The organism is Micromonospora mirobrigensis, assembly GCF_900091555.1.
Lineage (GTDB): Bacteria > Actinomycetota > Actinomycetes > Mycobacteriales > Micromonosporaceae > Micromonospora > Micromonospora mirobrigensis.
In genome coordinates, this window is record NZ_FMCX01000005.1 from 338,594 (window position 1) to 394,349 (window position 55,756).

55 protein-coding genes (1 of these 55 only partly in view) are annotated in these 55,756 nt (G+C 73.7%); 33 read left to right on the top strand and 22 right to left on the bottom strand.

All coding sequences use genetic code 11. From position 1 onward, the window contains the following. Window positions 1-68 precede the first annotated feature (68 nt). Window positions 69-833 carry a TetR/AcrR family transcriptional regulator gene (locus GA0070564_RS18760; protein WP_218104963.1) on the bottom strand — a complete coding sequence of 255 codons (765 nt, stop codon included), beginning with the start codon at window positions 831-833 and terminating at the stop codon, window positions 69-71. A 79-nt stretch (window positions 834-912) separates the two neighbouring features. Between GA0070564_RS18760 and GA0070564_RS18765 the strand changes: the two genes are divergently transcribed. Next, entirely contained in the window at window positions 913-2,544 is a 1,632-nt protein-coding gene (locus GA0070564_RS18765) for an MFS transporter (protein WP_218104964.1), read from the top strand. Window positions 2,545-2,611: 67 nt separating this feature from the next. On the opposite strand, the gene GA0070564_RS18770 is transcribed toward GA0070564_RS18765, so the two are convergent. Then, window positions 2,612-3,115, bottom strand: coding sequence for a hypothetical protein (locus GA0070564_RS18770; RefSeq protein WP_091609961.1), 504 nt, complete (start codon window positions 3,113-3,115; stop codon window positions 2,612-2,614). 82 nt (window positions 3,116-3,197) lie between these two features. Continuing rightward, window positions 3,198-4,829: a RecQ family ATP-dependent DNA helicase gene (locus GA0070564_RS18775; RefSeq protein ID WP_091609962.1), complete on the bottom strand. Its 1,632-nt coding sequence runs from the start codon at window positions 4,827-4,829 to the stop codon at window positions 3,198-3,200. An 82-nt stretch (window positions 4,830-4,911) separates the two neighbouring features. Between GA0070564_RS18775 and GA0070564_RS18780 the strand changes: the two genes are divergently transcribed. Then, the gene (locus GA0070564_RS18780) at window positions 4,912-5,781 is read left to right on the top strand and encodes a class I SAM-dependent methyltransferase (RefSeq protein WP_218104965.1); all 870 of its coding nucleotides are present in this window, start codon (window positions 4,912-4,914) and stop codon (window positions 5,779-5,781) included. Between the two features lie 102 nt (window positions 5,782-5,883). Then, window positions 5,884-6,525, top strand: a complete 642-nt coding sequence (locus GA0070564_RS18785) for a TetR/AcrR family transcriptional regulator (protein WP_091609963.1) — start codon at window positions 5,884-5,886, stop codon at window positions 6,523-6,525. Window positions 6,526-6,613: 88 nt separating this feature from the next. On the opposite strand, the gene GA0070564_RS18790 is transcribed toward GA0070564_RS18785, so the two are convergent. Beyond that, on the bottom strand, window positions 6,614-7,564 hold the full coding sequence (locus GA0070564_RS18790) for a TIGR03557 family F420-dependent LLM class oxidoreductase (protein ID WP_091609964.1): 951 nt from the start codon (window positions 7,562-7,564) through the stop codon (window positions 6,614-6,616). 79 nt (window positions 7,565-7,643) lie between these two features. Next, on the bottom strand, window positions 7,644-7,766 hold the full coding sequence (locus GA0070564_RS30250; protein ID WP_269458921.1) for a hypothetical protein: 123 nt from the start codon (window positions 7,764-7,766) through the stop codon (window positions 7,644-7,646). 182 nt (window positions 7,767-7,948) lie between these two features. Between GA0070564_RS30250 and GA0070564_RS18795 the strand changes: the two genes are divergently transcribed. Continuing rightward, window positions 7,949-9,436 carry a glycoside hydrolase family 3 protein gene (locus tag GA0070564_RS18795; RefSeq protein WP_091609965.1) on the top strand — a complete coding sequence of 496 codons (1,488 nt, stop codon included), beginning with the start codon at window positions 7,949-7,951 and terminating at the stop codon, window positions 9,434-9,436. A 4-nt stretch (window positions 9,437-9,440) separates the two neighbouring features. Here GA0070564_RS18795 and GA0070564_RS18800 read toward each other — a convergent pair whose 3' ends face one another. Both GA0070564_RS18800 and GA0070564_RS18805 read right to left on the bottom strand, forming a co-directional pair. Further along, the gene (locus tag GA0070564_RS18800; protein WP_091609966.1) at window positions 9,441-9,728 is read right to left on the bottom strand and encodes a GNAT family N-acetyltransferase; all 288 of its coding nucleotides are present in this window, start codon (window positions 9,726-9,728) and stop codon (window positions 9,441-9,443) included. Beyond that, window positions 9,725-10,951, bottom strand: a complete 1,227-nt coding sequence (locus tag GA0070564_RS18805) for a cysteine desulfurase-like protein (RefSeq protein ID WP_091609967.1) — start codon at window positions 10,949-10,951, stop codon at window positions 9,725-9,727. Before GA0070564_RS18805 ends, GA0070564_RS18800 begins: the two co-directional genes overlap by 4 nt. A gap of 90 nt (window positions 10,952-11,041) precedes the next feature. Between GA0070564_RS18805 and GA0070564_RS18810 the strand changes: the two genes are divergently transcribed. From GA0070564_RS18810 to GA0070564_RS18840, 7 genes are all read left to right on the top strand, one after another. Next, window positions 11,042-11,395, top strand: coding sequence for a hypothetical protein (locus tag GA0070564_RS18810; RefSeq protein WP_091610363.1), 354 nt, complete (start codon window positions 11,042-11,044; stop codon window positions 11,393-11,395). A 64-nt stretch (window positions 11,396-11,459) separates the two neighbouring features. Beyond that, window positions 11,460-12,281 (top strand): DUF1206 domain-containing protein, encoded by an 822-nt coding sequence (locus GA0070564_RS18815; protein WP_091609968.1) that lies wholly within the window; start codon window positions 11,460-11,462, stop codon window positions 12,279-12,281. A gap of 70 nt (window positions 12,282-12,351) precedes the next feature. Continuing rightward, the gene (locus GA0070564_RS18820; protein WP_091609969.1) at window positions 12,352-13,548 is read left to right on the top strand and encodes a mechanosensitive ion channel family protein; all 1,197 of its coding nucleotides are present in this window, start codon (window positions 12,352-12,354) and stop codon (window positions 13,546-13,548) included. Between the two features lie 359 nt (window positions 13,549-13,907). Continuing rightward, the gene (locus GA0070564_RS18825) at window positions 13,908-14,342 is read left to right on the top strand and encodes a phage holin family protein (RefSeq protein WP_088970865.1); all 435 of its coding nucleotides are present in this window, start codon (window positions 13,908-13,910) and stop codon (window positions 14,340-14,342) included. Beyond that, a complete protein-coding gene (locus GA0070564_RS18830) occupies window positions 14,339-14,749 on the top strand; it encodes a DUF3618 domain-containing protein (protein ID WP_091609970.1) in 411 nt (136 codons plus the stop codon). Before GA0070564_RS18825 ends, GA0070564_RS18830 begins: the two co-directional genes overlap by 4 nt. After that, window positions 14,746-15,018 (top strand): DUF4235 domain-containing protein, encoded by a 273-nt coding sequence (locus GA0070564_RS18835; protein ID WP_088970867.1) that lies wholly within the window; start codon window positions 14,746-14,748, stop codon window positions 15,016-15,018. Before GA0070564_RS18830 ends, GA0070564_RS18835 begins: the two co-directional genes overlap by 4 nt. Window positions 15,019-15,308: 290 nt before the next feature. Continuing rightward, entirely contained in the window at window positions 15,309-15,512 is a 204-nt protein-coding gene (locus GA0070564_RS18840; RefSeq protein ID WP_030338233.1) for a cold-shock protein, read from the top strand. 194 nt (window positions 15,513-15,706) lie between these two features. Here GA0070564_RS18840 and GA0070564_RS18845 read toward each other — a convergent pair whose 3' ends face one another. Further along, window positions 15,707-15,901 (bottom strand): hypothetical protein, encoded by a 195-nt coding sequence (locus tag GA0070564_RS18845; protein WP_091609971.1) that lies wholly within the window; start codon window positions 15,899-15,901, stop codon window positions 15,707-15,709. A 130-nt stretch (window positions 15,902-16,031) separates the two neighbouring features. Then, window positions 16,032-17,015, bottom strand: a complete 984-nt coding sequence (locus GA0070564_RS18850) for an aldo/keto reductase (RefSeq protein ID WP_091609972.1) — start codon at window positions 17,013-17,015, stop codon at window positions 16,032-16,034. An 87-nt stretch (window positions 17,016-17,102) separates the two neighbouring features. On the opposite strand from GA0070564_RS18850, the gene GA0070564_RS18855 reads away from it, so the two are divergent. Beyond that, a complete protein-coding gene (locus GA0070564_RS18855) occupies window positions 17,103-17,897 on the top strand; it encodes a trans-aconitate 2-methyltransferase (RefSeq protein WP_091609973.1) in 795 nt (264 codons plus the stop codon). Next, a complete protein-coding gene (locus tag GA0070564_RS18860) occupies window positions 17,894-18,919 on the top strand; it encodes an adenosine deaminase (RefSeq protein WP_091609974.1) in 1,026 nt (341 codons plus the stop codon). Before GA0070564_RS18855 ends, GA0070564_RS18860 begins: the two co-directional genes overlap by 4 nt. A gap of 210 nt (window positions 18,920-19,129) precedes the next feature. Here GA0070564_RS18860 and GA0070564_RS18865 read toward each other — a convergent pair whose 3' ends face one another. Both GA0070564_RS18865 and GA0070564_RS18870 read right to left on the bottom strand, forming a co-directional pair. Continuing rightward, the gene (locus GA0070564_RS18865) at window positions 19,130-20,530 is read right to left on the bottom strand and encodes a HAMP domain-containing sensor histidine kinase (RefSeq protein ID WP_091609975.1); all 1,401 of its coding nucleotides are present in this window, start codon (window positions 20,528-20,530) and stop codon (window positions 19,130-19,132) included. Between the two features lie 29 nt (window positions 20,531-20,559). Next, on the bottom strand, window positions 20,560-21,249 hold the full coding sequence (locus GA0070564_RS18870) for a response regulator transcription factor (protein WP_088970873.1): 690 nt from the start codon (window positions 21,247-21,249) through the stop codon (window positions 20,560-20,562). A 74-nt stretch (window positions 21,250-21,323) separates the two neighbouring features. On the opposite strand from GA0070564_RS18870, the gene GA0070564_RS18875 reads away from it, so the two are divergent. Continuing rightward, window positions 21,324-22,238, top strand: coding sequence for an ADP-ribosylglycohydrolase family protein (locus GA0070564_RS18875; RefSeq protein WP_091609976.1), 915 nt, complete (start codon window positions 21,324-21,326; stop codon window positions 22,236-22,238). Window positions 22,239-22,377: 139 nt separating this feature from the next. Here the strand turns inward: GA0070564_RS18875 and GA0070564_RS18880 are convergent, their stop codons facing one another. Then, on the bottom strand, window positions 22,378-23,331 hold the full coding sequence (locus tag GA0070564_RS18880; protein ID WP_091609977.1) for a DUF1775 domain-containing protein: 954 nt from the start codon (window positions 23,329-23,331) through the stop codon (window positions 22,378-22,380). Between the two features lie 211 nt (window positions 23,332-23,542). Between GA0070564_RS18880 and thrS the strand changes: the two genes are divergently transcribed. Both thrS and GA0070564_RS18890 read left to right on the top strand, forming a co-directional pair. Then, a complete protein-coding gene (thrS, locus tag GA0070564_RS18885) occupies window positions 23,543-25,567 on the top strand; it encodes a threonine--tRNA ligase (RefSeq protein ID WP_091609978.1) in 2,025 nt (674 codons plus the stop codon). A gap of 61 nt (window positions 25,568-25,628) precedes the next feature. Continuing rightward, the gene (locus GA0070564_RS18890; RefSeq protein WP_091609979.1) at window positions 25,629-26,174 is read left to right on the top strand and encodes an HIT family protein; all 546 of its coding nucleotides are present in this window, start codon (window positions 25,629-25,631) and stop codon (window positions 26,172-26,174) included. An 18-nt stretch (window positions 26,175-26,192) separates the two neighbouring features. Here the strand turns inward: GA0070564_RS18890 and GA0070564_RS18895 are convergent, their stop codons facing one another. Beyond that, window positions 26,193-26,678 carry a hypothetical protein gene (locus tag GA0070564_RS18895; protein ID WP_245670104.1) on the bottom strand — a complete coding sequence of 162 codons (486 nt, stop codon included), beginning with the start codon at window positions 26,676-26,678 and terminating at the stop codon, window positions 26,193-26,195. A 124-nt stretch (window positions 26,679-26,802) separates the two neighbouring features. Between GA0070564_RS18895 and GA0070564_RS18900 the strand changes: the two genes are divergently transcribed. Further along, window positions 26,803-27,804, top strand: coding sequence for an aldo/keto reductase (locus GA0070564_RS18900; protein ID WP_245670117.1), 1,002 nt, complete (start codon window positions 26,803-26,805; stop codon window positions 27,802-27,804). A gap of 40 nt (window positions 27,805-27,844) precedes the next feature. Here GA0070564_RS18900 and GA0070564_RS18905 read toward each other — a convergent pair whose 3' ends face one another. Further along, the gene (locus tag GA0070564_RS18905; RefSeq protein ID WP_091609982.1) at window positions 27,845-30,007 is read right to left on the bottom strand and encodes an elongation factor G-like protein EF-G2; all 2,163 of its coding nucleotides are present in this window, start codon (window positions 30,005-30,007) and stop codon (window positions 27,845-27,847) included. A gap of 240 nt (window positions 30,008-30,247) precedes the next feature. Here GA0070564_RS18905 and pgsA point away from each other — a divergent pair, with 240 nt between their 5' ends. From pgsA to GA0070564_RS18940, 7 genes are all read left to right on the top strand, one after another. Beyond that, entirely contained in the window at window positions 30,248-30,868 is a 621-nt protein-coding gene (gene pgsA, locus GA0070564_RS18910) for a phosphatidylinositol phosphate synthase (RefSeq protein ID WP_091609983.1), read from the top strand. Further along, a complete protein-coding gene (locus tag GA0070564_RS18915) occupies window positions 30,865-31,806 on the top strand; it encodes a phosphatidylinositol mannoside acyltransferase (RefSeq protein WP_091609984.1) in 942 nt (313 codons plus the stop codon). Before pgsA ends, GA0070564_RS18915 begins: the two co-directional genes overlap by 4 nt. A gap of 70 nt (window positions 31,807-31,876) precedes the next feature. Continuing rightward, window positions 31,877-33,037 (top strand): glycosyltransferase family 4 protein, encoded by a 1,161-nt coding sequence (locus tag GA0070564_RS18920; RefSeq protein ID WP_091609985.1) that lies wholly within the window; start codon window positions 31,877-31,879, stop codon window positions 33,035-33,037. Between the two features lie 82 nt (window positions 33,038-33,119). Further along, on the top strand, window positions 33,120-33,623 hold the full coding sequence (locus GA0070564_RS18925; protein ID WP_091610365.1) for a hypothetical protein: 504 nt from the start codon (window positions 33,120-33,122) through the stop codon (window positions 33,621-33,623). Window positions 33,624-34,054: 431 nt separating this feature from the next. Continuing rightward, the gene (gene pdxS / locus GA0070564_RS18930) at window positions 34,055-34,975 is read left to right on the top strand and encodes a pyridoxal 5'-phosphate synthase lyase subunit PdxS (protein WP_091609986.1); all 921 of its coding nucleotides are present in this window, start codon (window positions 34,055-34,057) and stop codon (window positions 34,973-34,975) included. Window positions 34,976-34,977: 2 nt separating this feature from the next. Then, window positions 34,978-35,583 (top strand): pyridoxal 5'-phosphate synthase glutaminase subunit PdxT, encoded by a 606-nt coding sequence (gene pdxT, locus GA0070564_RS18935; protein ID WP_091609987.1) that lies wholly within the window; start codon window positions 34,978-34,980, stop codon window positions 35,581-35,583. Window positions 35,584-35,810: 227 nt separating this feature from the next. Next, a complete protein-coding gene (locus GA0070564_RS18940; protein ID WP_088970887.1) occupies window positions 35,811-36,563 on the top strand; it encodes a YebC/PmpR family DNA-binding transcriptional regulator in 753 nt (250 codons plus the stop codon). Between the two features lie 63 nt (window positions 36,564-36,626). On the opposite strand, the gene GA0070564_RS18945 is transcribed toward GA0070564_RS18940, so the two are convergent. The 5 genes from GA0070564_RS18945 to GA0070564_RS18965 form a co-directional block, all read right to left on the bottom strand. Continuing rightward, the gene (locus GA0070564_RS18945; protein WP_091609988.1) at window positions 36,627-37,688 is read right to left on the bottom strand and encodes an ABC transporter permease; all 1,062 of its coding nucleotides are present in this window, start codon (window positions 37,686-37,688) and stop codon (window positions 36,627-36,629) included. After that, window positions 37,685-38,578 carry an ABC transporter ATP-binding protein gene (locus tag GA0070564_RS18950; protein ID WP_091609989.1) on the bottom strand — a complete coding sequence of 298 codons (894 nt, stop codon included), beginning with the start codon at window positions 38,576-38,578 and terminating at the stop codon, window positions 37,685-37,687. Before GA0070564_RS18950 ends, GA0070564_RS18945 begins: the two co-directional genes overlap by 4 nt. Before the next feature lie 80 nt (window positions 38,579-38,658). Next, window positions 38,659-39,351: a response regulator gene (locus tag GA0070564_RS18955; RefSeq protein ID WP_091609990.1), complete on the bottom strand. Its 693-nt coding sequence runs from the start codon at window positions 39,349-39,351 to the stop codon at window positions 38,659-38,661. Then, window positions 39,348-40,625 carry a sensor histidine kinase gene (locus GA0070564_RS18960; RefSeq protein WP_091609991.1) on the bottom strand — a complete coding sequence of 426 codons (1,278 nt, stop codon included), beginning with the start codon at window positions 40,623-40,625 and terminating at the stop codon, window positions 39,348-39,350. Before GA0070564_RS18960 ends, GA0070564_RS18955 begins: the two co-directional genes overlap by 4 nt. 156 nt (window positions 40,626-40,781) lie before the next feature. Next, window positions 40,782-41,780 carry a glycoside hydrolase family 113 protein gene (locus GA0070564_RS18965; protein WP_091609992.1) on the bottom strand — a complete coding sequence of 333 codons (999 nt, stop codon included), beginning with the start codon at window positions 41,778-41,780 and terminating at the stop codon, window positions 40,782-40,784. Between the two features lie 47 nt (window positions 41,781-41,827). Between GA0070564_RS18965 and GA0070564_RS18970 the strand changes: the two genes are divergently transcribed. Continuing rightward, window positions 41,828-42,508: a TetR/AcrR family transcriptional regulator C-terminal domain-containing protein gene (locus GA0070564_RS18970; RefSeq protein WP_091609993.1), complete on the top strand. Its 681-nt coding sequence runs from the start codon at window positions 41,828-41,830 to the stop codon at window positions 42,506-42,508. A gap of 44 nt (window positions 42,509-42,552) precedes the next feature. Here GA0070564_RS18970 and GA0070564_RS18975 read toward each other — a convergent pair whose 3' ends face one another. Beyond that, window positions 42,553-43,500, bottom strand: a complete 948-nt coding sequence (locus GA0070564_RS18975) for a permease prefix domain 1-containing protein (RefSeq protein ID WP_091609994.1) — start codon at window positions 43,498-43,500, stop codon at window positions 42,553-42,555. After that, window positions 43,497-43,838: a PadR family transcriptional regulator gene (locus GA0070564_RS18980; RefSeq protein WP_091610367.1), complete on the bottom strand. Its 342-nt coding sequence runs from the start codon at window positions 43,836-43,838 to the stop codon at window positions 43,497-43,499. The genes GA0070564_RS18975 and GA0070564_RS18980 overlap by 4 nt, the downstream gene beginning before the upstream one ends. Before the next feature lie 133 nt (window positions 43,839-43,971). On the opposite strand from GA0070564_RS18980, the gene GA0070564_RS18985 reads away from it, so the two are divergent. The 3 genes from GA0070564_RS18985 (at window position 43,972) to GA0070564_RS18995 (ending at window position 50,263) form a co-directional block, all read left to right on the top strand. Next, a complete protein-coding gene (locus GA0070564_RS18985; RefSeq protein ID WP_091609995.1) occupies window positions 43,972-45,447 on the top strand; it encodes a LamG domain-containing protein in 1,476 nt (491 codons plus the stop codon). Between the two features lie 158 nt (window positions 45,448-45,605). Beyond that, complete coding sequence (gene dnaE / locus GA0070564_RS18990; protein WP_091609996.1) at window positions 45,606-49,142, top strand: DNA polymerase III subunit alpha; 3,537 nt, start codon at window positions 45,606-45,608, stop codon at window positions 49,140-49,142. Between the two features lie 83 nt (window positions 49,143-49,225). Further along, window positions 49,226-50,263 (top strand): aminotransferase class V-fold PLP-dependent enzyme, encoded by a 1,038-nt coding sequence (locus tag GA0070564_RS18995; protein ID WP_091609997.1) that lies wholly within the window; start codon window positions 49,226-49,228, stop codon window positions 50,261-50,263. A gap of 102 nt (window positions 50,264-50,365) precedes the next feature. On the opposite strand, the gene GA0070564_RS19000 is transcribed toward GA0070564_RS18995, so the two are convergent. Then, window positions 50,366-51,538 carry an acyl-CoA dehydrogenase family protein gene (locus GA0070564_RS19000; RefSeq protein ID WP_091610369.1) on the bottom strand — a complete coding sequence of 391 codons (1,173 nt, stop codon included), beginning with the start codon at window positions 51,536-51,538 and terminating at the stop codon, window positions 50,366-50,368. 150 nt (window positions 51,539-51,688) lie between these two features. Here GA0070564_RS19000 and GA0070564_RS19005 point away from each other — a divergent pair, with 150 nt between their 5' ends. The 5 genes from GA0070564_RS19005 to GA0070564_RS19025 all read left to right on the top strand — a co-directional run. Next, window positions 51,689-52,333: a TetR family transcriptional regulator gene (locus tag GA0070564_RS19005; protein ID WP_091609998.1), complete on the top strand. Its 645-nt coding sequence runs from the start codon at window positions 51,689-51,691 to the stop codon at window positions 52,331-52,333. Further along, complete coding sequence (locus tag GA0070564_RS19010; protein ID WP_176730737.1) at window positions 52,330-53,403, top strand: zinc-binding dehydrogenase; 1,074 nt, start codon at window positions 52,330-52,332, stop codon at window positions 53,401-53,403. Before GA0070564_RS19005 ends, GA0070564_RS19010 begins: the two co-directional genes overlap by 4 nt. 244 nt (window positions 53,404-53,647) lie before the next feature. After that, entirely contained in the window at window positions 53,648-54,409 is a 762-nt protein-coding gene (locus GA0070564_RS19015) for an ABC transporter ATP-binding protein (RefSeq protein WP_091609999.1), read from the top strand. Next, on the top strand, window positions 54,396-55,088 hold the full coding sequence (locus tag GA0070564_RS19020; protein WP_091610000.1) for an ABC transporter ATP-binding protein: 693 nt from the start codon (window positions 54,396-54,398) through the stop codon (window positions 55,086-55,088). Before GA0070564_RS19015 ends, GA0070564_RS19020 begins: the two co-directional genes overlap by 14 nt. Window positions 55,089-55,141: 53 nt before the next feature. Then, window positions 55,142-55,756: the 5' portion of an ABC transporter substrate-binding protein gene (locus GA0070564_RS19025; RefSeq protein WP_176730738.1), read on the top strand. It continues 630 nt past the right edge of the window; 615 of the gene's 1,245 nt are visible here — the first part of the coding sequence; its start codon is at window positions 55,142-55,144; its stop codon lies beyond the right edge, outside the window.

The window sequence follows — 55,756 nt, forward strand, 5'->3', positions numbered from 1 at the left end:
GTTGACCCTGGGCGCCAGCCGGTTGACGATCCGCGCCACCCGTCCCGGCTCGCCGCGCCGGGGGCGGTTCAGTCGGTGGACCGCCGGTCGATCAGCGCGGCCACCCCGTCGAGCACCCGCTCCAGGCCGAAGACGAACTCGTCGTCCGGGTCGTCGTCGCGGTCGAGCACGCCGGCGGCCAGCACCCGGTGCAGGGCGGGGAACCGCTGCGGGTCGGTCAGCCGGGCGACCAGGCACCGGTAGGTGGGCATCAGCTCGCCGGGCGCGATGCCGGCGGCCCGGCTGCCCTCGACGATCTGCGCGGTCAGCAGGGACTCGTTGCGGACGTACCCGGTGACCAGTAGGAGGACCGACATCTTCTCGTTCTCCGCCAGCCCGGTGTCGGCCAGGCAGCGCAGGCCGTCCTCCAGCCAGGCCAGCGAGTTCGGGGTCAGCGGCGGACCGGCGATCGGCACGAGCAGCACCCACGGGTGCCGCCGCAGCGCGGAGCGGTCGGCCCAGGCCCACCGGGTCAGCCCCGCCCGCCAGCCCCGGCCCTCGTCGCCGGCGCCGGGGGGTCCGCCGTACGCGGTGTCGACCATCAGGGTGAGCAGCTCGTCCTTGGCGCCGACGTACCGGTAGAGGGCCATCGTGCCGGCGCCCAGCTCCTTGGCGACGCGGCCCATGGAGACGGCGGCCAGGCCCTCGTCGTCCGCCACCCGGACGGCCGCCTCGACGATCCCGGCCAGGGTGAGGCCGGGCCGGGGGCCCTTCGGCGGGCGGCCGCGCAGTCCCCAGGCGGCCTCGATGGCCGGGGGGAGGGCGGGACCGGTGTCGTCCTTCGTCGCGTCCACATTTCCTCCTTGCCCCGCCATCCTAGTTCTGCGTATGGTCTACGCAGAAAAGCGTACGTCATACGCAGAAGGAGACGTGATGACTCAGACGGGGGCCCCGGCCCGGGCGGGCCGGCGGGAATGGATCGGGTTCGGCGTGCTGATGCTGCCGCTGCTGCTGGTCTCGATGGACGTGTCGGTGCTCTACTTCGCCGTCCCGTTCATCAGCGAGCAGCTGCGGCCCAGCGCCAGCCAACAGCTCTGGATCTTCGACATCTACGGCTTCATGCTGGCCGGGCTGCTGATCACCATGGGAGCGCTCGGTGACCGGATCGGCCGGCGCCGGCTGCTGCTGCTCGGCGCCGTCGCGTTCGGCGGCGCGTCGCTGCTGGCCGCGTACGCCGACAGCGCCGCCGCCCTGATCGCCGCCCGGGCCGTGCTCGGTGTCGGCGGGGCCACCCTGATGCCGTCCACGCTGGCCCTGATCCGCAACATGTTCCACGACGAGAAGCAGCGCGGCACCGCCGTGGGCATCTGGACCGCCGCGATGACCAGCGGCGTGGCGCTCGGCCCGGTGCTCAGCGGGGTGCTGCTGGAGCACTTCTGGTGGGGCTCGGTCTTCCTGATCAACATCCCGGCGATGCTGCTCCTGCTGCTGCTCGCCCCGGTGCTGGTGCCGGAGTTCCGCAACCCGGCCGCCGGCCGCTTCGACCTGCTGGGGGCGGCGCTCTCGCTCGGGGCGCTGCTGCCGGTGATCTACGGGATCAAGGAGGCGGCCCGGGACGGCTGGACCCCGGCCCGGGGCGCGGCGGTCGCCCTCGGCGTGCTGCTCGGCGTCGCCTTCGTCGTGCGGCAGCGCACCGCCCGACACCCGATGGTCGACCTGGCGCTGTTCCGCCGGCGCGCCTTCAGCGGCGCGCTCGGGGTCAACCTGCTGGCCATGTTCGGTCTGGTCGGCTTCGCCATCTTCACCACCCAGCACCTCCAGTCGGTGCTCGGCCTGAGTCCGCTGCGGGCCGCGCTGTGGAGCCTGGTGCCGGCCCTGGCGGTCGGTGGCGTCGCCCCGGCCGGCACCGCCCTGGCCCAGCGGATCGACCGGGCCTGGCTGATCGCCGTCGGCTTCGTGGTCGCGGCGGGCGGCTTCACGGTGCTCACCCGGGTGACCCCGAATTCGGCCCTGTGGCTGCTGCTGCTCGGCGCGGCCGGCTACGCCGCCGGCCTGGTCCTGGTGATGTCCCTGGTCACCGAGCTGGTCCTCGGGGCCGCGCCGCCGGAGCGGGCCGGGGTGGCCTCCGCGCTCACCGAGTCCTCCAGCGAACTCGGTGGCGCGCTCGGGATGGCGGTGCTGGGCAGCGTGGGCGCCGCGGTCTACCACCGGGAGGTGGCCGACGGCCTGCCGGCCGGCCTGCCCGGCGGTGCGGTGGCCACCGCCCGGGAGACCCTCGGCGGGGCGCTCGCCGTGGCCGACGGCCTGCCCGCCGCGGCCGGCGCGGCGGTGCTGCGCGCCGCCCGGCTCGCCTTCACCGACGGGCTGCACTCCGCCGCGGTGGTGGCCGCGCTGGTGATGCTGGCGGCCGCGGTGGTCGCGGCGGCGGTGCTGCGGGGCGCCCGCCTGCCGGCGCCCGCCGAGTCGGCCACGGTCGAGACCGCGCCGGCCGAGGTGCCGGCCATCCCGGTCGACGCCCGGTCCGTCCTCGCCCCACCGGTACGCCCCCAACCCCCGACCGCCTGATCCGGCGGCGATCCGCGTGGGCACGGGGCCGCGCGGATCGCCCGGGTCGACGTTCGTCCGGTGGTCGTCAGTCGTTGAGCACGTGCGACAGCCGGTCCCGGAACCGCCGCTCGGAGTCGCTGACCTGGTCCCCGCCGATGCCGAGGATGCCGCCGGTGGAGGCGGCCCCGACCACCTGCTCGGCGATCTCCACCAGCCAGTGCTTGTACGCCCCGGCCTGGCCCTCGTCGACCCGGGCGGCCAGCAGGGCGGCGGCCTCACCGGCGCGGACCAGCACGTCGTCGATCATGGGCTGCGGGTCGGCCGGCGCGATCACCGGCAGTTCGGCGCCCGCCTCCGGGTCGCCGACCCGGGTGACGATCTCACCGGCGACGGCGGCCACCAGCGGGCTGGCCGACTCGCGGCCGGCGGAGATGGTCTCCAGCCCGGCGGCGTTCTCCGCCATGGTGCGGCGGGTGCTGTCGGACTCGGCGGCGCTCGCGGCGGTCACCACGGACTGCGGAAGGCCGACCAGCAGCCCCCACTCCTCGTCGGAGAAACCGAAACCGGTGTACGCCGGCTGCTCGATCACGGCAGAGCCCTCCTCGGCACAGCTGTCAGGGTCAGGTAGCGATTCCGGCCGTCACGTGCCGGCGGCCGGGGTCCGGCTCAGGCTAGTCCAGCGTCAACAGGCCCTGTTCGGACACCACGCGCACGGACAGGGTCTTGTAGCCCACCTCGTCGAAGAGCACGGTCATCTTGTCCTCCTCGTAGTTCAGCACCAGCCCGGGCCCCCACTCGGGGTGCCGGACCTGGCTGTGCACGGGGAACGGCCCGACCGCGCCGCTGTCGGCGACGCTGGTGCCGGCGTGGCAGTTGTCGCAGTGCGCGCAGACCTCGCTCATCTGCTCGCCGAAGTAGGCCAGCAGGGCCTGTCCCCGGCAGCCGGTGGTCTCGGCGAAGGCCCGCATCATGTCGGTCCGGGACCGGGTGACGGTCTGCTGCCGTTCGGCCTCGGCCAGGGCGGCGGCCCCGGCGGCCGCCGGCTTCGGGGCGTACCGGGGGGCGGCGAGCTTCTGCTTGGCGCGGGGCTCGACGGCGCCGACCTGCTCCAGCAGGGAGAGGTACTGGCCGAGCTTGCGCGGCCCGAGGCCGCTGCGCTCGCGCAGCTCCTTCTTGGCCGACGGCTTCTTGCGGACCAGGGCAGCCAGGTCGCGCAGCTCGTTCTCGTCGGGCAGGCCGCCGCTGAAGTAGCGCTGGAGGCCCACGTCCTCGGCCCGCCAGAGCAGCAGCACCCGGGCCGGCTGGCCGTCCCGCCCGGCCCGGCCGATCTCCTGGAAGTAGCTGTCCGGGGAGTCGGGCAGGGCCATGTGCACCACCCAGGCGATGTTCGGCTTGTCGATGCCCATGCCGAACGCCGACGTGGCCACCATGATCGGGACCTGGTCGGCGAGGAACGCCTCGTGCAGCTCGTTGCGGGCGGCGGTCGGCATGCCGCCGTGGAAGAACTTCGTCGGGAAGCCGGCGTCGGTCAGGCGCTGCGCCAGTTCCTCGGCCGCCCGGCGGGTGGGCACGTAGATGATGCCGGGCCGCTCGTCGTCGCGGAGCAGGGCGATCAGCCGTCGCCAGCGGTAGTCGTCGGTGGGGCAGTACGCCACCTCGAGGAAGAGGTTGGGGCGGTCCAGTCCGGAGACCACCACCTCGGCGTCGCGCAGGTGCAGTCGGGCGATGATGTCGTCGCGTACCGGCGGGGAGGCGGTGGCGGTCAGCGCCACCACCGGCGGTCGGCCGAGGCCGTCGATGAGGTGCCCGAGCGCCAGGTAGTCCGGGCGGAAGTCGTGCCCCCAGGCGGAGATGCAGTGCGCCTCGTCGATCGCCACCAGGGCCGGCTTCAGCTCGCGGACCTCCGCCATCCGGTCCGGATTGCTCAACGCCTCCGGGGTGATGAAGAGGAACTCGGCCCGGCCCTCGCGGATCTCGACGATCGCCTGCGCCTGCTGGGCGGCGCTCTCGTCGGAGCTGATCCGCACGGCCCGCAGCTCGGGGCGCTGCCGTTCGTTGAGCGCGGCGATCTGGTCCTGTTGCAGGGCCAGCAGGGGGGAGATGACCACCGTGGGTCCGGGGATCAGGCTCGCCGGGATCTGGTAGATCGCCGACTTGCCGGCGCCGGTGGGGAGCACCACCAGCGCGTCGCGTCGCTTCATCACCGCGCGCATGGCGGCGAGCTGGTTGGGCCGCAGCTCGGTCCAGCCGAAGAGGCTCTTCGCGGCACGGCGCAACGTCGTCGAGTGCGTGGACAGTTTCATCGGTCACCGGAGGTACCCGAGCCGATCAACGCCGAAACCGTTGACAGCGGGACAGGTCCGACACCACGATGAACATACGTTCATGAACATCTGTTCATTGCGGGAGGCTCCCATCGTGACCATGGTCAACACCCACCAGTCCGCCGCCTGGAACGGCTACGAGGGACGGCACTGGGCCGACCACCAGGCGCGCTACGACGCCGTGAACGGCGGCTTCAACGAGGTGCTGCTGACCGCCGTGCGCCCGGGCGACCGGGTGCTCGACATCGGCTGCGGCAACGGTCAGCTCACCCGGCTCGCCGTCCGGGCCGGCGCCGGGCACGCCGTCGGCGTGGACCTCTCGGGGCCGATGCTGGACCGCGCCCGGTCCTCGGCCGCCGAGGAGACCCTCTCCGAGGTCGAGTTCGTCCGCGCCGACGCGCAGGTGCACCCGTTCCCGCCGGGCGCGTTCGACGTCGCGCTCAGCCGCTTCGGGGTGATGTTCTTCGCCGACCCGGTAGCCGCCTTCGCCAACGTCGGGCGGGCGCTGCGCCCCGGCGGCCGGCTCGCCTTCGTCTGCCTGGACGACTTCCGCCGCGGTGACCTGGGCGCGGTGCTCGGCGCGCTCGCCGGTCACCTCCCGCCGCCGGGGACCGACGGCACCGGCGCGGCCGAGCCGCTCTCCCTGGCCGACCCCGCCGTCGTGCGTCGGGTGCTCACCGCCGCCGGCTTCGCGGGCGTGCGGTGCGGGCCGGTGGAGGCGATCGGGACCTGGGGTCGCGACGCCGGGGACGCCGGCCGGTTCCTGGCCGGCTGGGGACCGATCCGGCACCAGCTCGACCGGGTCGACCCGGCCGCCGCGGAGCGCGCCCGCGCCGCCCTGGTCGACGCGCTGCGCCCCCACGAACACCCCTCCGGGGTACGCCTGCGCGGCACCGCCTGGCTGGTCACCGCCGACCGCGCGGCGGCCTGACCGGGTACGGCCGGCCCGTCCCACCCGGCCGGCCGCCGCCGGTCACGACCGTCGGCGCCGGCCCGGGGCCGACCGGAGGCGCCGAGCCTAGGATGCCTGGTGATGTCACCGAGGAGAGCCGCCGCCCTGCGCGACGGCGAGCAGAGCCTGCGCGAGCACCTGATCGCCGCCGCCGGCCGACTCGTCGCCGCCCGCGGCACCGCCGGGCTGACCGTACGGGACATCGCCCGCGCGGCCGGCGTCGCCGACGGGGTGCTCTACAACCACTTCGCCGACAAGGAGGAGCTGGTCGCGTACGCGCTGCACGCGCACGTGCGGGCCGCCGAGGCGGGGCTGTCCGGAGCACCTCCGGCACCGGGTGAGGAGACGGTCGCGGCCAACCTGCGGGCGTACCTGGAACGGGCGCTGGCGCTGCACTCGGCGATCCTGCCGGCCTTCACCGGGGTGGTGGGGCAGCCGAAGGTGCTCGCCCGGTTCGCCGGGCTGCCGAACCCGATGGGCGGCGGGCACGGCCTGCGGGTGGAACTCGCCGACTACCTGCGCGGCGAGCAGCGGCTCGGCCGGGTACGCGCCGAGGCCCGGCCGGACGCGGTCGCCGTGCTGCTCGTCGGGGTCTGCCACGACCTGGTCCTCGGCCGGCTGCTCGACCCGTCCGGCCCGGCGGTGCCCGAGCCCGCGCCGGGCCTGGTGTCCGACGTGGTCGACACCCTCCTGCACGGCCTCGCCCCACCCGCTCCCGGCTGACCGCTCCGGCACCGACTGCGCTCCCGACGGTGTGAGAAGGGTGCCCTTCTCTACCGGAGGCGTTAAGAAGGGGCCCTTCCTTGCACCGTCAGCGCAGGCGGGGGAGGACCTCGCGCTGGTAGAGGTCGAACAGCCCCTGCCAGTTCGGGCCGGTGTTGGCCACGTACACCTCGTCGAAGCCGGCCTTGGCGTACCTGTCGATCATCTCAAGGTGCGCGTCGGCGCTGTTGCCGCAGACGAACGACTCCTTCATCGCCTCCGGCTGGACCAGCTGCGCGGCCTGCTCGAAGTGGCGCGGCGAGGGGAGCACCTGGGACAGCTCGCCGGGCACCCCGGCGTTCGGCCACTTCTCGTACGCGATCCGCATGCCGGCCTCCTCGCTGTCGGCGTACGCCGCCTTGAAGCCGGCCTGGCACGGCTTGTCGCCGCCGCCGCCGTCGCGGAACCGGCGGACCATGTCGGCGTCGGGCATGGTGCTGACGTAACCGTCGCCGATCCGGGCGGCCAGGTCGATCGCTTTCGGGCCGAAGCCGGAGACGTAGACCTTCGGCGGCGTCTCGGGCAGCGTGTAGATCCGGGCGTGCTCGACGGTGTAGTGCCTGCCGTGGTGGTTGACGAAGCCGCCCCGCCACAGCTCGCGCATCACCTCGACGGCCTCCTCCAGCATCTCCAGCCGGACGTCGGTCTGCGGCCAGGCGTCGCCGAAGATGTGCTCGTTGAGCGCCTCGCCGGAGCCGACGCCGAGCACGAACCGCCCGTCGTGCAGGACGGCGCTGGTGGCCGCCGCCTGGGCCAGCACCGCCGGGTGGATGCGGACGGTCGGGCAGGTCACCGCGGTGGTCACCGGCAGCCGGCAGACCTGGCTCAGCGCCCCGATGGTGGACCAGACGAAGGGGCTCTGGCCCTGGGCGTCGACCCACGGGTGGTAGTGGTCGGAGATCCACAGTGCCTCGAAGCCGGCCCGCTCGGCGCCGCGCGCCTGCTCCAGCAGCTCCGCCGGGGTGTACTCCTCGCTGGACAGAAAGTATCCGATCCTCATCGCTTCCCCCTCGTCACGTCCGGTGCCGGACGGGGATGCGGTACCCGGGCAGGGCCGGACGGAACCGCCGACGGGCCGATCAGCGCTTGAACATCGCCCGGATCGCGATCAGCAGGAACAGGCCGCCCACCACCAGGCCGAGCAGGCGTACGCCGGGGATGTCGGCCGCGCCGGTGGCGTCGGCGAGCAGCGTGGGAGCCATGCCGGCACTCTCCCACGCGGTCCCGGCCGAACGCCAGCATGAAACTGTAAGGTTTATTGACTGTTCGGGTTCGAGGGTGTGACCATGGCAGGCACGCGCCGGGCGGCGGTGGGTGGCGAGGGTACGGGGTGGGTGGCGATGAACGCTGTGCAGACCGGTCGGTGCGTCGGGGCGGGGGCGGCGTGAGTTTCCCGGAACGCGAGCTGACCCGGCTGGCCGGCGCCGTCCTGCAACCCGGCTTCGTGGGCACCACCCCGCCGCCCTGGATCCGCCGGTGGCTCGCCGACGGCCTCGGCGCGGTGGTCCTGTTCGCCCGCAACGTCGCCGGCCCGGAGCAGCTCGCCGGCCTCACCGCGGCCCTGCGCGCCGAGCGCCCCGACGTCGTCGTGGCGATCGACGAGGAGGCCGGCGACGTCACCCGGATCGAGTCGGCCCGGGGCAGCTCCCGCCCGGGCAACCTGGGCCTCGGCGCGGTGGACGACCCGGAGCTGACCGAGGCGGTGGCCCGCGACCTCGGCCTGGAGCTGGCCGCGGCCGGCGTCACCCTCAACTACGCCCCGGACGCCGACGTCAACTCCAACCCCGGCAACCCGGTGATCGGGGTCCGCTCCTTCGGCGCCGACCCCGACCTGGTCGCCCGGCACACCGCCGCCTGGGTACGCGGCCTGCAGGCCGGCGGGGTGGCGGCCTGTGCCAAGCACTTCCCCGGCCACGGCGACACCCGGGTCGACTCGCACCACGACCTGCCGGTGATCGGCGCCTCCGGCGCGGCGCTGCGCGCCGGTGAGCTGGTCCCGTTCCGGGCGGCGGTGGCGGCCGGGGTGCAGGCGGTGATGACGGGTCACCTGCTGGTGCCCGCGCTGGACCCGGCGCTGCCGGCGACGCTGAGCCCGGACATCCTCGGTGGCCTGCTCCGCGAGGAGCTCGGCTTCCACGGTGTGGTGGTGACCGACGCGATCGAGATGCGCGCGGTGGCCGACCGGTACGGCCTGGCCGGCGCCGCCGTCCGGGCCCTCGCCGCCGGGGCCGACGCGGTCTGCGTGGGCGGGGAGCACGCCGACGAGGAGACCGCCACCGGGCTGCGGGACGCGATCGTGGCCGCCGTACGCTGCGGCGAGCTGCCCGAGGAACGGCTGGCCGAGGCCGCCAAGCGGGTCGGCGAGCTGGCCGCCTGGACCGTGGCCGCCCGCGCCGGGACGGCCGGCGCGGCCCGACCCGGCCCGACGGTCGGGCTGACCGCGGCCCGACGGGCCGTCCGGGTCACCGGGACACCGGCCGGGGCGGGCCTGCTGCCGCTCACCCGGCCCCCGCACGTGGTCGAGTTCGCCCCGCCCCGCAACATCGCCATCGGCCCGGAGACCCCCTGGGGGGTGGCCGCCCCGCTCGCCGCGCTGCTGCCCGGCACCACCAGCGCCCGGTACGACCGCGACGCCACGCCCGCCGACCCGACCGCCGGGGCGGCCGGCCGGCCGCTGGTGCTGGTGGTCCGCGACCTGCACCGGCACGACTGGATGCGGGCCGCGGTGACCCGGTCGCTGGCCGCCCGCCCCGACGCGCTGGTGGTCGAGCTGGGCGTGCCCGAGCTGGTCACCGGCGCGGTGCACCTGGCCACCCACGGCGCCACCCGGGCCTGCGCCCGGGCCGCCGCGGAACGGCTCACCGCCGGCTGACGCCTCAGGAGTCGACGGTGACCAGGTCGGCGTAGTCGGGGTGCCGCTCGATGAAGGCGGCCATGAACGGACACCGGGGGACCACCCGGCCGCCCCGGGCCCGGATCTGGTCGAGGGTGCCCCGGATCAGCGCCGAGCCCACCCCCATGTTCTGGAACCTCTCGTCCACCTCGGTGTGCGTGAAGACCAGCACCTCCCCGCGCGGCACGTACGCGGTGAAGCCGGCCAGCGCGTCGTCGACCAGGATCTCGAAGCGGTGTTCGGCGGGGTTCTCCTCGACCAGGAAGCTCACCGGGTCATTCTGCCCCGGTCGGCGGCCAGCCTCGCCAGTTCGGCGAGCAACCGGTCGGCCTCCTCGACGGTGTTGTAGTGGTAGACGCTGGCCCGTACCGCCCCGCCCCGCTCCCGCAGCCCCATCGCCTGGAAGTACTCGTAGGCGTAGTAGTCGCCCGAGGAGAGGCAGAGCCCGGCGGCGCCCAGCTCGGCCGCGGTCTCCGCCGGGGTCAGCCCGGCCAGCCGGAAGGAGACCGTCGGGCAGCGCCGCGCCGGCGCGCCGAGCACGGTCACCTCGGGCAGCGCCGCCAGGCCGGCGAGCAGCCGCGCGAAGACCCGCTCCTCGTGCTCCTGCGCGGCGGCCAGCCCGGCCCGGACCCGGGCGCGCCGGTCACCGGTGGCCGTCGGGTCCAGGGTGGCCAGGTGGTCCACGGCGGCGGCCACCCCGGCCAGCAGCGGGAAGCTGGGGGTGCCGAACTCGAACCGGTCCGGCACCGCGTCGGAGGAGGGGAGCAGCTTCTCCGGGCGCAGCCGCTCCCAGCGGGCCGGATCGGCCACCATCGCCGCCAGGTGCGGGCCGGACCACTTGTAGGCGCTGGTCACCAGGAAGTCCGCGCCGAGCTGCTCGGAGTCGGTGGGACCGTGCGGCACCGAGTGCACCCCGTCCACGCAGACCAGCGCGCCGGCCGCGTGCGCCGTCTTGGCGATGGCGGCGACGTCGGGCACGGTGCCGGTGGCGTTGCTGCCGGCGGTCACCGCCACCAGCCGGGTGCGCTCGTTCACCAGGTCGGCGTACTGGCCGGCGGGGAGTTCGGCGGTGTCCCGGTCGAACTCGGCCCAGCGCACCGTCGCGCCGGCCGCCTCGGCGGCCTGCACCCACGGCCGCACGTTGGCGTCGTGGTCCAGCCGGGAGACCACCACCTCGTCGCCCGGGCGCCAGGTCGCGCCGAGGGTCCGGGCCAGGGTGTACGTCAGCGCGGTGGCGCTCGGCCCGAGGACCACCCCGGCGGGATCCGCGCCGAGCAGGTCCGCGACCGCGGCCCGGGCGGCGGCGACCATCTCCAGCGACCGCCGGCCGGGGACGGAGGCGGCGCTGCGGTTGCCGACGGCCTGCCGCATCGCCGTGGCGACGGCCTCGATCACCGGCGCGGCGGTCTGGGTGCCCCCGGCACCGTCGAAGTGGGCGAAGCCCTCGGTCAGGGCGGGGTAGGCGGCCCGGGTGCGGGCGATGTCGAACGGCATGCCCGGACCCTAACCCGGCCCGGCGACCGGCCGGAAAAGATGATCAACCGGCTGGTGACCGGTGCGCCGACGTCTCGTACCCTTGGCCCGGTGACGAACCGACGGCTCCTCCCCTCCACCACCCCCGTCCGACGGGCCGGCGGCCTCCTGGCCGGACTGGTGCTCGGTGCGGCGCTGCTCAGCGGATGCAGCTCGCAGGGCGCCTCCACCGACTGCGGCCTGGACGCCTGCACGGTCACCTTCGACCGGGGCGTGGAGGCCAGCACCACCATCCTCGGCGTCGAGGCCAAGCTGGTCGGCGCCCAGGGCGACCAGGTCACCGTCGAGGTGGCGGGGGAGCAGCTCTCGCTGACCGTCGGGCAGCAGGCCGTCTCGGCCGGCGACTTCTCGGTCACCCTGGACAGCGTCACCGACGACCAGGTCAAGATCCGGGTTTCCCGCTAGTCACGGCAGCTCGGACCCGCCGGGGCCACGTTTGGAAATCTTCGCATCGGGAGATTGTGCCGCCATGTCACTCACCCGGAACGCCGAAGCCACCGCCTCGCAGGCAGCGAACAGCCGGTGGCTCGAACTGCTGACCCGTGCCGGCTTCATCGGCTACGGCATCGTGCACCTGCTCTTCGCCTGGCTGGCGCTCCAGATCGCCTTCGGCAAGTCCGGGGAGGAGGGCAACCAGAACGGCGCCCTGCGCACCCTCGGCGACCAGCCGCTCGGCAAGTTCCTGCTGGTGGCGATCGCGGTGGGGCTGATCGCGATGGCCATCTGGCAGCTGTTCGAGGCGGTCCTCGGGCACCGCTCGCTGCGGGACAAGGAACGGCTGTTCGAGCGGATCACCTCCGTGGTCCGCACGATCGTCTTCGCCTGGCTGGCGTACACCGCGATCAAGGTCGTCCAGGACGCCAGCGCCAACGCCTCGGACCAGCAACAGGCGCTGTCGGAGAAGCTGATGACCTCCACCGGCGGCCGCTGGCTGGTCGGGCTCGCCGGCCTGGTGCTCGCCGCGGTGGGCATCGGCATGGTGATCTACGGCATCAAGAAGAAGTTCCTGCGCAACCTCAAGACCGAGCAGATGAACCCGAAGGCGCTCTCGCTGACCCGCCGCCTCGGCATGGCCGGCTACGCGGCCCGGGGCACCGTGTTCGCGATCGCCGGGATCCTGATCGTCACCGCCGCCGTCAAGTACGACCCGGAGAAGGCCCGTGGCCTGGACGCCGCGCTGCGTACCCTGCGGGACCAGTCGTACGGGCCGGTGCTGCTGGTGCTGATGGCGCTCGGGATCGCCGCGTTCGGCGTCTACTGCTTCGTGCAGTCCCGCTACCGCAAGGTCTGAGGCTGGTCGATACCGGGTTCGCCGGGCACCATTGGGCCTTTGCCCGATGCCCGGTGGGGGGAGACAGCCTGTGCAGAGCTACCTGACGACGATCGCCGCCGCGCTGGGCGCGGCGGCGATCGCGCTCGTGGTGGTGGAGGTGATCCACCGGGTGGTGCGCCGGCTCGGCCGCCGGTCGCTGCTGATGACCGAGCTGACCGACCACGCCCACCGCTCCTTCCAGCTGGCCGCCACGGTGCTGGCCGTCCAGCTCGCCGTCCGGTTCAGCACCGGGTACGCCGTGGGCACCGGCTGGCGGCAGGTGGTACTGCACACCCTGGTGCTGGCCCTGGTGGCCGCCGTGGCGTGGCTGGTGGCCTCGCTGCTGGTGGTGATCGAGGACACCGCGCTGGCCCGGTTCCGGGTCGACGTGCCCAACAACCGGCACGCCCGCCGGGTGCGTACCCAGGTGGTGCTGCTGCGCCGGCTCACCATCGCGATGATCGTGGTGCTGGCCGTCGGCGTGATGCTGATGACCTTCCCGGCCGTACGCGGCATCGGCGCCGGCGTGCTGACCAGCGCCGGTGTCGTCGGTGTGGTCGCCGCGCTGGCCGCGCAGAGCCTGCTCGGCAACGTCTTCGCCGGCCTCCAGCTCGCCTTCAGCGACGCGGTACGCCTCGACGACGTGGTGGTGGTCGAGGGGGAGTGGGGCCGGATCGAGGAGCTGACCCTCAGCTACGTGGTGGTGCAGATCTGGGACGACCGGCGGCTGATCCTGCCCACCTCGTACTTCACCAGCAAGCCGTTCCAGAACTGGACCCGGACCGAGGCGGCGGTGCTCGGCACCGCCGAGTTCGACCTCGACTGGTCCATCCCGGTCCAGGCGATGCGCGAGGAGCTGCGCCGGTTGGTGGAGAGCACCGAGCTCTGGGACGGCCGGGTCTGCGTACTCCAGGTCACCGACGCCACCGGCGGCATGATCAAGGTGCGGGCGCTGGTCAGCGCCGCCGACGCGGGCAGCCTCTGGGACCTGCGCTGCCTGGTCCGTGAGCACCTGGTCGGCTGGGTCCGTGACCACCGGCCGACCGCCCTGCCCCGGCTGCGCACCGAGCTGGGCGACGCCTCCGGCACGCTGCCGTGGCAGTGGGTGCAGCCCCGCCGGCCGGTCCGTCGGCTCGCCGACCCGGAGATGCCGGACGACGCGCGGGTCTTCGGCGGCAGCGACGACGGCGACGCCCGCAGCGAGGCCTTCGTCGGCCCCGAGGAGCACGCCGAGAGCCGCCGCTGAGCCGCCGGCCCGACCCCCGCGCCCCCGGTCACCCGCAGGTGGCCGGGGGCGCGGTCGGCTCCGGCGCGTCGCCTTGGCGGGCGGCGGGTCGCGGCCGGTGCGTGACCTCCGGCCGTCGCGGGCGTTGGCCCGTACGCCGGGTCCGTCCAGCCGGTGCGGGGCGGACCGGTGGCCGTCGGGGGGTTTGACGGCCCCGTTCCGGGGGACCTGCTGCGCACGCCCTGCGTCCGGCCGGTCACCCGTCGGTGGCCACGGCCGGGCGGCGGGCGCGTGCGGCCGGTTTCCACCGGTCGCCCCGCGCAGGATTGACGGGCGGCGGCTCCGGGCATACAGCGCGGTGATGATGAAAGGAGGACAGCATGGCTGACGTCGCGAGTCGCAGCACGTCCCGGACCGGGAGCGAGCCGTCCACCGCCGAGCTGGTGCAGCGGGCCACCGAGCAGGTCTCCCGCCTGGTGCGGGACGAGTTGGCGCTGGCCCGGGCGGAGTTGACCGAGAAGGGCAAGCACGCCGGGATCGGGATCGGACTCTTCGGCGGCGGCGGGGTGATGGCCCTGTACGGCGCCGGCGCGCTGGTCGCCACCGTGATCCTGCTGCTGGCGCTGGTGATGCCCGCGTGGCTGGCCGCCCTGATCGTGGCGGTGGTGCTCTTCGTGCTCGCCGGGATCCTCGCCCTGATCGGCAAGAAGCAGGTCAGCCGTGCCGTCCCGCCGGTGCCGGAGGCGACGGTCCGCAGCCTTCGGGCGGACGTGGACACCGTCACCGCCGCGGTGAAGGACGGGAGGCGGGCATGACGACGGGCAACGGGACCGGTGACAAGGAGGCGCTCCGCGAGGAGATCCGCCGGACCCGGGTGGAACTGGGCGAGACCATGGAGTTGCTGGCCGCGAGGACGGACGTGAAGGCCCGGCTGCGGGAGTCCGCCGAGCAGGCCAGGGAGCGGATGCGGGAGCAGGCGGCGCAGACCGTGGCCCGGGTGCGCGGGCAGGCGGCGCAGAAGGCCGTCGTGATGCGCGACCAGGCCGCGCAGAAGGCCGTCGTGATGCGCGGCCAGGCCGCGCAGAAGGCGCAGGTCGCGCGGGTGCAGGCGTACGAGCGGGGGGCCGCCGTGCGGCGTAACCCCGCGCCGTGGGCGGCGGTCGCGGCGGGTGCCGTGGCGACCGTGATCGTGCTGTTGATCGTGCGGGGGAGGCGTTCGTGAGCAAGGGCATCGGCAAGGCCGCGTACAAGCCGGTCGGGGTGCTGCTCGGCATCGCCGCGGGCACCGTCGCCGGGGCGATCTTCCGCAAGGTCTGGACGATCACCGCCGGCGACGGCGAGGCGCCCAGCGCGACCGACGAGGACCGCCGCTGGGGTGAGATCCTGGCCGCCGCGGCGCTCCAGGGCGCCATCTTCGCGGTGGTCCGGGCGGCCGTCGACCGTGGCGGCGCGGTCGGGGTACGCAGGCTGACCGGCCGCTGGCCGGACTGAGCGTGACGACAGCGAAGGCCCCCTTCCGGCATCGACCGGTGGGGGGCCTTTCGCACGGGCGGGACCGGCCCGGCCAGTCGATGAAGACATCCGTCAGGTCACATGTCGGAGAATTTCGTCCGGTGGTCTGTGCAGAGTTTCCGCCACGTGATTTGCTGTTCCACGCTGTTGCGAGATGGCGAGGGTTGAGAGAAGTCTCCTTCACCGGGGGCCGCCTCAGGCGCCGCTGCTCGAAAACGGCCAATCGGCCGCACGGCGTGCTCGGCCGCCAGTTTTAGAAGGAGATACACATGGCGCAGGGAACCGTGAAGTGGTTCAACGCAGACAAGGGCTTCGGCTTCATCACCGTCGACGGCGGGGGTGCTGACGTGTTCGTCCACTTCTCGGCCATCCAGACCAGCGGCTACCGCTCGCTGGAGGAGAACCAGCGGGTGGAGTTCGAGATCGCCCAGGGTCAGAAGGGTCCGCAGGCCGAGCAGGTCCGCCCCATCTGATCGAGCAGGGACCGGCCGGCAGCCGCCGGTCCGGTGATCCGGACCCCCGGATCGACGTGAAGTCCCGCGTCCTTCTGGACGCGGGGCTTTCCGCTGTCCGGGGCGCGGGCCGAGGGCGCACAGCCGCAACCCGGCCCGTCCGGGGGTGGCGCACCGGCCGCGGGCCCAGCGGGCGCCGGCCGGTCAGTCCCGGGTCAGGGGCGGCGGCGGGAGCGCAGTCCGCGCCAGAGCACGAAGAGTCCGATCAGGACCAGCAGCGGCCCGAGCAGCGCCCAGATCCGCTGGTCGGTCATCACGCTGCCCCCGACGTAGCCCAGGCCCTGCACCGTCCACACGGCCCCGACCACCACGGCCAGCAGGCCGAGGGTCAGCGTCAGCCACCCCTTCATCGTTCTCCCCTCCGCGCGGACCCCGGTCCTCCAGCATGCGCCACACCGGCCCCGGGTCCGGCGGCGACGCACCGCACGGCGGTCGGGTCGACTGGCCGGACGCGCCGGGCCGGAGCCCGGCGCGGCGTGCTCACCACCGGTGGTGCACCTGCGGCCGGATCAGCTCGTCGTAGGTGTCCCGCACGGCGGCCGACTCGGTCCCGCCCAGCGGCGCGAGGTCGGCGGTGGCGGCGTTGCGGCGGGCCTGTTGGGCGTCGCGGGCACCGGGGATGACCACGGTGACCCCGGGCTGGTCGAGCACCCAGCGCAGGGCGAACTGCGCCATCGTGCGGTCGTCGCCGACCAGCGGAGCGAGCCGGCGTACGGCGGCCAGGCCGAGGTCGTAGTCCACACCGGAGAAGGTCTCGCCGACGTCGAAGGACTCGCCGTGCCGGTTGAAGTTCCGGTGGTCGTCGGCGGGGAAGGTGGTGTGCTCGTCGTACCGGCCGGAGAGCAGGCCGCTGGCCAGCGGAACCCGGGCGATGACGCCGACGCCGGCCGCCGCGGCGGCGGGCAGCACCCGGTCCAGGGGCTTGAGCCGGACCGCGTTGAGGATGATCTGGACGCTGGCGACGCCCGGCCGGGCGATCGCGGTGAGCGCCTGGTCGCAGGTCTCCACGCTGACCCCGTAGCCGGCGATCCGCTCTTCGGCGACCAGGGTGTCCAGGGCGTCGAAGACCCGGTCGTCGGCGAAGACCGGGGTGGGCGGGCAGTGCAGCTGGACCAGGTCGAGGGTGTCGACGCCGAGGTTGGCCCGGGACCGGTCGGTCCAGGCCCGGAAGTTCTCCAGGGTGTACGCCTCGGGCACCTGCTCCACCCGGCGGCCCATCTTGGTCGCCACGGTCAGGTCGTGCCCGGGGCGCCCGCGCAGGAACCGCCCGATGAGCTGCTCGCTGCGGCCGTCGCCGTACACGTCGGCGGTGTCCAGGAAGGTGACCCCGGCGTCCACGGCGGCGGCCAGGACGCCCATCGCGTCGTCCTCGCTGACCTGCCCCCAGTCGCCGCCGAGCTGCCAGGCGCCGAGTCCGACGATGCCGACGCGCCGGCCGAGCCGGTCGAAGCTGCGCTGTTCCATTGGACCGAGCCTAATGAGTGGGTTGCCGGAGCGCGCGGCGGGCCGTACCGTCGCCAACAAGACGGACGTACGGTTTGGGAGGCTGTCATGTGGGATCCGACCACCTATCTGCGCTACGGCGACCAGCGGTCCCGGCCCTTCCACGACCTGGTGGCCCGCATCGCGGCCGACCGCCCCCGGGCGGTGGCCGACCTCGGGTGCGGCCCCGGCACGCTGACCGCCACCCTCGCGCGGCGCTGGCCGGCCGCCCGGATCACCGGCCTCGACTCCTCCGCGGAGATGATCGGCCGCGCCGCCGCGCTGGACACCCCGGTCCACTTCACCGTCGGTGACGTCCGCGACTGGCGTCCGGGTGCCGACGACGACGTGCTGGTCTGCAACGCGGTGTTGCAGTGGGTGCCCGGCCACGAGGAGCTGCTCACCCGCTGGGCCGGCGAGCTGCCCGCCGGGGCCTGGCTGGCGTTCCAGGTGCCCGGCAACTTCGCCGCCCCCTCGCACCGGGCGCTGCGCGAGGTCGCCCGCCGCGACCGGTGGGCCGCCGTCCTGGGCCCGCTGCTGCGTGAGGCCCCGGTGGGCGACCCGGCCGACTACGCGGCGCTGCTCACCGCCGCCGGCTGCGCGGTGGACGCCTGGGAGACCACCTACCTGCACCTGCTGCCGGCCCCCGACGGCGCCGCACACCCCGTGCTGAGCTGGATGGAGGGGACGGCGCTGCGCCCGGTCCGGGCCGCGCTGGACGCCGCCGGCTGGTCGGACTTCCGCGCCGAGCTGGGGGTACGACTCGCCGAGGCCTACCCGGTACGGCAGGGTCAGGTGTACTTCCCGTTCCGCCGTATCTTCGTGGTGGCCCGTACCGGCGCCCACACTGAGGAGAAACCGTGACCGACCTGCCCACCTTCATCGCCGGGCTGCCGAAGGTGGAGCTGCACGTGCACCACGTGGGCTCCGCCTCGCCCCGGATCGTCGCCGAGCTGGCGGCGCGGCACGAGGGACGCAGCCCCGTCCCCGCCGACCCGGACAAGCTCGCCGACTACTTCGCGTTCCGCGACTTCGCCCACTTCATCGAGGTCTACCTCAGCGTCGTCGACCTGATCCGCGACCCCGAGGACGTCTGGATCCTCACCCACGAGGTGGCCCGCGAACTGGCCCGCCAGCAGGTCCGCTACGCCGAGCTGACCGTCACCCCGTACTCGCACGTGCACCGGGGCATCCCGGCGCCGGCGTTCTGCGAGGCCATCGAGGACGCCCGCAAGCGGGCCGAGGCCGACTTCGGCATCGCGCTGCGCTGGTGCTTCGACATCCCCGGCGAGGCCGGCCTGCCCGCCGCCGAGGAGACGTTGCGGATCGCCCTGGAGGAACGCCCCGACGGGCTGATCAGCTTCGGTCTGGGCGGCCCGGAGATCGGCGTGCCCCGGCCGCAGTTCAAGCCGTACTTCGACCGGGCCCGGGCGGCCGGGCTGCGGTCGGTGCCGCACGCCGGGGAGACCACCGGCCCGCAGACCATCTGGGACGCCCTGCGCGAGCTGGGCGCCGAGCGGATCGGGCACGGCATCTCCGCCGCGCAGGACCCGGAGCTGCTGGCGTACCTGGCGCAGCACGGCATCGCCCTGGAGGTCTGCCCCACCTCCAACGTACGCACCCGGGCGGTGCCGACCATCGCCGAGCACCCGCTGCGGCGGCTGGTCGACGCCGGCGTGCTGGTCACCATCAACTCCGACGACCCGCCGATGTTCGGCACCACCCTCAACGAGGAGTACGCCGTCGCCGCGTCGCTGCTGGACGCCGGCCCGGAGGGCCTGGCCGGGCTGGCCCGCAACGCGGTCACCGCGTCCTTTCTGGAGCCGGCGGAGAAGGCGCGGATCGGCGCCGAGATCGACGCGTACCTGGCGGGTGTCGCCGGCTGAGCGGCGGGGGGAGGTGGCGCGCGGCGGAAGCCTGGTGTGGGGGGACCGGCTCCCGCCGCGCGCTGCTCCGCCGGCCGGGTGGGTGGAACGGGGCGAATGGCCGGCGGAACTGATGGGTTCGAAGACGATCCTGACAGGTCGCGGGCCGGACCCCGGCACCGTTAACCCGGATCTAAGGAAGACTTGCGGCGGCGCACAGCCGACGCCGGTTCAGCTGTCGGTGGGGCGTTTCCGGGGCCAGCGCCGGCCACTGCTCTTCGGCTCCCGCGCGTCCCGCGCCATCCGCCCGACCAGCCCGAACCGGCTCACCTGGCGGGGCACCGCCTCCGGGTCGGCCAGCAGCATCACCACGCTGGCGCCGCCGAGCCGGGCCCGGTCGATGCTCACCGACCCGTTGGCCTGGAGGGCGACCCGCTTGGCGATGTCCAGTCCCAGGCCGGTGGAGCCCTGGTCGCTGGAGCCCCGGCGCAGTGCCCGGTCCGGATCCGGGATGCCCGGGCCGGCGTCGTCGATCCGGATCGCCACGTACCCGTCCCGGCGGGAGACGGCCACCTCGAACGCGGTGCCCTGCGGGGTGTAGCGGAAGACGTTGCCGATCACCGCGTCCAGCGCGGCGGCCAGTTCGGCCCGGGGCACCGACGCGGGGATCCGCAGCTGCGCCCCGGTCACCCGGTGCGGGCGGTTCTGGTCGCCGGCGAGCGCCGCCCAGAAGACCATCCGGTCCCGGACCACCTCGCTGACGTCGCACGTCGCCGGGGCGCTCTCCTGGCCGACCGCCTTACGGGTGGTCTTGATCAGCTGGTCGACCTCGCCCTCCAGGGTGACGATCGCCTGCCGGATGCGCCGGATGCCGCGGCGCCGGTCCAGCTCCGCCTCGCTGAACATGCCGATGCTGGTGTCGTCGGACTCCAACGCCTCGGCGTCCAGCCGCAACGCGGTCAGCGGGGTACGCAGCCGGTGGGAGAGGTCCGCCACCAGTTCCCGCTCGTCGGCGCGCGTCGCCACCAGGCGGTCGGCCATCCGGTTGAACGCGTAGCCGGCCTCGACCAGCTCGCGCGGACCGCTCGGCTCCAGTCGTACGCCGAGGTCGCCGGCGCCCACCGCGAGCGCCGCCTCGACCAGCTCGCCGGTGGACTCCACGGCCCGGGCGGCGACCCGGTCGACCACGATGACCGACGCGCCGACCAGGGCGAACGCCACCGCGGCCAGGAGCAGCCAGCGGCCACCGGCACCCTCGTCTAGCAGGTCCTGCGGGACGAAGACCTCGACCACGACGACCCGTTCGCCGAGCACCACCGGGTCGAGCCGGGCCTTGCCGCCGGGCACGTCGACCACCTCGGAGCGGCGCGCGTCCCGGGCCCGGTTCAGGTCGGCCTCGTCGACCCGGCCGGCCGGACCGGCGCCCAGCCCGTGCACGACCGCCCGGGTCTGCGGGGTGTCGCCGCTGGCCTGCACGGCACGGCGGACCGCGGCCGGGTCCGTGCTGACCGCCAGCGCCCCGGTGACCAGCGCGCCGCGCCGGGCGGCGTCGGCGAGCACCTGGTCGTGTGCCTCGTCGCGCAGGCTGATCCCGAGCGGGACGAGGAAGGCGAGCGCGACCAGGCTGCACATGCCGGCCGTGAGCCCGGCCAGCGCGGCCCTCAGTCCGGGGCCACCAGCCGGAATCCCACCCCCCGCACGGTGCGCAGGTAGCGCGGCTTCGCCGCGGACTCGCCCATCTTTCGGCGTAGCCAGTAGAGGTGAACGTCGATGGTCTGGTCCTCGCCGACCGATGGCTGCCGCCATACCTCCTCCAAGAGTTCCCGGCGGGACACTACCCGGCCCGGTCGCGCGGCGAGATACGCCAGCAGGTCGAATTCCTTGCGGGTGAGCGCCAGCGGCTCCCCGTCGAGCAGCGCGCTGCGTTCGCCGACGTCCACCCGCAGGCCCCCCACGGTGTGCACGGCCGGCTGCACGGTCCGGCTGGCCCGACCGACCCGGCGCAGCACGGTGGTGATCCGGGCGTCGAGGTGCGCCCCGGTGAACGGCTTGACCATGTAGTCGTCGGCGCCGGCCCGCAGCAGGCGGACCACCGACTGCTCGTCGTCGCGGGCGGTGGCGATGATGATCGGCACGTCGGTGATGCCGCGCAGCATCCGCAGCGCGTCCGAGCCGTCCAGGTCGGGCAGGCCCAGGTCGAGCACCACCAGGTCGGGGGTCTCCGCGGCGACCCGGCGCAGGGCGTCCAGCGCGGTGCCCACGGCGTGCACGGCGTGCCCACGGTCGGTGAGGGAGCGGAGCATCGCGCCGCGGACGACGTGGTCGTCTTCGACCAGGAGCACGGTGGCCACGTGGAGAACCGTACTTGGCGTGGCAAGTTGATCGCGTTGCGGCACACCCCGGAACCGGGCAAGCTGGGACGACGATGGCGTTCACTCTCTTCCCCGACACCCGGCTGGCGCTGGCCCGGGACGCCCTGACCGGCCTGTCGGTCGGCGACGCGCTGGGCGGGACCTTCTTCCGTCCCGGCGACGCGGTGGCCCCCTGGGGTGATCCGCCGACCGGTCCGTGGCCGTGGAGCGACGACACCGAGATGGCCTGCTCGGTGCTGGCGGTCCTCGCCACCGCGGGGGAGGTCGACCGGGACGCCCTGGCCACCTCCTTCGCGCGGCGCTACGACCCGGCCCGCCGCTACGGCGCCGGGGCGGTCGGCATCCTCGAACTGATCCGGGGCGGCACCCCCTGGCCGGTGGCCGCCGCGTCGGCCTTCGACGGGCAGGGCTCCTGCGGCAACGGGGCCGCCATGCGGGTCGGCCCGCTGGGCGCCTGGTTCGCCGACTCCACCCGGCGCGCCGCCGACCAGGCCCGCGCCTGCGCCGAGGTCACCCACGCCCACCCGGAGGGGATCGCCGGCGCGGTCGCGGTGGCGGTCGCCGCCGCGCTGGCCGCCCGCGCCCGGCTGGCCGGCGACCGCCCCGAGCCGGCCCGGCTGCTGGCCGCGGTCACCGCCGCCCTCGACCCGGCCGGCGAGGTGCACGACGGGGTACGCCGGGCCGCCGCCCTGCTCGGCCGGCCGCTGCCGCGGGTGGTGGACGCGCTGGGCAACGGCTCCCGGATCACCGCGCAGGACACCGTGCCGTTCACCCTCTGGGTGGCCGCCAGCCACCTCGACGACTATCCGGCGGCGCTGCGCGCCTGCGTCGAGGCGGGCGGGGACGTGGACACCACCGCCGCCATCGTGGGTGCCGTGGTGGCCGCCTACTCCGGCGTCGGCACCCCCGCCGGGGTCCCGTCGGGCTGGCTGGGCGCCCGCGAACCCCTCCCCACCTGGCTCCCCTGACACCCCACCCCGATCGCGTCGTCCCCGCGCCGCCGCCCGCTGCGGCGCTTCGCGTCAAGATCCGCGCAACTCCGTGGAAGTAGTTGCCTCCTTCGCTGGGGAGGGGACTGTTTCGGTGAAGTTGTGCGCTCGGCGGGCTTCAGCGAGGGGCGCTGGAGGTGTCGGCGGGGACTAGGTCGCGGTCCTTGTCGGGGTCGGGGTCGGCGTCGGGGGCGGGGGCGGGGGCGGGGGTGTCGGTCGGGAGGGCTAGTGCGTGGTGTCGGCGGCGGCTGACCAGCCAGCCGATCGCGGCCCCGCCGCCCAGCCCGGCGAGCAGCCCCCCGCCCAGCAGCAGGTCGGCACTCGGCCCGTCGCCGGATGCCGCCGTCGGCGCCCGACCCCCGTCCGGCCCCGGGTACGCCCCAGGTGCCCCGTCCGACCCGGGCGCCGAGCCGGGCTGCTGGGCCGGACCCCCGGCGTCGGTGCCGCCGTGCCCGGCGTGGCCGCCCGAGACGGGCAGGGCCGGCAGCAGCGGGATCGTCGGCGCGGGATGTGCCCCGCCGGCCGGGTCCGCCCACCGGACGACGGTGCCGTCGGCGTACGTCTGGATCAGTTGGAACCTCACCCGGTCGGTGGCGGGCATCGGTCCCATGCCGAGGGAGAGCCGGGCGGGTCCGGTGCCGGCGCCGGGCGCCCTGGTCCAGGTGACGGCCTCGGTCACCTGGTCGAGTTCGGGGGAGTGGATGCCGGCGACCGGGCGGTCGAGGGTGCGGGTGGTGATCCGGGGCGCCCAGTCCGGCACGGACAACGGATAGACCTCCCCGATCGGGGCGTCCGGCGGCATCCGCAACTCGATCCGGGTGGTCCGGCTGCCGGCCCGTTCCTCGGGCAGCAGCACGGCCACCTCGACCGCGTCCCCCTGGTGCACCTGCGCCGGGGTGGTCGTCACCGTCACCCCCACCGCCGCACCGGAAACGGCCACCGCGGCTCCCCTCGGCGGGCCGGAGATCCCGGCGCCCGGACCCGCCGCCGAGGCGGTACCCGGCCCGGCCAGGGTTCCGGTCGCCACGGCGGTCAGCAGCAGCGCCGCCCGGACCCGACGGGTCATCGTCATGTCGCCCCATCCGTTCGCACCGGGCCGGCACCGGCTCCGGCCCCACCCGGTAGTTCGGCCCGGGGAGCAGAAAGGTTCAACGGGGGGCCGAACCGGACGCCACCGGCGGGGACGGACCCGGCGTCGCCGACGGCACGTCGACGGGCGACCGATAGCATCGCAGGAGCCGGTGAGCCGGCGCCCCAGATCCGGATCGACGACAGGAGCCACCGTGTCCGCACCCCGTACCCCCGTCGTGGCCGACCCCGTCGTCGTCGCCGCCGGGACGACGGCGGCCGACGCGGTGGCCGCGGCCGGCCTGCCCACCAGCGGCCCCAGGGCGATCGTGGTGGTCCGCGACCCGCAGGGCCAGCTGCGCGACCTGGACTGGACGCCCGCCGAGGAGACCAGCGTGGAGCCGGTCGCCATCGACACCCCGGACGGGCTCAACGTGCTGCGCCATTCCACCGCGCACGTGCTCGCCCAGGCGGTGCAGGACGTCTTCCCCGAGGCCAAGCTGGGCATCGGCCCGCCGATCGAGAACGGCTTCTACTACGACTTCGCCGTGGACAAGCCGTTCCAGCCGGACGACCTGGCCAAGCTCGAGAAGCGGATGCAGGAGATCGTCAAGTCCGGCCAGCGGTTCCGTCGCCGCCGCTTCGGCAGCCTGGACGAGGCGAAGGCCGAGCTGGCCGCCGAGCCGTTCAAGCTGGAGTTGGTGGACGTCAAGGGCGAGGGGCTGGACTCCTCCGAGGTGATGGAGGTCGGCGGCGGTGAGCTGACCATCTACGACAACCTCGCCGCGAACGAGGACAAGGTCTGCTGGTCGGACCTGTGCCGCGGCCCGCACCTGCCGAACACCCGGCTGATCGGCGCGTTCAAGCTGATGCGCTCGGCCGCCGCCTACTGGCGGGGTTCGGAGAAGAACCCGCAGCTGCAGCGGGTGTACGGCACCGCGTGGCCGACCCGCGACGAGCTCAAGGCGTACCTGAAGCTCCTCGAGGAGGCCGCCCGGCGCGACCACCGCAAGCTCGGCGCGGACCTCGACCTGTTCAGCTTCCCCGACGAGATCGGCTCCGGCCTGGCGGTCTTCCACCCCAAGGGTGGCGTGATCAAGCGGGAGATGGAGGACTACGTCCGCGCCCGCCACATCGAGGAGGGCTTCCAGTACGTCGGAACGCCGCACATCTCGAAGGAAGGGCTCTTCCACACCTCCGGCCACCTGCCCTACTACGCCGACGGCATGTACCCGCCCATGGAGCTCGAGGGCGCGGACTACTACCTCAAGGCGATGAACTGCCCGATGCACAACCTGATCTACCGGTCCCGCGGGCGGTCCTACCGGCAGCTGCCGATGCGACTGTTCGAGTTCGGGTCGGTCTACCGGTACGAGAAGTCCGGCGTGGTGCACGGCCTGACCCGGGTGCGCGGCCTGACCCAGGACGACTCGCACTCCTACTGCACCCGGGAGCAGGCGCCGGGCGAGATCAAGCACCTGCTGAACTTCGTGCTGAGCCTGCTCAAGGACTTCGGCATCGACGACTTCTACCTGGAGCTGTCGACCCGCGACGAGAACAAGCTGGACAAGTTCGTCGGGTCCGACGAGGACTGGGCGACGGCGACCGTGGTGCTGGAGGAGTGCGCCCGGGAGACCGGCCTGGACCTGGTGCCCGACCCGGGCGGCGCGGCGTTCTACGGCCCGAAGATCTCCGTGCAGGCCAAGGACGCCATCGGCCGCACCTGGCAACTCTCCACCATCCAGTACGACTTCAACCAGCCGAAGGGCTTCGGGCTGGAGTACCAGGCGGCGGACGGCACCCGGCAGCAGCCGGTGATGATCCACTGCGCGAAGTTCGGCTCGATCGAGCGGTTCATCGGGGTGCTCACCGAGCACTACGCGGGCGCGTTCCCGGCCTGGCTGGCCCCGGTGCAGGTGGTCGGCATCCCGATCCGCGACGACCACGCCGACTATCTGGAGGGCTTCGCCGACACGCTGCGCCGGCAGGGGATCCGGGCCGAGGTCGACATGGGCGACGACCGGATGCAGAAGAAGATCCGCAACGCCCAGCAGCAGAAGATCCCGTTCATGGTGATCGCCGGCGACGACGACGTGGCCGCCGGGACGGTCTCCTTCCGCTACCGGGACGGCTCGCAGCGCAACGGCGTACCGCTGGACGAGGCGGCGGCGCACGTGCTGGACGTGGTCCGCTCCCGGACCAACGCCGGCCCGACCGCGCCCGGCACCCCGAACACCTGACGGAGCCCGGGCGGGCCGTGCCGCTCGGCGGCCGGCCCGCCCGGACCGTAGGATCGCCAGCGTGACGGGCGCGCAGCGGCACCTCGACGACGGACTGGCGGACGGTCTGGAGCGGCTCTGGACGCCGCACCGGATGACCTACATCTCCGGGGAGGAACGGCCCGAGGGCGGCTACGAGAAGCCCACCGGCTGCCCGTTCTGCCTGGCCCCCGGCCTGCCGCCGGAGACCAGCCTGGTGGTGGCCCGGGGCGAGCACGTCTTCGCGGTGCTCAACCTCTATCCGTACAACCCCGGGCACCTGCTGGTCTGCCCGTACCGGCACGTGGCCGACTACACCGAGCTGGACGTGCCGGAGACCGCCGAGCTGGCCGCCTTCACCCAGGACGCGATGCGGGTGGTGCGGCAGGTCAGCAACGCGCACGGCTTCAACCTGGGGATGAACCAGGGCGGTGTGGCCGGCGCCGGGATCGCCGCCCACCTGCACCAGCACGTGGTGCCCCGGTGGGGCGGCGACGCGAACTTCATGCCGGTGGTCGGGCGGACCAAAGTCCTGCCGCAGCTGCTGGCCGACACCCGCGAGCTGTTCGCCAAGGCCTGGCCCGCCTGAGGGTCGAGGCGCGCCGGGTCAGCCGGCCGCGCGGAACGCGGCCACCAGCTCCGGCCAGCTTTCCACCCGGTGTACGCCGGGCAGGTGCCCGGTGTGCGCGGCGACCTCGGCCGGCCGGGGGCGGAACAGGTACCGGTGCCCGACGGTGTCCAGGTAACCGAGCACCTCCAACCGGTCGTCGACGAAGTCGGTGAGCCCCAGCCGGGCCGCGATCGGCCCCTTCTCCGGCCTGCTGCGGCAGAAGTGCAGCCGCTCCGGCCCGATCCCGGTGCGGTCGTGGAAGCCGTGGTGGGCCAGCCAGTCCCGGGTACGCCGCTCGGTCGACTCGCCGCACTTGGACACCACGTGCACCTCGTCGGCGAGCCCGACCAGCGTCGCCAGCGCCTCGAAGGCCCCCGGCACCGCCGGCGTGAGCCGCCAGTTCGCCCCGAAGAACGACGTGTCCTCGTCGGAGTCGGCCGGTTCGATGATCACGCCGCCGACGTCCACTCCCAACAGCCGCATGCGGTCGATCATGCACCAACGGTCACCATCCCGCCCGCCCGGCCCGACAGGATGGCACGATGCGTCGGTGGCAGTGACGACGCGGACGCTGGGCCGCAGCGGCATCGAGGTCAGCGCCCTGGGCATGGGGTGCTGGGCGATCGGCGGCCCCTGGGCCGAGGCGGGCCGACCGCTGGGCTGGGGACCGGTCGACGACGAGGAGTCCGTCCGGGCGGTCCACCGGGCCCTGGACCTGGGGGTGACCCTCTTCGACACCGCCGACACGTACGGCGCGGGGCACGGCGAGCGGATCCTCGGCCGGGCGCTCGCCGGCCGACGCGACGAGGCGGTGATCGCCACCAAGTGGGGGTACACCTTCGACGAGGACGCCCGGCAGGCCACCGGTGAGGACACCAGCCCGGCGTACCTGCGCCGGGCGGTGGTCGCCTCGCTGCGCCGGCTCGGCACCGACCGGATCGACCTGTACCAGCTGCACCTGGGCGACCTGCCGGTGCCACGGGCGGAGGCGCTGCTGGGCGCCTGCGAGGAGCTGGTCGCCGACGGGCTGGTCCGGGCGTACGGGTGGAGCACCGACCGGCCCGACCGGGCCGCCGCCCTCGGCCGGCGGGGCACCTCGGCGACCGCCGTGCAGCATGGCCTGTCGGTGCTGCGCGACGCCCCGGAACTGCTTGCCGTCTGCGAGAAGTACGACCTGGCCAGCGTGGCCCGGGGCCCGCTCGGGATGGGCCTGCTCACCGGCAAGTACGCCGCCGGCTCCACGCTGCCCCGCGACGACGTACGCGGTACCGGGCCCACCTGGCTGGAGTGGTTCCGCGGCGGCCGGCCCGCCCCGGAGTGGCTGCGCCGCGCGGCGGCGGTACGCGACGCGTTGACCGCCGACGGCCGTACCCCGGCCCAGGGGGCGCTGGGCTGGATCTGGGCCCGCAGCGGCCGGACGGTGCCGATCCCGGGCTGCCGCACGGTGGCCCAGGTCGAGGAGAACGCCGCGGCGCTGCGCCTCGGCCCGCTCGCCCCGGACCAGTTCGCCGAGGTGGAGCGCCGCCTCGCCGCGGTCCGCTCGGCGGCCCTGCGCGACGCCGACCGCCCGTTCTGGCCGATGCCGTCGGTGCCCACCGCCCGCCCCTGACCGCCGTCGCCCACGACGGCGGCCCGGGCCGGGTCGGGGTTCAGCCGTCGGCGGCGTGTTCCTTGCGCAGCTGGTCGGCGAGGTGGGTGGGCATCGGGTCGTAGCGGGCGAACTCGCGACGGAAGGTGCCGGTGCCGGCGGTCATCGCGCGCAGCTCGACCGCGTACCGGAGCAGTTCGGTGGCCGGCACCTCGGCGCGGACCAGGGTGCGGCCCTCGGCGTCCGGGTCGGGTTCGGTGCCGAGCACCCGGCCGCGCCGGCCGGACAGGTCGCCCAGCACCGCGCCGACCGACGGGTCGGGCACCCGGACGGTCACCTCGTCGACCGGTTCCAGCAGCGCCGGGGCGGCCTTGTCGGCGGCGTCGCGCAGGGCCATCGCCCCGGCGGTCTGGAAGGCCGCGTCGGAGGAGTCGACGCTGTGCGCCTTGCCGTCGACCAGGGTGACCCGCAGGTCCACCACCGGGTGGCCGGCGACCAGGCCGCGCTCCAGCTGGGCCCGGACGCCCTTCTCCACCGACGGGATGTAGTTGTGCGGCACCGCCCCGCCGACGACCTTGTCGACGAACTCGAAGCCGGCGCCGCGGGGCAGCGGCTCCACCTCGATGTCGCAGACGGCGTACTGGCCGTGGCCGCCGGACTGCTTGACGTGCCGGCCGTGCCCGCGGGCGGCGCCGGTCAGGGTCTCCCGCAGCGACACCCGCACCGGCTCGGTCTCCAGCTCGACGCCGCCGCTGCGCAGCCGGTCCAGCACCACGTCGGCGTGCGCCTCGCCCATGCACCAGAGCACCAGCTGGTGGGTCTCCGGGTTGCGTTCCAGCCGCATGGTCGGGTCACCGGCGACCAGCCGGCCCAGGTTGCGGGCCAGGGCGTCCTCGTCGGCCCGGCTCTTCGCCACGATCGCCACCGGCAGCAGCGGCTCGGGCATGTCCCAGGGGGCGATCAGTAGCGGCTCGTCCCTGGCGGAGATGGTGTCGCCGGTCTCCGCGCTGCCCGACTTGGTGATCGCGCAGAGGTCGCCGGCCACACAGGCGTCGGCCTCGCGCAGCGTCGCGCCCAGCGGGGTGTAGATGTGGCCGACCCGCTCGTCGGCGTCGTGGTCGGGGTGGCCGCGTTCGGTCAGGCCGTGCCCGGAGACGTGGATCACCTGGTCGGGCCGGAGGGTGCCGGAGAAGACCCGGACCAGGGAGACCCGCCCGACGTGCCGGTCGACGGTGGTCTTGACCACCTCGGCGACCAACGGGCCGTCCGGGTCGCAGGTCAGCGGCGGCCGGGGGGAGCCGTCCACCCCGGTGACCGCGGGCAGGTCGTGCTCCAGCGGCGACGGGAAGCCGGCGGTGAGCACCTCCAGCAGCGCGTCCAGGCCGACCCCGGTCCCGGCGCAGACCGGCACCACCGGATAGAAGTGGCCGCGGGCGACCGCCTTCTCCAGGTCCTCGATGAGGATGTCGGTGCCGATCTCCTCGCCGCCGAGGTAGCGGTCCATCAGGGTCTCGTCCTCGCTCTCGGCGATGATCCCCTCGATCAGCTCGCCGCGGGACTCGCCGATGGCCGGCAGGTGCTCCGGGTCCGGTTCGCGTACGGCGGCGGGGTGCCCGGCGGTGTAGTCGAAGACCCGCTGGGTGATCAGGCCGAGCAGCCCGGCCGTGGAGACCCCGTCGTCACCGAGCATCGGCAGGTAGAGCGGGAGCACGTTGTCCCCGAAGACCCGCTGGCACAGCGCCACCGCCTCGTCGAAGTCGGCGCGCGGGTGGTCCAGCCGGGCCACCGCCACGGCGCGCGGCATGTCGACCGCCGCGCACTCCTCCCACAGCGCCGCGGTGGCCGCGTCCATCCCGTCGACGGCGGAGACCACGAACAGCGCCGCGTCGGCGGCCCGCAGCCCGGCCCGCAGCTCACCGACGAAGTCGGCGTAACCGGGGGTGTCGAGGAGGTTGACCTTGACGCCGTCGTGCACCAGCGGGGCGCAGGCCAGGCTCACCGAGCGCTGCTGGCGTACGGCCGCCGGGTCGTGGTCGCAGACGGTGGTGCCGTCGGTGACCGTGCCGGCCCGACCGATCGTGCCGGTGGCGGCGAGCAGCGCCTCCACCAGCGTGGTCTTGCCCGCGCCGGAGTGCCCGACGAGCACCACGTTGCGAACCCTGTCGGGCCCGGTCACCACCGGCGCGCCGCCGGTGACACCCTTCTCCTGATTTTTCTGCGCCATCCGGGCGCACCTCCCTCAGCCGTGGTGGGTGGTGTCCGCCGCGCGCGACGGGAAGCGGCCCGAGCGGGTTCCGCGGCGACATCCTCCGGTGCTCTGCTGCCCTGCGGTAACGGGACGGGTGGCCGGGTGAGCTGGCTCACCCCGCCACGTCCGATCTCACACCCGTTGCCGACCCGGCACAAGGCTCCGGGCTGACCGGGCGTACCGCGTCGCAACGCGGGCCGTTATCGTGGGACCGCCATGGCGAAGATCTTCCAAGTGTCGGCCCGCGCGGGGATGACCCGCGTCGTCGAGCCGATCGCGCGCGGCCTGCTCCGCGCCGGCGTCACCCCCAACGCGGTCACCGTGACCGGCACCCTCGGCGTGCTCGTCGGCGCTCTCGGCCTCGGCGCCCGCGGCCACCTGGTCGCCGGCGCCCTGGTCGTGACGTTCTTCGCGCTGACCGACCTGCTCGACGGGACGATGGCCCGGATGAGCGGGGGCTCCACCCGGTTCGGCGCCTTCCTCGACTCGAGCATGGATCGGATCGCCGACAGCGCCGTCTTCGGCGCGGTGGCGTACTGGCTGGCCACCGAGGGCGACCACGCCGGGACGGCGGCCGCGCTGATCTGCCTGGCCGCCGGCGGTCTGGTCTCCTACGTCAAGGCCCGCGCCGAGGGGCTCGGGATGACCTGCAACGTGGGCATCGCCGAGCGCACCGAACGGCTGCTGATCGTCGGGGTGGGCGGCCTGCTCACCGGCTTCGGCGTGCCGCTGGCCCTGGAGATCGCGCTGTGGCTGCTGGCCGCCGTGTCGATCTTCACGGTCGGGCAGCGGATGGCCCACGTGTACCGGCAGGCCCAGCGGGTCGGCCCGCAGTGAACCTCACCGAGCTCGGCTACGTCGCCGGCTGGCGCCTGGTCCGGGCGCTGCCCCGGCCCGTGGTGGCGGCGGCCTTCCGGGCGGGCGCGGACCGCGCCCACCGCAGGGGCGGCGGGGGTACGGCCCGACTCCGCGCGAACCTGCGCCGGGTGGTCGGCCCGGACGTGCCCGAGGCGGAGCTGGACGAGCTGGCCCGGCGCGGCCTGCGCTCGTACGCCCGGTACTGGATGGAGGCGTTCCGGCTGCCCTCGTGCAGTCGGGAGCAGATCCTGGCCGGATTCCGGTTGGACGGCGCGGAGAAGCTCGCCGCGGACGTGGCCGCCGGTCGGGGCGCGGTGGTGGCGCTGCCGCACGCCGGCAACTGGGACGCCGCGGGCGCCTGGGTGGCGGCCACCGGCTGGCCGATCACCACGGTCGCCGAGCGACTCAAGCCGGAGGCCGTATACGAGCGCTTCCTCGCCTTCCGCCAGGGCCTCGGCATGGAGATCCTGCCCACCCACGGCGGTGACCGGCCGGCCTTCGACGTGCTGGTGGACCGGGTGCAGGCGGGCACGGTGGTGCCGCTGCTCGCCGACCGGGACCTCTCCGCCCGGGGCGTGGAGGTCGACTTCTTCGGCGGTCGGACCCGGATGCCGGCCGGCTGCGCGCTGCTGGCGATCCGCACCGGCGCGCCGCTCTACGTCGCCTCGATGTGGTACGAACCGGACGCCGCCCGCGCCTCGCTCGAGGGCCCGCTGGAGCTGCCCGACCCGGACAGCGGCCCGCTGGACCAGCGGGTACGCCGGCTCACCCAGCAGATTGCCGACGGTCTGGCGGCGGGCATCGCCCGGCATCCGGAAGACTGGCACATGTTGCAGCGGATGTGGCTGGACCAGCCCGGCGCCGCTCGGGGCGGGTCCGCCCCGGTGCAGCCGCCGGCCACCACCGGCTCGGTCTGAGTGGGCGGCCGGCTGGTCGCCGACGACGCGGCGCGGCGGGACCCCGCGCGCGCGGACGAGAGGCGTTGACGTGCGGATCGGCATCGTGTGCCCGTACTCCTTCGACGTCCCCGGCGGGGTGCAGAACCACATCGTCGACCTGGCCGAGGCGCTGATCGGCCTGGGACACGAGGTCAGCGTGCTGGCCCCGGCCGACGACGACGCCGCGCTGCCGCCGTACGTGGTGTCGGCGGGGCGGGCGATGCCGCTGCCGTACAACGGGTCGGTGGCCCGGATCGCGTTCGGGCCGGTCTCCACCGCCCGGGTGCGGCGCTGGATCACCCGGGGCGAGTTCGACGTGCTGCACGTGCACGAGCCGCTCACGCCGAGCCTGTCGATGCTGGCGGTGCTCTGTGCCCGGGGCCCGGTGGTGGCCACCTTCCACACCGCGATGACCCGCTCCCGGGTGCTGTCGGCCGCGCAGGGGGTGCTCCAGATCCTGCTGGAGCGGATCACCGCCCGGATCGCGGTCAGCGCCCTGGCCCGCAAGGTGCAGGTCGAGCACATGGACGGCGGCGCGGTGGAGATCCCCAACGGGGTGACGGTCGCCAAGTTCGTCGACGCGCAGCCGCTGCCGGGCTGGCCGGGGGAGTGCGGGCCGGGGGTCGGCGGGACGCTGGGTTTCCTGGGCCGCTTCACCGAGGCGCGCAAGGGTTTCCCGGTGCTGCGCGACGCGTTCGTGGCGTTGGCCGCCCAGCGGCCGGGGCTGCGGCTGCTGGTCGCCGGGCCCGGCGACCGGGACGACCTGTTCGACCGGATCCCGGCCGGGCTGCACGACCGGGTCACCTTCCTCGGCCTGGTCTCCGAGGCCGACAAGGCGCGGATGCTGCGCAGCGTGCACCTGTACGTCGCGCCGAACATCGGCGGGGAGTCCTTCGGGATGATCCTCACCGAGGCGCTCGCCGCCGGCACCACCGTGGTCGCCAGCGACCTGGACGCGTTCCGCCGGGTGCTCGACGGCGGTCGGGCCGGCCGGCTCTTCCCGACCGGTGACCCGGCCGCGCTGCGCGCCGCCCTGGCGGAGCTGCTCGACGACCCCGCGCGGCGGGCCGCCCTGACCACCTGCGGCGACCAGGTGGTCACCCACTTCGACTGGCCGGTGGTGGCCCGCCGCGTGGTGGAGGTGTACGCCGCCGCGATCGAGGCCACCGACGGGCGGGTCATCGACCAGGAGTGGGTGGGCCTGCCCTGAGTCGGGGTGCCGTTGGTGCGGATGTGACGTTCGCGTGACGACGGCCGCGTCCGTGCCGGGCGGGGAACCGGGCGGCACTACGATGCCGGGCATGTGGTGGCTGGTGGGTGCGGGTCTGGTGCTCGGGCTGGTGGCGGCGTACCTGACCTGGACCGCCGGGCGGGTCGAACGGTTGCAGTCCCGGGCGGAGCTGGCGGCCCGGGCGTTGGACGCCCACCTGCTGCGCCGGGCGGCGGCCGCCGCGGTGCTGGCCGAGCGCCGGTACGGCGTCGAGCTGTACGCGGCGGCCCGGATCGCCCTGGACGCCGCGCCGCAGGAGCGGGAGGCGGCCGAGAACGACCTGACCCGGCAGCTGCGTACGGTGGACCTGGACCCGGCCGACCGGGACTGCGAGGCGGTGGTGGCGGCGAGCCGGCGGTTGGCGCTGGCCCGGCAGGTGCACACCGACCTGGTCCGGGACGCCCGGACGGCGCGTAGCCGCCCGCTGGTGCGGCTGTTCCGGATGGGGCGGCGGCACACCTGGCCCCGCTACTTCGACATCGACGACCCGACCCTGACCGTCCCGGCCGACGTCACCACCGGCTGACCCGGGTTGCGGCATGTCGGGCCTTCCGACGTCGCTGTGGCCGCGGGTTACGGCATGTTGGGCCGTTGACGTCGGCGTCGGCGTGGTCGCGGGCTGCGGTGAGGCCGCTGACGGCGGGCGGCGCAACGAGAGCTGTGAGCGCGATACCTCAGAGGTATCAAAATGACTCTGAGGTATCGCGCTCGCGACGATTTTCGCGTCCCGCGCTCGCCCACGCGCCCCGGCCCGGACGGTCGCCGGCTGGTTCGGGCCTTCCCGCCTTGGGCTGCGTCGCGTCGAGGGGGTCCGGCGGGGGAGCGGCCCCCCCAGCAGGGGTGATCGGGGCCACAGGGCAGGCCACCGGGGGTCTGATTGGCTGTCGGACCAGCGTCGACGCCGTCGTAGCCTGGCAGCGTTCCACCCCGAGTGTCCGTCCCAAGGAGCGATGACCCGTGTCCGAATCCACCTCTCCCAACACCGGCGCCACCGGCCCCGTCGTCGGCACCGCGCGGGTCAAGCGCGGCATGGCCGAGATGCTCAAGGGCGGCGTGATCATGGACGTGGTCACCCCCGAGCAGGCGAAGATCGCCGAGGACGCCGGCGCCGTCGCGGTGATGGCGCTGGAGCGGGTGCCCGCCGACATCCGGGCCCAGGGCGGCGTCTCCCGGATGAGCGACCCGGACATGATCGACGGCATCATCGAGGCGGTCTCCATCCCGGTGATGGCCAAGGCCCGGATCGGCCACTTCGTCGAGGCGCAGGTCCTCCAGGCGCTCGGCGTGGACTACGTCGACGAGTCCGAGGTGCTCACCCCGGCCGACTACGCCAACCACATCGACAAGTGGCAGTTCACCGTCCCGTTCGTCTGCGGCGCTACCAACCTGGGCGAGGCGCTGCGCCGGATCACCGAGGGCGCGGCGATGATCCGTTCCAAGGGCGAGGCCGGCACCGGTGACGTCTCCAACGCCACCATGCACATGCGGAGGATCCGGCAGGAGATCGCCCGGCTGAGCTCGCTGCCGGCCGACGAGCTGTTCGTCGCCGCCAAGGAGCTCCAGGCGCCGTACGAGCTGGTCAAGGAGGTCGCCGAGACCGGCAAGCTGCCGGTGGTGCTGTTCACCGCGGGCGGCATCGCCACCCCGGCCGACGCCGCCATGATGATGCAGCTGGGCGCCGAGGGCGTCTTCGTCGGCTCCGGCATCTTCAAGTCCGGCAACCCGGCCCAGCGGGCCGCCGCGATCGTCAAGGCCACCACCTTCCACGACGACCCGGACGTGCTGGCAAAGGTCTCCCGGGGCCTCGGCGAGGCGATGGTCGGGATCAACGTCGACGAGATCCCGCAGCCGCACCGCCTGGCCGAGCGCGGCTGGTGACGATGCGCCCGCCCGTCGTCGGCGTGCTCGCCCTGCAGGGCGACGTCCGCGAGCACCTGGCCGCGCTCGCCGCGGCCGGCGCCCACGCCCGCCCGGTGCGCCGCCCGGTCGAGCTGGACGCGGTCGACGGCCTGGTGATCCCGGGCGGCGAGTCCACCACGATCAGCAAGCTCGTCGACATCTTCGAGCTGCGCGAGCCGATCGACAAGCGGATCGCCGCCGGGATGCCGGTCTACGGCTCCTGCGCCGGCATGATCATGCTGGCCGGTGAGGTGCTCGACGGCCGGCCCGACCAGCGGGGCTTCGCCGGCATCGAGATGACCGTGCGGCGCAACGCCTTCGGCCGGCAGGTCGACTCGTTCGAGGCGCCGGTCGAGGTCACCGGCGTCGAGGGCGGCCCGTTCCACGGGGTCTTCATCCGGGCGCCGTGGGTCGAGCGGGTCGGCGACGGGGTGGAGGTGCTGGGCCGGGTCGCGGGAGGTCCGGCGGCCGACCGGATCGTCGCGGTCCGGCAGGGCAACCTGCTGGCCACCTCGTTCCATCCCGAGCTGACCGGCGACCGGCGGCTGCACGCGTACTTCGTGGAACTGGTGCGGGCCACGGCCTGAACCGGCGGTTTCCACCGGTTTGCCGCACTGTGGCGCCCTGCCGAGGTCGCCGCAGTGCGGCGCGTGACATCCGCCCGGCCGGCGTCGGTAGGATTGCCGAGATTCGGCAGGGCCATCTGCCCGCCACGGCTTCCACCAGAGCTGACCGGCACCTCCGCGTGCGCCGGCGGGAGCGGGGCGTGCGCGGTGCGGTCGATGCAGACGGCGGGTAGCAACGGAGGTAACAGATGTCCGGCCACTCAAAGTGGGCGACGACCAAGCACAAGAAGGCGGTCATCGACGCCAAGCGCGGCAAGATGTTCGCCAAGCTGATCAAGAACGTCGAGGTCGCGGCGCGGACCGGCGGCGGTGACCCGGCCGGTAACCCCACCCTCTTCGACGCCATCCAGAAGGCCAAGAAGAACTCGGTCCCGAACGACAACATCGACCGCGCGGTCAAGCGCGGCTCCGGCCTGGAGGCCGGCGGCGCCGACTGGCAGACGATCATGTACGAGGGCTACGGCCCGAACGGCGTGGCGATGCTGATCGAGTGCCTCACCGACAACCGCAACCGGGCGGCCACCGAGGTGCGCACCGCGCTGACCCGCAACGGCGGCTCGCTGGCCGACGCCGGCTCGGTGTCCTACATGTTCTCCCGCAAGGGCGTGGTGATCGTCCCCAAGGCCGACACCACCGAGGACGACGTGATGATGGCGGTCCTCGACGCCGGCGCCGAGGAGGTCAACGACCTCGGTGAGGCGTACGAGGTGGTCTCCGAGCCGACCGACCTGATCGCGGTCCGCACCGCCCTGCAGGACGCCGGCATCGAGTACGAGTCGGCCGAGTCGTCGCTGATCCCGAGCGTCAACGTGCCTTTGGACGAGGAGGGCGCGCGCAAGGTGTTCAAGCTGATCGACGTCCTCGAGGACTGCGACGACGTGCAGAACGTCTACGCGAACTTCGACGTCCCGGACGAGGTCATGGCGGCCGTCGACGCCTGATCCCGGTCCGCCGCCACGGGCGCCGGCACCCTCGCGGGGGCCGGCGCCTGTCGCGTCTGCGGCTCAGCCGATCCGCTCCCGCTGCCGCCAGGCCGCCCGCACGGAGGTGCGCCCGTTCGTCCGCAGCAGCGAGCCCTCGTAGACCCGCGCCCCGGCGGCGAGGAAGCCGGCGGCGGTGAGCAGCAGCAGCGCCAGCGCCACGAACGGCTCCCAGCCGGCCGCGTCCCCGGTGAACAGCCGGACCGGCATCGCCGTCGGTGAGGAGATCGGCAGGTACGACAGGATCCGCATCGCGGTCGCGTTGTCGTTGAGGAACACCACCGCGAAGAACGGGGCCATCACTGCCAGCTGCACCGGCGTGGACGCCCCGGCGATGTCCTCCTGCCGGTTGACCAGCGCCCCGGCCGCCGCCCACATCGCCGCCAGCAGCAGGAAGCCGAGCAGGAAGAACGGCACGAACCAGCCCAGCGCGGGGGCGACCAGGGCGAGCAGGTCACCACTTCCGGCCAGGCGCATCCCGGCCAGCGCGGCGAGCGCGATCAGGGCGACCTGGCCCAGCGCCAGCGCTCCGGCGGCGAGGATCTTGCCGGCCAGCAACGCCCGGACCGGCACGGCCGCCACCAGGATCTCCACGATCCGGGTCTGCTTCTCCTCGGTGACGCTCTGCGCCACCTGGATGCCGAACGTCTGGGACATGACGAAGAAGACGAAGGCGAAGGCGAACGGCACCAGGTAGGCCGTGACCGGGTCCACCGCGTCCGGGTCGAGCAGCCGCACCGTCGGGGCCGTGCTGAGCGCCCGCACCACGTCGTCCGGGGCCCGGTCGTCGCCGATCACCGTGGGTCCGGCGACGACGGCCGCGTCGGCGTCGCCGGCGCGTACCGCCCGCTCCGCCTCGGCGTCGTCGGCGACCACGAGGACGTCCAGGCCGGCGGTCCGCAGCGGACCGGCCTGGGCGGCGGTGACCGCCACCGTCGACGGACCGCCCTGCAACAGCGCCGGCAGGACGGTGGAGGCGACCGCGATGAGCAGGAAGATCAGGGTGCCGTAGAGGAACGACTTGTCGCGGAGCTTGACCTTGATCTCGCGGGCGGCGACCAGCCGGGTGGCCTGGTAGGTGTTCACTGGTTGACCTCTCGGAAGATCTCGGCGAGGGAGGGGGTGACGGGGTGGAAGACCCGCACCGGGCCACGGGCCAGCGCCGCGCGCAGCACCGACTGGTCGTCGACCGCCGGCGCGAGGTCGAACACCGCGCGTCTCCCGTCGAGATCGACCAGGTTGACGCCCGCCTGGTCCCGCAGCCATCCGGCGTCGCCGTCGACCACCAGCTCGAACCGGGGTGACGTGTACGCGGCCCGCAGCTCGTCGCGGGGGCCGGCCGCCCGGATCGTGCCACCGGCGATGATCACGAGGTCGTCGCAGAGCCGTTCGACCACGTCGAGCTGGTGGCTGGAGAAGAGCACGGGCGCGCCGGCGGCGGCGCGTTCCCGCAGCACGGCGACCACGGTGTCGACGGCCAGTGGGTCGAGCCCGGAGAAGGGCTCGTCGAGGATGAGCACCTCCGGGTCGTGCACCAGGGCGGCGGCGATCTGGGCCCGCTGCTGGTTGCCGAGGGACAGGGTCTCCAGCAGGTCGTCGCCGCGCTCGCCCAGGCCGATCCGCTCCAGGAGCTCGTCGGTGCGGCGGCGCGCCGCCGCCGGGCCCAGGCCGTGGAGGCGGCCGAGGTGGACCACCTGCTCGCGGGTGGTCATCTTCGGGTAGAGGCCTCGTTCCTCCGGCATGTAGCCGAACCGCCGTCGCGCGTCGCGGGTGAGCTGTCGCCCCTGCCACGTCACCTGCCCCGCGTCGGGGGCGAGCACACCGAGGATGATCCGCATGGTGGTGGTCTTGCCGGCACCGTTGCCGCCGACGAACCCGGTCAGCCGGCCGGCGGTCACGTCGAAGGAGACGTCCGAGAGCACCTGACGGCCGCCGAAGCTTCGGTCGACGCCGTCCAGGTGGAGCACGCTGGTCATGCCGGCGACGCTACGGACGCCCGGGCGGCTCGTCGTCCCACCAGGGACTGATCGACGAGGTCCGTCGCTCGGTGGACCCGTCACCCGCCGGGCCGCACCAGCCCGTGCTCGTACGCGAAGATCACCGCCTGGACGCGGTCGCGCAGGCCCAGCTTCGCCAGCACCCGGCTCACGTGGGTCTTCACGGTCGCCTCGCCGACGTGCAGGACGGCGGCGATCTCCGCGTTGCTGGACCCGCGCGCGACCAGCGCCAGCACCTCCCGCTCGCGCGGTGTCAGCTCTGCCGTCGAGGCCTCGTGGCGAGGACCGGTCGGCAGAGCGCCGGGGCGGGCGAAGGTGGAGATCACCCGCCGGGTGAGCGCCGGGGCGATCAGCCCGTCGCCGCGGGCCACCACCCGCACCGCCTCGATCAGGTCCTCCGGGGTGCCGTTCTTGAGCAGGAAGCCGCTCGCCCCGGCGCGCAACGCCGCGAAGAGGTAGTCGTCCCTGTCGAAGGTGGTGAGGATCAGCACCGCCGGGCCGTCGGGGTCCCCGGCGCCGGTGATCCGACCGGTCGCGGCCAACCCGTCGAGCACCGGCATCTCCACGTCCATCAACACCACGTCCGGACGGAGCGCGGCCGCCATCGACACGGCCCGTTCACCGTCGGCGGCCTCGCCCACCACCTCGATGTCCTCCTCCACCTCGAGGATGACCCGGAAGCCGCTGCGGACCAGGTGCTGGTCGTCGACGAGCAGGACCCGGATCGGCCGGTCGGCCGCCGGGGCGCTCACGCCGACCGTCCTGCGGTCTCGACGGGCAACGGGATGCGGGCGCGGACCCGGAAGCCACCACCGGACCGGGGCCCGGCCTCCAGCGTTCCCCCGTGGGCGGCGGCCCGCTCACGCATGCCGATCAGCCCGAGGCCGTCGCCCTGCGGCACGCCGCCGCGCCCGTCGTCGCTGACGTCCACCTCCAACTCCCGGGCGAGGTAGCGGATCCGGACGTCCAGGGAGGTGGCGTGGGCGTGCTTGACGGAGTTGGTGACCGCCTCCTGCACCATCCGGTACGCCGCCTGCGACACCGATCGGGGCAGCGGAAGCGGGTCGCCGAACACGCCGAGTTCGGCGCGGAGCCCGGTCTCCCGAGCCCGGTCCACCAGCGCACCCACCTGGTCGATGCCGGCGGTGTCCGCCGGTGCGTCGCCGGGCCCGACGCCCGGGTCGCGCAGCACGCCGAGCATCCGGCGCAACTCGTCGACCGACGTCCGGGCCGTGTCCTCGATGGCGCTCAGGGCGGTCCGGGCCTTGTCCGGGTCCCGGTCCAGCACCCGCCGGCAGGCGGCGGCCTGCACCCCCATGACCGACACGTGGTGGGCGACCACGTCGTGCAGCTCACGGGCGATCCGTACCCGTTCACCCATCACCGCGCGTTCCCGCGCCTCCTCCTGCGACCGGCGGAGCTGTTCGGCCTGCTCGCGCAGTTCCTGCCGACGGCACGCGGCGACCCAGGCGGTCTGGCCGAAGTAGTAGGCGAAGGCGAAGAACAGCACGTTGAACAGCACGCCGTTGATCACCGCGGCGAGCACCGGCGGCACCGGCCCGGCCGCGTCGTCGAAGGCAAGCGCCGAGATCTGGTCCGCGCGCAGCGCGAGCGACACTCCCAGCCAGCCGAACATCGCGGCGATGACGCCCACCCGGATGCGGCCGGCGAGCCGCCGGTCGGTGCCCCACGCACCGAGGGTGTAGAGCGCGGTGAAGAGCGCCCCGGACGGCAGCTGCGACAGCGGGACGGCGCGGGCCTGCCCGGCGACGAACGCGATCGACACGAGTACGGCGACGGTGGCGGGATAGCGTCGCCGGACCGCCAGCGGGGCGGTGGCCGCCACGGTCCACCAGAGCTGTTCGGCCAGGCTGGGCGGCGGCCCGAGCAGGAATGCCCCGGTGCTGCGGGCCAGCGTCAGCTCGAACAGGGCCAGGACGGTGACGGCGAGGCCGATCCAGAGGTCGGTGCGGTTCTGCTCGATGGTGGGCGGGGGCCGTCGCCATCCGGCGGGTGCGGTGCTCACCGTACGACCATGCCATCCGTACCTGCCGGCACCCGGCCGGGGTGCGGCCGGGCCCGGGCGGCGGGACGCAGGCCGGCCGGCCCCGGCGTCCCGCCGCCGTCCGCGTCGGTGGTTTCCGCCCTGCCCCGTGCCGGGACGGGAACCACCGGCCGGCGGTCAGCTCCCGCCGAAGCGGCGCGCCACTGCGGCGAAGGCGGCCTTGCGCCGCACCCGCCCGTCGGGCAGCACGGCCACCAGGCCGTAGCCGGCCGCGTCCAGGTCGAGTTCCGGCTCGGGTCGGTGCGGATAGCTGAACGCCGCGTAGCTGAAGACGAAGGCGCCCTCGACGCCGGCCGCCTCCGCCGCGTCGAGCAGCGCGCCGACCTCCTCGGCCTGCCCGGCCTCGTCCCGGGTCACCGGCTCGCGCAGCCGCGGCGGGTCGGCGTCCCGGTCGACCACGGTCCAGGCCGTGGCGCCGCGCTGCGCCGCCCCCGCGTACGTGGCGCAGCCCATCTCGGTGAGGACGACCGGCCGGTCGGGCCGCCGCCAGCCGGCGATCCGCCCGGCCCACTCCGGCCGGCTCTGCCCGGCCCGGTAGTGGTCGACGCCGACCAGGTCGAACGGCGTCCAGTCGACGGTCTCGAAGTCCAGCGCCGCGTAGGTCACCGGGCCGGCGAAGTGGGCCCGGGCGGTGGCGGCGGCGCGCCGCAGGTGCCGGTTGAGGGCCCACGGGAACGGGCCGTGCCGCAGGGTGCTGGCGACCAGCCGGCGGGGGCTGGTCAGGGTGGCCACCCGCTGCGCCGCGGTGGCCCCGGCCACGATGCCGCGCAGGAACAGGGTGGCCTCCCAGCCGGCCACCAGCACCACGTCGGCGCCCTCGGCGCGCAGCCGCTCCGCGTCCTGCGCACAGACCGCCAGGTGTGCCCGGGCGGCAGCGGGGGTGACGTCGATCAGGCCGGGGGAGACCCACACCGCCAGGCCGGCCTCGGCGGCCAGCGTGCCGGCCGTACGCAGCCGCGCCGGGTCACGGCCGATCAGGCGTACCGCGTTGGCGCCCAGCTCGGTGCGGATCGTCCGCAGGTCCCGACGGACCTGGTCCGGGTCGAAGTCGGGGCGGGAGGGACGGCCGGGCAGCAGCTCCACGCCGGTGTCGTAGACGACGCCCCGGATCCGCATGGCCACTCCTTATCGATACGCTGTATCAGTCACGGTACTGTAGCGCCATGAGCGTGGTCTGGGAACGCCCGGAGCCGTCCCGTCGCCACCGCCCGTTGCTCGACCGGCCGGCGATCGTCGCGGCGGCCGGCGCCCTCGCCGACGCCGGCGGCCTGGACGCGGTGACCCTGCGCGGCGTCGCCGCCCGCCTCGACGTGCTGCCGATGCGCCTCTACCGCCACCTCGACTCCCGGGACGACCTGCTCGACCTGCTCGCCGACGCCACCTGCGGCGAGATCGCGCTGCCCGCCGCCGGGGTCGGCGACTGGCGGGCCCGGCTGCGGGCCCTCGCCGCCGCGACCGTGCTGGTGGCCCGCCGTCATCCCTGGTACGTGAGCCTGCTCGGCAGCCGCCCGCCGTACGGGCCGCACGGGCTGGCGTACCAGGAATGGCTCTTCGCGGCGCTGGACCGGCCGGGCCTCGCGGTGACCGAGCTGATGCACGCCGCCGACGCCTTCCTGGGCTACCTGATCGGTCAGCTGCACCTGGAGCTGTTGCGGGTGCCGGCCGGGGCGACCGCCCACGTGCCCGCCCCCGCGCAGCTCTCCTACCTGGCCCGGGCCGTCGCCGGCGGCCGGCACCCCACGCTGGCCCGGATCTTCACCGAGGGTCGACAGCTCCACGCCACCGAGGCGTTCGAGGCCGGACTGGAGATCGTGCTCGACGGGATCGCCGCCCGACTGACGTGACGCGGCCGGCCCGACACCCCCCGTGCGCGCCGGGCCGGCCGCGGTCAGCGGGTGGCCCGGCGGGTCTTGATGCCGGCCTCGACCAGGCCCCAGAGGATGATCCCGGCGGTGCCGGCGATCGCGACGGTGCCCAGCGTGGTGAGGTTGCCGTCCTCGCCGAGCCAGTCGACCCGCCGGACCAGCTCCGGGTTGAGCAGTCGTTCGGTGTGCAGCAGCCACACCACGGGCAGGGCGAAGGCCAGGTCGAGCGCGAGCCGGGCGCCGAACAGCGGCCAGGTCCACCGCCCGACCCGGTACTTGACGACCTCGAAGGCCGCGCCGAGCAGCAGGACGGCGAGCAGCACCGGCAGCCAGCTCCGCCACAGTGTGGGGTCGAGCAGGGGGACGTTCCGGTCGTCCCCACCGGTGAACCAGGAGCTGAAGTGCTGTACGACCAGGAAGCCGCCGAAGAGCACGAGCATCGCCACGGAGGCGCAGGTGTCGGTCAGTCGCAGGTCCCGCTCGACCGGTACCGCGGGAAGCTGGTCCGGGGTCCACGCGGGCAGGTCCAGCGGGGCCCGGGTGCGTTCCAGTACGGCGAAGACCAGCGTCGTCCAGAAGGCGATCTGCGCCGTGGTCTGGATTCCGGCGCTGATCCCCGCGCCGATCGCGCCCGCGGGGGAGCCGGTCGCCGCCTCGACCACCCCCACCACCACCGCGACCAGGGCCGGGATGTAGGTGAGCAGCCGGCGCAGCAGGTTCCACCAGATCAGGTAGTAGGTGGGGCCGATCAGGTGCAGGACGCGGTCGGTGTACCGGGCGGCGAGCCGGTCCGGCGGCCCCAGCTCGGTGAGCACCTCCCGTTCGGCGGTGGCCGGGTCCTGCCCGGCGCCGGCCCGGTCCTCGACCATGTCGGCGATGGCGGCCCGCAGCTCGGTGGCGATCTCCTCGCGGCGCTGCGCCGGCACGGATCGCAGCGTCGCGGTCAGGTAGCGGTCGGTCAGGGTGTTCATTCGGCTACTCCTTCGATCAGCCCGGCCACGGAGGTCTGCACGGCGGCGAGGTCGTCGAGCAGTCGGCCCAGCAGCGTCTCGCCGTCGGCGCTGGTCCGGTAGAACTTGCGCGGTCGGCTCTCCGCGGTGTTCCACTCGCTGGTCAGCAGCCCCTGCTCCTCCAGCCGACGCAGCAGGGGATAGAGCGTGTTCGCGTCGACCGGGAAGCCGTGGGCCGCGAGTCGTTGCAGCAGCGCGTAGCCGTAGTCGGGGCGGCGCAGGGCGATCAGGCTCGCCAGCACCGCCGTGCCCCGGCGCAGCTCCTGGAGATGGGTCCGCAGGATGTCGTCGTTCACCACGAGCGGCACTATACCGTGCGGCACACACTATTGGTATCCCACGCGACGACGTGTGAGGCGACCGGGACGGTGCGCCGCGACCGCGACTGGCAGACTGCCGACCGTCGATCGTGGAGATACCGGGGGTGCGGGAATGGTCAGCAGGCGGGGACTCCTGGGCGGCGCGGCCGTGGCCGGGGTGGCATCGGTGGCCGGCGGGACGCTGCGTCCGGCGGCGGCGCTGGCCGAGCCGCTGGACACGCCCCTCACCCCGGTCGACGCGCCGCACCTGGCCCAGGCCGAGCTGATGGTGCGGTACCAGCGGATGCTCGCCGCCGGCCTGCTCGCCGACGGACTGGTGGGCCACTGGCCGCTCGACGGCGCCGGCGCCGACATCTCCGGGTACGGCCACGACGTCGCGCCCGGCGCCGGCGCCACCTGGACGAAGCTTCGGGCCGGGGGCGAGCTCAGCCTCGACGGCACCTCCGGCGCGTACGCCCAGGTGCCCGGCCGGGTGGTGAACACCCTGGCGTCCTTCACCGTCTCGGCGTGGGTGCGGCTGGCGGAGACCGCCTCGCTGGCGAACATGTACACCGCGGTGAGCCAGGACGGCACGACGAGCCGCTTCCTGCTCCAGTACGACCCGGCGTACGGCTGGGCGTTCAAGCTGCGCCGACCGGACGAGAGCGGCTTCGTCGTGGCGCGCACGGCCACCAACACCGCCCAGCTCGGGGTCTGGACGCACCTGACCGGGGTGTACGACGCCGCCGCCAACACGATCCAGCTGTACGTCGGTGGGCAACCCGCGGGCGGCGCGGCGGTCACCTTCCCGGCCTGGGACGCCGCCGCCGGTTTCAACATCGGTCGCGCGCTGTTCGGCGGCGCGTACGTCAACCGGTTCAACGGGGCGATCGACGACGTGCGCGCCTACGGACGCGCGCTCACCGCCGCCGAGGCGGCGCTGGTCGGCGGGTACACCGCCCGGCAGAACAACCGCTACTACACCGAGGGCTCGTCGTCGGTGACCTGGGGCTCGCCGGCCGACCCCACGACGTGGATGTCGCTGGCCCGCTGCTCGTCCTTCCTGACCTGGGTGCTGAAGCGGGCCTGCCCGTGGGCCACCGACGCCTACTTCCGGACCTGGTTCGACGACGCGATCCCCGAGGCGGCCGACTACCGGCAGGCCTTCGCGGACGGCACCGGTGGCCCGCACCTGCGGCGGATCACCCGGGTGGCCGACCTGCGCCCGGGCGACCTGATCGCGATCGACTACCGGGGGACCGTCAGCGGCAACACGGGGCACATCGTGATGGTGCGCAGTGTCAAGGGCACCTACAGCGGTGGGATGAACTTCTCCGGCGAGACGCAGTACGCCGTCGAGATCGTCGACTGCACCTCCGACGCCCACGGCATGTACGGCAAGGGCAGCTACGATCTCTACCCCGACACCCGGGTGGTCGAGGACGACCTCCGGAAGACCAACTTCGAGGGCGTCGGCATCGGCCACATGATGTTCTACGCCTCCGACGCCACCGGCGAGTTCTCCCGGTACCGGTGGAGCGTCAACAGCGGCTCGACCAACACCCACAGCGTGGCGGACCGGCCGATCGCGGCTGCCCGGGTGTGCTGAGCCGACCGCCGAGAGTGACCCGCGACGGGTGACCGGAGAGACCTCCGCCACCCGTCGCGAGGTCCGCCCGCGCGGCTCTCCCAGCCCCTGATCGAATCTCGGTAGGGTGGGCCGACTGCCTCGACCAACCCATGATCCTGACCCGGGGGGCGCCACGCATGGGCGATTCGTTCGCGCATCTGCACGTACACACCGAGTACTCGATGCTCGACGGGGCGGCCCGGCTCAAGGACCTGTTCGCCGAGGCCAAGCGCCTCGGCATGCCGGCCGTGGCGATGACCGACCACGGCAACATGCACGGTGCGAACGACTTCTACAAGCAGGCGATGGACGCCGGGATCACCCCGATCCTCGGCGTCGAGGCGTACGTGGCGCCCGAGTCGCGCTTCCACAAGGCGCGGGTCAAGTGGGGTCGGCCCGAGCAGAAGAGCGACGACATCTCCGGCAACGGCGCGATCACCCACATGACCATGTGGGCGGCGAACGCGACCGGCCTGCACAACATGTTCCGGCTCAACTCGCGCGCCTCCATGGAGGGCCACTACGTGAAGTGGCCCCGGATGGACATGGAGCTGATCGCCGAGCACGCCGAGGGGATCATGGCCACCACCGGCTGCCCCTCCGGCGCGGTGCAGACCCGGCTGCGGCTGGGCCAGTTCGACGAGGCGCTCAAGGTCGCCGCCGCCTACCAGGACATCTTCGGCAAGGACAACTACTTCCTGGAGATCATGGACCACGGCCTCGACATCGAGCGCCGGGTCCGGGACGGGCTCACCGAGATCGCCCGCAAGCTGGACATCCCGCCGGTGGTCACCAACGACTCGCACTACACCCACGAGGCGCAGGCCGAGGCGCACGACGTGCTGCTCTGCGTGCAGACCGGCAGCAACGTCGCCGACCCCAACCGGTTCCGCTTCGAGGGCGGCGGCTACTTCATCAAGTCGGCCGACCAGATGCGCGCGGTGGACTCCTCGGAGCTGTGGCAGCAGGGCTGCCGCAACACCCTGCTGGTCGCCGAGAAGGTCGACCCGACCGGCATGTTCCAGTTCCACAACCTGATGCCCCGGTTCCCGATCCCCGAGGGGGAGACCGAGGAGTCGTGGTTCCGCAAGGAGACGTTCGCCGGGCTCAAGCGCCGGTTCCCGAACGGCATCCCGGAGGGGCACGTCGTCCAGGCGGAGTACGAGCTGGGCGTCATCATCCAGATGGGCTTCCCGTCGTACTTCCTTGTGGTCGCCGACTTCATCCAGTGGGCCAAGAGCCAGGGCATCGCCGTCGGCCCCGGCCGTGGCTCGGCCGCCGGCTCGCTGGTGGCGTACGCGCTGGGCATCACCGACCTCGACCCGATCCAGCACGGGCTGATCTTCGAGCGGTTCCTCAACCCCGAGCGCGTCTCGATGCCGGATGTCGACATCGACTTCGACGAGCGTCGGCGCGGCGAGGTGATCCGCTACGTCACCGACAAGTGGGGCGAGGACAAGGTCGCCCAGATCGCCACCTTCGGCACGATCAAGGCGAAGGCCGCGATCAAGGACTCGGCCCGGGTGCTCGGCTACCCGTACGCGGTCGGCGACCGGATCACCAAGGCGATGCCGCCGGCGGTGATGGGCAAGGACATCCCGCTGTCGGGCATCTTCGACCCGCAGCACTCGCGCTACGCCGAGGCCGGCGAGATCCGCGGCCTGTACGAGTCCGACCCGGACGTGCGCAAGGTGATCGACACCGCCAAGGGCATCGAGGGGCTGATCCGGCAGACCGGTGTGCACGCCGCCGGCGTCATCATGTCCGCCGAGCCGATCATCGAGCACATCCCGTTGATGCGCCGCGACGCCGACGGGGCGATCATCACGCAGTTCGACTACCCGACGTGCGAGTCGCTCGGGCTGCTGAAGATGGACTTCCTCGGCCTGCGCAACCTGACGATCATCGACGACGCGGTCAAGAACATCGAGCTGAACCACGGCCTGAAGCTCGACCTGCTGGCCCTGCCGCTGGACGACCAGGCCGCGTACGACCTGCTCGCCCGGGGCGACACGCTGGGCGTCTTCCAGCTCGACGGCGGGCCGATGCGCTCGCTGCTGCGGCTGATGAAGCCGGACAACTTCGAGGACATCTCGGCCGTGCTGGCGCTCTACCGGCCCGGCCCGATGGGCGTCGACTCGCACACCAACTACGCGCTGCGCAAGAACGGCCTCCAGGAGATCACCCCGATCCACCCGGAGCTGGAGGAGCCGCTGCGGGAGATCCTCGCCCCGACCCACGGCCTGATCGTCTACCAGGAGCAGGTGCAGCGGGCCGCGCAGATCCTCGCCGGCTACACCCTCGGCCAGGCCGACCTGCTGCGCCGGGCGATGGGCAAGAAGAAGAAGGAGATCCTGGACAAGGAGTTCGTCCCGTTCCGGGACGGCTGCCGCGAGCGCGGCTACTCCGACGAGGCCATCAAGGCGGTGTGGGACGTGCTCGTCCCGTTCGCCGGGTACGCCTTCAACAAGGCCCACTCCGCGGCGTACGGGCTGGTGTCGTACTGGACCGCGTACCTCAAGGCGCACTACCCGGCCGAGTACATGGCGGCGCTGCTCACCTCAGTCGGTGACGACAAGGACAAGATGGCGCTCTACCTGTCGGAGTGCCGGCGGATGCGCATCCAGGTCCTCCCGCCGGACGTGAACACCTCGGCCGGCCCGTTCACCCCGGTCGGCGCGGAGATCCGCTTCGGCCTCGGCGCGGTCCGCAACGTCGGTGCGAACGTGGTCGCCGCGATCATGCGCTGCCGGGAGGAGAAGGGCGACTACACCGACTTCTACGACTTCCTGTCCAAGGTCGACGCGGTGGTCTGCAACAAGAAGACCATCGAATCGCTGATCAAGGCCGGCGCGTTCGACTCGCTCAAGCACAGCCGCAAGGGCCTGCTCGCCGTGCACGCCGACGCCATCGACGCCTTCGCCGACGTCAAGCGCAAGGAGGCCGTGGGCCAGTACGACCTCTTCGGCGCCGGTTTCGGCGACGCGGACACCGGCGGCGGCAGCACCACGGTCATGCCGGTCATCGGCGAGTCGGAGTGGGACAAGCGGGACAAGCTCGCCTTCGAACGCGAGATGCTCGGCCTCTACGTCTCCGACCACCCGCTGTTCGGGCTGGAGCACGTGCTGGGTGCGGCGGCGGACTGCACCATCGCCTCGCTGTCGGAGGAGGGCACCGTGCCGGACGGCGCGGTGGTCACCCTGGCCGGCATCCTCTCCGGCGTGCAGCGCCGGGTCACCAAGCAGGGCCGGGCCTGGGCTTCGGCCACCCTGGAGGACCTGGCCGGTGGGGTGGAGACGCTCTTCTTCCCGAACACCTACGAGGTGATCGGGCAGTACATCGCCGAGGACGCCATCGTGGTGGTCAAGGGGCGGGTCGACCGGCGCGACGACACCCCGCGGATCATGGCGATGGACATGTCCATGCCGGACGTCAGCACCAACCCGGCGAACAAGCCGATCACCCTCACCATCCCGGTGCACCGCTGCACCCCGCCGCTGGTGGAGCGGCTCAAGGAGACCCTGGTGCTGCACCCCGGCGACGCCGAGGTGCACGTCAAGCTCCTCAACGGCGGCAAGGTCACCACGCTGCGGCTCGGCCCGTTCCGGGTGGCGCCCACCACCGCCCTGATGGGTGACCTGAAGAGCGTCCTCGGCCCGGCCAACGTCAGCTGACCCACGGCACGGGCGTGGTGAGCAGGCCACGACCGGGTGATTGGCGCTGACCGGTGGCCGGTGACCGCCACTAGCGTCGGGGCATGCAGATCGCGAAGGCGCAGCAGTTGTGGCAGCCGGAACCCGGCTGGTTGAACACCGCCACCTACGGGCTGCCGCCGGAGCCGGCGTGGACGGCGTTGCAGGAGGCGCTGGCCGGCTGGCGGGCGGGGCGGATGTCCTGGGAGGGCTGGTCGGAGTCGGCCGGGCGGGCCCGGTCCGCCTTCGCCGGCCTGGTCGGGGTGGCGGCGGCGGACGTGGCGATCGGCGCCACCACCTCGCAGCTGCTCGCCCCGGTGGCCGCCGCGCTGCCGTCGGGCGCCACGGTGGTGGTCCCCGAGGTGGAGTTCACCTCCAACCTGTTCCCGTGGCTGGTGCAGCAGGAACGCGGCGTGCGGGTCCGGACGGTGCCGCTGGCCGGGCTGGTCGACGCGATCGACGCCGACACCGACCTGGTCGCGTTCAGCCTGGTCCAGTCGGCCGACGGCGCGATCGCCCCGTACGAGAAGGTGGTCGCGGCGGCCCGCGCGCACGGCGCCCTGGTCGCGGTGGACGCCACCCAGGCCTGCGGCTGGCTGCCGTTCGACGCCGGGCTGGCCGACGCGGTGGTGGTGTCGGCGTACAAGTGGCTGATGTGCCCGCGCGGCACCGCGTTCGCCTACCTGGCGCCGGAGCTGCGGGAACGGATGCGTCCCGACGCGGCCTGCTGGTACGCCGGCGCCGACCCGTACGCCTCCTACTACGGCCCGCCGCTGCGGCTGGCCGACGACGCGCGGCGGTTCGACATCTCGCCGGCCTGGTTCTGCTACGTGGGCGCGGCACCCGCCCTGGAGCTGCTGGCCGAGATCGGGGTGCCCGCCGTGCACGCCCACGACGTGGCGCTGGCCAACCGGTTCCTCGCCGGGCTGGGCCGGCCGCCGGGGGAGAGCGCCATCGTCTCGGTGGACGTCCCCGACGCCCAGCAGAAGCTGGAGCGCGCCGGGGTGCGGGCGGCCGTCCGGGCCGGCCGGGTCCGCGCCTCCTTCCACCTCTACACCACCGAGCAGGACGTCCACCGCGCCGTCGAGGCGCTCACCGCCTGACCGCCGACCGGCGAGCAACGTCGGGGAAGTTGCTGGCTCCGCACGCAGGGAGGCAGCAACTTCCCCGAACCTGTCGGGCCCGGACGCCGGGCCCAGGGCGGCTCAGGCCAGGTGGCCGCCGATCTTGGTGTAGCCGCGTAGGAGGTCGCGGGAGATGATCAGTCGCTGCATCTCGTCGGTGCCCTCGAAGATCCGGTACAACCGGACCTGCCGGTACCAGCGTTCGATCGGCAGTTCCCGGGTGTAGCCCATGCCGCCGTGGATCTGGAGCACCCGGTCCACCACCCGGTTGACCATGCCGGCGCCGTAGAGCTTGCCGATCGAGGAGGCGTGCCGCGGGTCCAGGCCCTGGTCGACGGTCCACGCGGAGCGCAGCACCAGCCAGCGGGCGGCCTCCAGCTCGACCTCCGAGTCGGCGATCATCCACTGGATCGCCTGGTTTGTGCCGATCTTCGCGCCGAACGTCTCCCGGGTGTTGGCCTGGTCGATCGCCATCTGCAACGCCCGCTCGGCGATGCCGATGGCGTGCGACGGAATCGTGTAGCGGCCCTTGCCGATCCATTCCATCCCCAGCGCGAAACCCTGGCCGAGCTCGCCGAGGATGTTGCGGTGCGGCACGCGTACGCCGTCGAAGACCAGCGCGGCGGGACCCCCCTCGCCCATCGTCTGGATGAACTCCGACCGCCAGCCCATCGCCCGGTCCACCAGAAACGCCGTGGCGCCGCCGTTGCGGGCGCCCTTGTCCGGGTCGGTGATCGCGACGACGATGGCGAAGTCGGCGTCGTTGCCTCCGGTGATGAAGGTCTTCTCGCCGTCGAGGACCCAGTCGTCGCCGTCGCGGCGGGCGCGCAGCCGGATGTTCGCCGCGTCGGAGCCGGCGCCCGGCTCGGTGATGGCGAAGCAGGAGATCCGCTCACCGTCGATGGTGGGGAGCAGGAACTCGCGTTTCTGCTCCCCGGTGGCGTGGAAGAGGATGTTGTCGGCCTCGCCGCCGAAGCGGAACGGCACGAAGCTGCGGCCCAGTTCGGTCCAGATCAGCGACTGCATCACGGCGGCCAGGTCCATGCCGCCGTACTCCTCGGGGGTGGCCAACCCCCAGAAGCCGAACTTCTTCGCCCTCAGTTGCAGCTCGCGCAGCTCCGAGCGCTCCAGGCCGGGCCGGTGGGCGCGCTCGCGACGCAGCACCTCCTGCTCCAGCGGCATCACCTCGCGGGTGATGAACGTCCGGACGGTTTCCCGCACCGCCCGTTCCTCGTCGGTCAGCGAGAAGTCCACCATGGCCCCTTCCGAAGGGTGTGTCGTGACGGTGCGACCGCCCCTAAACTAGCGGCGTAAGTTTTCCGGCGTCCAGACCCAGGCCCGGTCCCGGTCGCCGCCCACCCGCGCCCACCGCCGGGTCCGGCGGCGAACCCACGAGGAGTACGCGTGGCCCGACCTCGGCAACCCCTGCTGGACCGACGCCGCATCGTCGAGGCCGCCCGGGCGGTGATCGACGGCGAGGGGCTGCCCGCGCTCTCCACCCGCCGGCTCGCCGCCGAGCTCGGCGTCCAGGGGCCCTCGCTCTACAACCACTTCGCCACCAAGGACGAGATCCTCGACGCGGTGGCCGACAGCGTCACGGCCACGGTGGACACCGCCGCCTTCGCCACCCTCGACTGGCAGGAGGCGCTGCGGCACTGGGCCTGCTCCTACCGGCGGGCGCTGGCCGCGCACCCGAACATCGTCCCCTACCTGGTGCAGGGCCCCGGCCGCCGGCCGGCCGCCCTGGCGATGGCCGATACCGTGCACGGCGGACTGGTCCGGGCCGGCTGGTCACCGGCACGGGCCACCCACATCGGCGCGGCACTGCGCTACTTCGTGGCCGGCTCCGCCCTCGTCTCGTTCGCCCGCGGCTTCCTCGACGACCCCGAGTTGTACGCCGGGCACCCGCACCTGCACCAGGCACACCGGATCGCCGGCCGGCAGCACAGCGTCGACGAGGGCGCCTTCACCCTCGGCCTGGAGGCGCTGCTGCACGGCCTCGCCGCCGAGTACGACCGCAGCGTCGCGGCGCAGGGGGTCCAGCGGTGAGGGCGCTGGTGGCCCGCGACGACGGCGACCCGCGCGTCGAGCAGGTACGCCTGCCCGCCCCGGGCCCCGGTGAGCTGCGGGTCCGCATCCGGGCCGCCGGGCTCTGCCACTCCGACCTGTCCATGGTGAACGGCACCATGCCGGTGCCGTTCCCGCTGGTGCTCGGGCACGAGGCGGCCGGCGTGGTGGCCGGGACCGGTCCCGGCACCACCCTGCCGGTCGGCACCCAGGTGGTGCTCAACTGGGCGCCGGCCTGCCGCGCCTGCTGGTTCTGCCGGCACGACGAGCCGTGGCTCTGTGCCGCGAACACGGCCCCCGCGGTGCGGCGGGGCGTCACCGCCGAGGGGGAGCCGCTGCACGTCACGCTCGGCCTGGGCGCGCTCGCCGAGGAGGTGGTGATCCCGCAGGCCGCCGCCGTGCCGGTGCCGGCCGGCCTGCCGGCGGAGTCGGCCGCGCTGCTCGGCTGCGCGGTGCTCACCGGCTCCGGGGCGGTCCGCAACACCGCCCGGGTCGCCCCGGGCGAGTCGGTGGCGGTGCTCGGCCTGGGCGGGGTGGGGCTGTCGGTGATCACCGCTGCCCGGGCCGCCGGGGCCACCCCGATCCTCGCCGTCGACGTGGCCGAGGCGAAGCGCGACCTGGCCCTGGCCGCGGGGGCAACCGACTTCCTGCGCTCCGACGACACCCTGTCCCGCCAGGTGCGGGAGCGCACCGGTGGCCGGGGCGTCGACCACGCCTTCGAGTGCGTCGGCCGCTCCACCACCATCCGGGCGGCCTGGCGGCTGACCCGGCGCGGGGGAGCGGTCACCGTGGTCGGCATGGGGGGCAAGGACGACCTGCTCACCCTCTCCGCGCTGGACGTCTTCCACTCCGCCCGTACGCTGCGGTCCTCGGTCTACGGCTCCTCCGACCCGGACCGGGAGGTGCCGGTCCTGGCCCGGGCCGTCGCCGAGGGCACGCTGGACCTGAGCCCGCTGATCAGCGGCACCATCGGGCTCGACGAGGCGCCGGCGGCGTTGCGCCGGCTGGCCCGGGGCGAGGGTGCCCGCTGGGTGGTCACCTTCCCGGGGTGAGCACGCGGCGCCGGCGCGGGTGGACCGGCCACATGTGGGCGTCGGTCGATGTGTTGCGGCTCCGGTGACCGGGTTGTCCGCGGGCCCGTTCCTATGGGGAGCGGGCCCGTCCGACGCCGGGCGAATGTGTGGGGCATCGACATGGCTCGGCTCCGTCGCCCCACCGTAGGTTTCCAGCACGCGACGGCCCTGTGACCACGGTCACCGACCTGGCCGCCGCCCTGCACCTGCGGAGGATGTGGCGATGGCCGGGCGAGCGCTCCTGTCGGCCCGCGGGCTGACCCGCGACTTCCGGGGCTTCCGGGCCGTCGACCAGGTCGACCTCGACGTCGCCGCGGAGAGCGTGCACGCCCTGGTGGGCCCGAACGGCGCCGGCAAGACCACCCTGTTCAACCTGCTCACCGGCTTTCTGCCGCCGACCGCCGGCACGATCGAGCTGGCCGGCCGGGACGTCACCGGCCTGCCGCCGGAACGGGTCGCCCGGCTCGGCGTGGCCCGCTCGTTCCAGATCACCAGCCTCTTCCCGCAGCTCTCCGCCCGGGAGCACGTGGAGTTGGCGTTGCAGAGCCCGAGCGGGCTGGGCTGGCGGTTCTGGCGCTCGGCTAAGCTGATGGGCCGCTACCGCGAGCGGGCCGACGAACTGCTGGACATGGTCGGCCTGGCCGAGCTGGCCGAGGTGCCCGCCGAGGCGCTCGCGTACGGGCGCAAGCGGGCCCTGGAGCTGGCCATCGCGCTCGCCCTGGACCCGAAGGTGCTGCTGCTCGACGAGCCCACCGCCGGGATGGGGCTGGAGGACGTCGACCGCACCGTCGAGCTGATCACCCGGGTCCGGCGGGGCCGCACCGTGGTGATGGTCGAGCACAACATGAGCGTCGTGGGCCGCCTCGCCGACACCGTCACCGTGCTCCAGGCCGGCACGGTCCTGGTCGAGGGGCCCTACGAGCAGGTCCGCGCCGACGAGCGGGTCATCACCGCCTACCTGGGAGCCACCGATGCTGCGCATTGACAACCTCTCCGCCTCCTACGGCGAGGCGCAGGTGCTGCGGGAGGCGAGCCTGGAGGTGGCCCCCGGCGAGGTGGTCACCCTGGTCGGCCGCAACGGCGCCGGCAAGTCCACGCTGCTGCGCTGCGTGATGGGGCTGCACCCCGACCAGCGGGGGACGGTCAGCCTCGACGGTCGGGACCTCACCCGGCTGCCGGCGTACCGGCGGGCCCGGCTCGGGCTCGGCTGGGTGCCCGACGACCGCGGCGCGTACGCCACGCTCACCGTGACCGAGAACCTGACCCTGCCGCCCCGGGTCGGCCCCGACCCGTGGTCGCTCGAGCGGGTCTACGAGGCGTTCCCCGCCCTGTACACCCGGCGGGACTCGCCGGCCACCAAGCTCTCCGGCGGGGAGCAGCAGATGCTCGCCCTGGCCCGGGTGCTGCGGATGGGCGCCCGGATGCTGCTCTGCGACGAGCCCACCGAGGGGCTGTCGCCGCTGCTCGTGCAGCAGGTCGGCGACCTGCTGCGGGAGGCCAAGCGGCACGGGGTGACCGTGCTGCTGGTGGAGCAGAACCTGCACTTCGCCACCGGCGTCGCCGACCGGCACTACCTGCTGGCCGAGGGACGGGTCGTGGAGGCGATGGACAACTCCGAGGTGCGCTCGCGGGAGCGCGAGCTGCTGGCGTACCTCGGGATCTGAATTTTTCAACGGCACATCGAACCGCGCGTCGGCGCGGATGTGGAGGGATCGGCATGCGCAGAACCGCAGGTCTGGCGGCGGCGTCCGCCGTCGCGCTGCTCGCCGCCGGATGCGGCGGCGGAGGCCCGGCCGGGTCGGGTGACTCCAAGCTGACCGACGACAGGGTCGTGCTGGGTGTCCTCAACGACCAGTCCGGGGTGTACGCGGACGTGTCGGGCAAGAACTCGGTGAAGGCCGTGGAGATGGCGATCGCCGACTTCAAGGCCAAGTACGGCGACAAGGCGGTGACGAAGAACATCAGCGTCGAGTCCGCCGACCACCAGAACAAGCCCGACATCGCCAACACCAAGGCGGCCGAGCTCTACGACCGCAAGGGCGTCGACGCGATCCTCGACGTGCCGACCTCGTCGGCGGCCCTGAAGGTGGCCGACGTGGCCAAGGCGAAGAAGAAGCTCTATTTCAACATCACCGGCGCCACGACCGCGCTGACCGGGGCGTCGTGCAACAGGTACACCTTCCACTACGCGTACGACAGCTACATGCTGGCCCACGGCACCGGCACCCAGGCCACCCAGCAGGGCGCGAAGAACTGGTACATCGTCTACCCGGACTATGCGTTCGGTCAGGACATGGAGAAGAAGTTCTCTGCGGCCGTCGAGGGCGCGGGC

Bases quoted from the DNA above. Each gene is read 5' to 3' on its own strand.
- GA0070564_RS18875 (WP_091609976.1), top strand. From the start codon at position 21,324: ATGGCGTTCACTCTCTTCCCCGACACCCGGCTGGCGCTGGCCCGGGAC.
- GA0070564_RS18925 (WP_091610365.1), top strand. From the start codon at position 33,120: ATGCCGGGCATGTGGTGGCTGGTGGGTGCGGGTCTGGTGCTCGGGCTG.
- GA0070564_RS18850 (WP_091609972.1), bottom strand. From the start codon at position 17,015: ATGGAACAGCGCAGCTTCGACCGGCTCGGCCGGCGCGTCGGCATCGTC.
- GA0070564_RS18775 (WP_091609962.1), bottom strand. From the start codon at position 4,829: ATGAAACTGTCCACGCACTCGACGACGTTGCGCCGTGCCGCGAAGAGC.
- GA0070564_RS18985 (WP_091609995.1), top strand. From the start codon at position 43,972: ATGGTCAGCAGGCGGGGACTCCTGGGCGGCGCGGCCGTGGCCGGGGTG.
- GA0070564_RS18805 (WP_091609967.1), bottom strand. From the start codon at position 10,951: ATGCCGTTCGACATCGCCCGCACCCGGGCCGCCTACCCCGCCCTGACC.
- GA0070564_RS18845 (WP_091609971.1), bottom strand. From the start codon at position 15,901: ATGAAGGGGTGGCTGACGCTGACCCTCGGCCTGCTGGCCGTGGTGGTC.
- dnaE (WP_091609996.1), top strand. From the start codon at position 45,606: ATGGGCGATTCGTTCGCGCATCTGCACGTACACACCGAGTACTCGATG.
- GA0070564_RS18790 (WP_091609964.1), bottom strand. From the start codon at position 7,564: ATGAGGATCGGATACTTTCTGTCCAGCGAGGAGTACACCCCGGCGGAG.
- GA0070564_RS18970 (WP_091609993.1), top strand. From the start codon at position 41,828: ATGAGCGTGGTCTGGGAACGCCCGGAGCCGTCCCGTCGCCACCGCCCG.
- pgsA (WP_091609983.1), top strand. From the start codon at position 30,248: ATGGCGAAGATCTTCCAAGTGTCGGCCCGCGCGGGGATGACCCGCGTC.
- GA0070564_RS18855 (WP_091609973.1), top strand. From the start codon at position 17,103: ATGTGGGATCCGACCACCTATCTGCGCTACGGCGACCAGCGGTCCCGG.
- GA0070564_RS18780 (WP_218104965.1), top strand. From the start codon at position 4,912: ATGAACATCTGTTCATTGCGGGAGGCTCCCATCGTGACCATGGTCAAC.
- GA0070564_RS18880 (WP_091609977.1), bottom strand. From the start codon at position 23,331: ATGACGATGACCCGTCGGGTCCGGGCGGCGCTGCTGCTGACCGCCGTG.
- GA0070564_RS18900 (WP_245670117.1), top strand. From the start codon at position 26,803: ATGGGGTGCTGGGCGATCGGCGGCCCCTGGGCCGAGGCGGGCCGACCG.
- GA0070564_RS18940 (WP_088970887.1), top strand. From the start codon at position 35,811: ATGTCCGGCCACTCAAAGTGGGCGACGACCAAGCACAAGAAGGCGGTC.
- GA0070564_RS18895 (WP_245670104.1), bottom strand. From the start codon at position 26,678: ATGCGGCTGTTGGGAGTGGACGTCGGCGGCGTGATCATCGAACCGGCC.
- GA0070564_RS18830 (WP_091609970.1), top strand. From the start codon at position 14,339: ATGACGACGGGCAACGGGACCGGTGACAAGGAGGCGCTCCGCGAGGAG.
- pdxT (WP_091609987.1), top strand. From the start codon at position 34,978: ATGCGCCCGCCCGTCGTCGGCGTGCTCGCCCTGCAGGGCGACGTCCGC.
- GA0070564_RS18905 (WP_091609982.1), bottom strand. From the start codon at position 30,007: ATGGCGCAGAAAAATCAGGAGAAGGGTGTCACCGGCGGCGCGCCGGTG.
- GA0070564_RS18765 (WP_218104964.1), top strand. From the start codon at position 913: ATGACTCAGACGGGGGCCCCGGCCCGGGCGGGCCGGCGGGAATGGATC.
- GA0070564_RS18950 (WP_091609989.1), bottom strand. From the start codon at position 38,578: ATGACCAGCGTGCTCCACCTGGACGGCGTCGACCGAAGCTTCGGCGGC.
- GA0070564_RS18815 (WP_091609968.1), top strand. From the start codon at position 11,460: ATGTCACTCACCCGGAACGCCGAAGCCACCGCCTCGCAGGCAGCGAAC.
- GA0070564_RS19015 (WP_091609999.1), top strand. From the start codon at position 53,648: ATGGCCGGGCGAGCGCTCCTGTCGGCCCGCGGGCTGACCCGCGACTTC.
- GA0070564_RS18975 (WP_091609994.1), bottom strand. From the start codon at position 43,500: ATGAACACCCTGACCGACCGCTACCTGACCGCGACGCTGCGATCCGTG.
- GA0070564_RS18965 (WP_091609992.1), bottom strand. From the start codon at position 41,780: ATGCGGATCCGGGGCGTCGTCTACGACACCGGCGTGGAGCTGCTGCCC.
- GA0070564_RS18995 (WP_091609997.1), top strand. From the start codon at position 49,226: ATGCAGATCGCGAAGGCGCAGCAGTTGTGGCAGCCGGAACCCGGCTGG.
- GA0070564_RS18785 (WP_091609963.1), top strand. From the start codon at position 5,884: ATGTCACCGAGGAGAGCCGCCGCCCTGCGCGACGGCGAGCAGAGCCTG.
- GA0070564_RS18840 (WP_030338233.1), top strand. From the start codon at position 15,309: ATGGCGCAGGGAACCGTGAAGTGGTTCAACGCAGACAAGGGCTTCGGC.
- GA0070564_RS19020 (WP_091610000.1), top strand. From the start codon at position 54,396: ATGCTGCGCATTGACAACCTCTCCGCCTCCTACGGCGAGGCGCAGGTG.
- GA0070564_RS30250 (WP_269458921.1), bottom strand. From the start codon at position 7,766: ATGGCTCCCACGCTGCTCGCCGACGCCACCGGCGCGGCCGACATCCCC.
- GA0070564_RS18865 (WP_091609975.1), bottom strand. From the start codon at position 20,530: ATGTGCAGCCTGGTCGCGCTCGCCTTCCTCGTCCCGCTCGGGATCAGC.
- GA0070564_RS18825 (WP_088970865.1), top strand. From the start codon at position 13,908: ATGGCTGACGTCGCGAGTCGCAGCACGTCCCGGACCGGGAGCGAGCCG.